Source organism: Streptomyces olivaceoviridis, from assembly GCF_014650115.1.
Lineage (GTDB): Bacteria > Actinomycetota > Actinomycetes > Streptomycetales > Streptomycetaceae > Streptomyces > Streptomyces olivaceoviridis.
Genome location: NZ_BMUI01000004.1, coordinates 57003 through 113295, shown reverse-complemented (window position 1 = coordinate 113295; position 56293 = coordinate 57003). Strand labels below are relative to the sequence as shown.

At 73.5% G+C, this 56293-nt stretch carries 53 protein-coding genes (2 of these 53 only partly in view); 23 read left to right on the top strand and 30 right to left on the bottom strand.

Translation table 11 applies throughout. The annotated features are described in order from the left end of the window. Positions 1-511, top strand: the 3' portion of a protein-coding gene (locus IE273_RS09660) for an acyl-CoA dehydrogenase family protein (protein ID WP_189814738.1). 713 nt of this gene lie to the left of the window's left edge; only the last 511 of its 1224 coding nucleotides appear in the window; the start codon falls outside the window, past its left edge; the stop codon is at positions 509-511. Between the two features lie 43 nt (positions 512-554). Here the strand turns inward: IE273_RS09660 and IE273_RS09655 are convergent, their stop codons facing one another. Genes IE273_RS09655 through IE273_RS09645 form a run of 3 tightly spaced genes read right to left on the bottom strand, consistent with a single transcriptional unit; the run spans position 555 to position 3606 of the window. Then, the gene (locus IE273_RS09655) at positions 555-1148 is read right to left on the bottom strand and encodes a TetR/AcrR family transcriptional regulator (RefSeq protein ID WP_189814737.1); all 594 of its coding nucleotides are present in this window, start codon (positions 1146-1148) and stop codon (positions 555-557) included. A 35-nt stretch (positions 1149-1183) separates the two neighbouring features. Beyond that, a complete protein-coding gene (locus IE273_RS09650) occupies positions 1184-2836 on the bottom strand; it encodes a class I adenylate-forming enzyme family protein (protein ID WP_189814736.1) in 1653 nt (550 codons plus the stop codon). Continuing rightward, the gene (locus IE273_RS09645) at positions 2833-3606 is read right to left on the bottom strand and encodes an SDR family oxidoreductase (RefSeq protein ID WP_189814735.1); all 774 of its coding nucleotides are present in this window, start codon (positions 3604-3606) and stop codon (positions 2833-2835) included. Before IE273_RS09645 ends, IE273_RS09650 begins: the two co-directional genes overlap by 4 nt. A gap of 166 nt (positions 3607-3772) precedes the next feature. Here IE273_RS09645 and IE273_RS09640 point away from each other — a divergent pair, with 166 nt between their 5' ends. Beyond that, positions 3773-4993, top strand: a complete 1221-nt coding sequence (locus IE273_RS09640; protein ID WP_189814734.1) for an exo-beta-N-acetylmuramidase NamZ family protein — start codon at positions 3773-3775, stop codon at positions 4991-4993. 31 nt (positions 4994-5024) lie between these two features. Continuing rightward, positions 5025-6326: a serine-threonine protein kinase gene (locus IE273_RS09635; RefSeq protein WP_189814733.1), complete on the top strand. Its 1302-nt coding sequence runs from the start codon at positions 5025-5027 to the stop codon at positions 6324-6326. An 18-nt stretch (positions 6327-6344) separates the two neighbouring features. Here the strand turns inward: IE273_RS09635 and IE273_RS09630 are convergent, their stop codons facing one another. Then, positions 6345-9134, bottom strand: coding sequence for a penicillin acylase family protein (locus tag IE273_RS09630; protein WP_189814732.1), 2790 nt, complete (start codon positions 9132-9134; stop codon positions 6345-6347). A gap of 207 nt (positions 9135-9341) precedes the next feature. Here IE273_RS09630 and IE273_RS09625 point away from each other — a divergent pair, with 207 nt between their 5' ends. After that, positions 9342-9944: a hypothetical protein gene (locus tag IE273_RS09625; protein ID WP_189814731.1), complete on the top strand. Its 603-nt coding sequence runs from the start codon at positions 9342-9344 to the stop codon at positions 9942-9944. An 85-nt stretch (positions 9945-10029) separates the two neighbouring features. Continuing rightward, positions 10030-10800, top strand: coding sequence for a 3-keto-5-aminohexanoate cleavage protein (locus IE273_RS09620; protein WP_189814730.1), 771 nt, complete (start codon positions 10030-10032; stop codon positions 10798-10800). A gap of 30 nt (positions 10801-10830) precedes the next feature. On the opposite strand, the gene IE273_RS09615 is transcribed toward IE273_RS09620, so the two are convergent. Beyond that, entirely contained in the window at positions 10831-11793 is a 963-nt protein-coding gene (locus IE273_RS09615) for a helix-turn-helix transcriptional regulator (RefSeq protein ID WP_189814729.1), read from the bottom strand. Between the two features lie 116 nt (positions 11794-11909). On the opposite strand from IE273_RS09615, the gene IE273_RS09610 reads away from it, so the two are divergent. Further along, complete coding sequence (locus tag IE273_RS09610) at positions 11910-12596, top strand: alpha/beta fold hydrolase (RefSeq protein WP_189814728.1); 687 nt, start codon at positions 11910-11912, stop codon at positions 12594-12596. Between the two features lie 49 nt (positions 12597-12645). Here the strand turns inward: IE273_RS09610 and soxR are convergent, their stop codons facing one another. Continuing rightward, the gene (soxR, locus tag IE273_RS09605) at positions 12646-13104 is read right to left on the bottom strand and encodes a redox-sensitive transcriptional activator SoxR (RefSeq protein ID WP_189814727.1); all 459 of its coding nucleotides are present in this window, start codon (positions 13102-13104) and stop codon (positions 12646-12648) included. Positions 13105-13208: 104 nt separating this feature from the next. Between soxR and IE273_RS09600 the strand changes: the two genes are divergently transcribed. Then, the gene (locus IE273_RS09600; protein WP_014671756.1) at positions 13209-13670 is read left to right on the top strand and encodes a MaoC family dehydratase; all 462 of its coding nucleotides are present in this window, start codon (positions 13209-13211) and stop codon (positions 13668-13670) included. 9 nt (positions 13671-13679) lie between these two features. Here the strand turns inward: IE273_RS09600 and IE273_RS09595 are convergent, their stop codons facing one another. The 3 genes from IE273_RS09595 to IE273_RS09585 form a co-directional block, all read right to left on the bottom strand. Further along, positions 13680-14303 (bottom strand): TetR/AcrR family transcriptional regulator, encoded by a 624-nt coding sequence (locus IE273_RS09595; RefSeq protein WP_189814726.1) that lies wholly within the window; start codon positions 14301-14303, stop codon positions 13680-13682. 73 nt (positions 14304-14376) lie between these two features. Further along, positions 14377-14664 carry a YiaA/YiaB family inner membrane protein gene (locus IE273_RS09590; protein WP_189814725.1) on the bottom strand — a complete coding sequence of 96 codons (288 nt, stop codon included), beginning with the start codon at positions 14662-14664 and terminating at the stop codon, positions 14377-14379. Positions 14665-14735: 71 nt separating this feature from the next. Next, complete coding sequence (locus IE273_RS09585) at positions 14736-15887, bottom strand: acyl-CoA dehydrogenase family protein (protein ID WP_189814999.1); 1152 nt, start codon at positions 15885-15887, stop codon at positions 14736-14738. Positions 15888-15978: 91 nt separating this feature from the next. On the opposite strand from IE273_RS09585, the gene IE273_RS09580 reads away from it, so the two are divergent. Continuing rightward, positions 15979-16614, top strand: a complete 636-nt coding sequence (locus IE273_RS09580; RefSeq protein WP_014671760.1) for a TetR/AcrR family transcriptional regulator — start codon at positions 15979-15981, stop codon at positions 16612-16614. A 61-nt stretch (positions 16615-16675) separates the two neighbouring features. After that, complete coding sequence (locus IE273_RS09575; RefSeq protein ID WP_189814724.1) at positions 16676-17389, top strand: ArsR/SmtB family transcription factor; 714 nt, start codon at positions 16676-16678, stop codon at positions 17387-17389. A 93-nt stretch (positions 17390-17482) separates the two neighbouring features. Here IE273_RS09575 and IE273_RS09570 read toward each other — a convergent pair whose 3' ends face one another. From IE273_RS09570 to IE273_RS09530, 9 genes are all read right to left on the bottom strand, one after another. Continuing rightward, positions 17483-18565: a Zn-dependent alcohol dehydrogenase gene (locus IE273_RS09570; protein WP_189814723.1), complete on the bottom strand. Its 1083-nt coding sequence runs from the start codon at positions 18563-18565 to the stop codon at positions 17483-17485. A gap of 15 nt (positions 18566-18580) precedes the next feature. Beyond that, entirely contained in the window at positions 18581-19969 is a 1389-nt protein-coding gene (locus tag IE273_RS09565; RefSeq protein WP_189814722.1) for an aldehyde dehydrogenase family protein, read from the bottom strand. Positions 19970-20124: 155 nt separating this feature from the next. Next, positions 20125-20796 (bottom strand): class F sortase, encoded by a 672-nt coding sequence (locus tag IE273_RS09560; protein WP_189814721.1) that lies wholly within the window; start codon positions 20794-20796, stop codon positions 20125-20127. Further along, the gene (locus IE273_RS09555; RefSeq protein ID WP_189814720.1) at positions 20783-21484 is read right to left on the bottom strand and encodes a hypothetical protein; all 702 of its coding nucleotides are present in this window, start codon (positions 21482-21484) and stop codon (positions 20783-20785) included. Before IE273_RS09555 ends, IE273_RS09560 begins: the two co-directional genes overlap by 14 nt. Positions 21485-21586: 102 nt before the next feature. Beyond that, entirely contained in the window at positions 21587-22825 is a 1239-nt protein-coding gene (locus IE273_RS09550; RefSeq protein ID WP_189814719.1) for an MFS transporter, read from the bottom strand. A gap of 16 nt (positions 22826-22841) precedes the next feature. Continuing rightward, positions 22842-24230: a CitMHS family transporter gene (locus IE273_RS09545; protein WP_189814718.1), complete on the bottom strand. Its 1389-nt coding sequence runs from the start codon at positions 24228-24230 to the stop codon at positions 22842-22844. A 124-nt stretch (positions 24231-24354) separates the two neighbouring features. Next, positions 24355-26586, bottom strand: a complete 2232-nt coding sequence (locus tag IE273_RS09540) for a molybdopterin oxidoreductase family protein (protein WP_189814717.1) — start codon at positions 26584-26586, stop codon at positions 24355-24357. A gap of 699 nt (positions 26587-27285) precedes the next feature. Further along, entirely contained in the window at positions 27286-27903 is a 618-nt protein-coding gene (locus IE273_RS09535) for a TetR/AcrR family transcriptional regulator (RefSeq protein WP_189814716.1), read from the bottom strand. 133 nt (positions 27904-28036) lie between these two features. Next, positions 28037-28558 (bottom strand): hypothetical protein, encoded by a 522-nt coding sequence (locus IE273_RS09530; RefSeq protein ID WP_189814715.1) that lies wholly within the window; start codon positions 28556-28558, stop codon positions 28037-28039. A gap of 150 nt (positions 28559-28708) precedes the next feature. On the opposite strand from IE273_RS09530, the gene hmgA reads away from it, so the two are divergent. The 3 genes from hmgA to IE273_RS09515 all read left to right on the top strand — a co-directional run bounded on the left by hmgA (position 28709) and on the right by IE273_RS09515 (position 32337). Continuing rightward, positions 28709-30055 (top strand): homogentisate 1,2-dioxygenase, encoded by a 1347-nt coding sequence (hmgA, locus tag IE273_RS09525; RefSeq protein WP_189814714.1) that lies wholly within the window; start codon positions 28709-28711, stop codon positions 30053-30055. Between the two features lie 46 nt (positions 30056-30101). Next, positions 30102-30848 (top strand): GntR family transcriptional regulator, encoded by a 747-nt coding sequence (locus IE273_RS09520; RefSeq protein WP_189814713.1) that lies wholly within the window; start codon positions 30102-30104, stop codon positions 30846-30848. A 334-nt stretch (positions 30849-31182) separates the two neighbouring features. Then, positions 31183-32337 carry a type ISP restriction/modification enzyme gene (locus IE273_RS09515; RefSeq protein WP_189814712.1) on the top strand — a complete coding sequence of 385 codons (1155 nt, stop codon included), beginning with the start codon at positions 31183-31185 and terminating at the stop codon, positions 32335-32337. A gap of 145 nt (positions 32338-32482) precedes the next feature. On the opposite strand, the gene IE273_RS09510 is transcribed toward IE273_RS09515, so the two are convergent. Continuing rightward, positions 32483-33193, bottom strand: coding sequence for a TetR/AcrR family transcriptional regulator (locus IE273_RS09510; protein WP_189814711.1), 711 nt, complete (start codon positions 33191-33193; stop codon positions 32483-32485). Between the two features lie 63 nt (positions 33194-33256). Between IE273_RS09510 and IE273_RS09505 the strand changes: the two genes are divergently transcribed. The 3 genes from IE273_RS09505 to IE273_RS09495 are packed head-to-tail and all read left to right on the top strand — an operon-like array spanning position 33257 to position 36233. Then, complete coding sequence (locus IE273_RS09505; protein WP_189814710.1) at positions 33257-34213, top strand: ATP-binding cassette domain-containing protein; 957 nt, start codon at positions 33257-33259, stop codon at positions 34211-34213. Continuing rightward, positions 34210-34989 carry an ABC transporter permease gene (locus IE273_RS09500; protein WP_014671777.1) on the top strand — a complete coding sequence of 260 codons (780 nt, stop codon included), beginning with the start codon at positions 34210-34212 and terminating at the stop codon, positions 34987-34989. The genes IE273_RS09505 and IE273_RS09500 overlap by 4 nt, the downstream gene beginning before the upstream one ends. A gap of 47 nt (positions 34990-35036) precedes the next feature. Continuing rightward, positions 35037-36233, top strand: a complete 1197-nt coding sequence (locus IE273_RS09495; RefSeq protein WP_189814709.1) for a CaiB/BaiF CoA transferase family protein — start codon at positions 35037-35039, stop codon at positions 36231-36233. A gap of 41 nt (positions 36234-36274) precedes the next feature. Here the strand turns inward: IE273_RS09495 and IE273_RS09490 are convergent, their stop codons facing one another. The 3 genes from IE273_RS09490 to IE273_RS09480 all read right to left on the bottom strand — a co-directional run bounded on the left by IE273_RS09490 (position 36275) and on the right by IE273_RS09480 (position 38106). Then, positions 36275-36544, bottom strand: a complete 270-nt coding sequence (locus IE273_RS09490) for a hypothetical protein (protein ID WP_041665066.1) — start codon at positions 36542-36544, stop codon at positions 36275-36277. Positions 36545-36670: 126 nt separating this feature from the next. Beyond that, positions 36671-37516 (bottom strand): anti-sigma factor, encoded by an 846-nt coding sequence (locus IE273_RS09485; RefSeq protein WP_189814708.1) that lies wholly within the window; start codon positions 37514-37516, stop codon positions 36671-36673. Beyond that, the gene (locus tag IE273_RS09480) at positions 37513-38106 is read right to left on the bottom strand and encodes a sigma-70 family RNA polymerase sigma factor (protein WP_189814998.1); all 594 of its coding nucleotides are present in this window, start codon (positions 38104-38106) and stop codon (positions 37513-37515) included. Before IE273_RS09480 ends, IE273_RS09485 begins: the two co-directional genes overlap by 4 nt. Positions 38107-38265: 159 nt before the next feature. Between IE273_RS09480 and IE273_RS09475 the strand changes: the two genes are divergently transcribed. From IE273_RS09475 to IE273_RS09465, 3 genes are all read left to right on the top strand, one after another. After that, positions 38266-39834 carry a DUF4331 domain-containing protein gene (locus tag IE273_RS09475; protein WP_189814707.1) on the top strand — a complete coding sequence of 523 codons (1569 nt, stop codon included), beginning with the start codon at positions 38266-38268 and terminating at the stop codon, positions 39832-39834. Positions 39835-39919: 85 nt separating this feature from the next. Beyond that, the gene (locus IE273_RS09470) at positions 39920-41533 is read left to right on the top strand and encodes a tetratricopeptide repeat protein (RefSeq protein WP_229887145.1); all 1614 of its coding nucleotides are present in this window, start codon (positions 39920-39922) and stop codon (positions 41531-41533) included. Between the two features lie 17 nt (positions 41534-41550). Next, positions 41551-43134, top strand: a complete 1584-nt coding sequence (locus IE273_RS09465; protein WP_189814706.1) for a HoxN/HupN/NixA family nickel/cobalt transporter — start codon at positions 41551-41553, stop codon at positions 43132-43134. A gap of 179 nt (positions 43135-43313) precedes the next feature. Here the strand turns inward: IE273_RS09465 and IE273_RS09460 are convergent, their stop codons facing one another. Beyond that, a complete protein-coding gene (locus IE273_RS09460; RefSeq protein WP_189814705.1) occupies positions 43314-44120 on the bottom strand; it encodes an SGNH/GDSL hydrolase family protein in 807 nt (268 codons plus the stop codon). 218 nt (positions 44121-44338) lie between these two features. Between IE273_RS09460 and IE273_RS09455 the strand changes: the two genes are divergently transcribed. Together IE273_RS09455 and IE273_RS09450 are read left to right on the top strand one after the other, a co-directional pair. Then, the gene (locus tag IE273_RS09455; protein WP_189814704.1) at positions 44339-45433 is read left to right on the top strand and encodes a DUF5925 domain-containing protein; all 1095 of its coding nucleotides are present in this window, start codon (positions 44339-44341) and stop codon (positions 45431-45433) included. Between the two features lie 15 nt (positions 45434-45448). Beyond that, complete coding sequence (locus IE273_RS09450) at positions 45449-46219, top strand: DUF72 domain-containing protein (protein WP_189814703.1); 771 nt, start codon at positions 45449-45451, stop codon at positions 46217-46219. Between the two features lie 23 nt (positions 46220-46242). On the opposite strand, the gene IE273_RS09445 is transcribed toward IE273_RS09450, so the two are convergent. Continuing rightward, positions 46243-46614, bottom strand: coding sequence for a GntR family transcriptional regulator (locus IE273_RS09445; RefSeq protein WP_189814702.1), 372 nt, complete (start codon positions 46612-46614; stop codon positions 46243-46245). A 71-nt stretch (positions 46615-46685) separates the two neighbouring features. On the opposite strand from IE273_RS09445, the gene IE273_RS09440 reads away from it, so the two are divergent. Both IE273_RS09440 and IE273_RS09435 read left to right on the top strand, forming a co-directional pair. After that, positions 46686-47615 carry a GNAT family N-acetyltransferase gene (locus IE273_RS09440; protein ID WP_189814701.1) on the top strand — a complete coding sequence of 310 codons (930 nt, stop codon included), beginning with the start codon at positions 46686-46688 and terminating at the stop codon, positions 47613-47615. Then, entirely contained in the window at positions 47596-48096 is a 501-nt protein-coding gene (locus IE273_RS09435) for a ribonuclease FAU-1 family protein (protein WP_189814700.1), read from the top strand. The genes IE273_RS09440 and IE273_RS09435 overlap by 20 nt, the downstream gene beginning before the upstream one ends. Before the next feature lie 22 nt (positions 48097-48118). Here the strand turns inward: IE273_RS09435 and IE273_RS09430 are convergent, their stop codons facing one another. Further along, positions 48119-48739 carry a class I SAM-dependent methyltransferase gene (locus IE273_RS09430; RefSeq protein WP_189814699.1) on the bottom strand — a complete coding sequence of 207 codons (621 nt, stop codon included), beginning with the start codon at positions 48737-48739 and terminating at the stop codon, positions 48119-48121. 138 nt (positions 48740-48877) lie between these two features. Between IE273_RS09430 and IE273_RS44645 the strand changes: the two genes are divergently transcribed. Further along, the gene (locus IE273_RS44645; RefSeq protein WP_268257498.1) at positions 48878-49012 is read left to right on the top strand and encodes a hypothetical protein; all 135 of its coding nucleotides are present in this window, start codon (positions 48878-48880) and stop codon (positions 49010-49012) included. Between the two features lie 290 nt (positions 49013-49302). On the opposite strand, the gene IE273_RS09425 is transcribed toward IE273_RS44645, so the two are convergent. The 5 genes from IE273_RS09425 to IE273_RS09405 all read right to left on the bottom strand — a co-directional run. Then, positions 49303-50163, bottom strand: a complete 861-nt coding sequence (locus IE273_RS09425; RefSeq protein ID WP_189814698.1) for an esterase/lipase family protein — start codon at positions 50161-50163, stop codon at positions 49303-49305. Between the two features lie 146 nt (positions 50164-50309). Continuing rightward, on the bottom strand, positions 50310-51344 hold the full coding sequence (locus IE273_RS09420; protein WP_189814697.1) for a DNA polymerase Y family protein: 1035 nt from the start codon (positions 51342-51344) through the stop codon (positions 50310-50312). Continuing rightward, complete coding sequence (locus tag IE273_RS09415) at positions 51341-54862, bottom strand: DNA polymerase III subunit alpha (RefSeq protein ID WP_189814696.1); 3522 nt, start codon at positions 54860-54862, stop codon at positions 51341-51343. The genes IE273_RS09420 and IE273_RS09415 overlap by 4 nt, the downstream gene beginning before the upstream one ends. 201 nt (positions 54863-55063) lie before the next feature. Then, on the bottom strand, positions 55064-55966 hold the full coding sequence (locus IE273_RS09410) for a S1 family peptidase (protein WP_189814695.1): 903 nt from the start codon (positions 55964-55966) through the stop codon (positions 55064-55066). Positions 55967-56158: 192 nt separating this feature from the next. Continuing rightward, positions 56159-56293 carry the 3' portion of a DUF1684 domain-containing protein gene (locus IE273_RS09405; protein WP_189814694.1) on the bottom strand. It continues 663 nt past the right edge of the window, so 135 of the gene's 798 nt are visible here — the last part of the coding sequence; its start codon lies off the right edge, out of view; its stop codon occupies positions 56159-56161.

Here is a 56293-nt window from a genome sequence, read left to right as displayed (position 1 = left end):
CCACGCGCGCGTGCCCGTGTCGAACCTCGTCGGCGAGGAGGGCGGCGGCTTCGCCATCGCCCAGGCCCGGCTCGGCCCCGGCCGCATCCACCACTGCATGCGGCTGATCGGGATGGCCGAGCGGGCGATCGAGCTGATGTGCCGGCGGGCCGTGACCCGTACCGCGTTCGGCAAGGCGCTGGCCCAGCAGGGAGTGGTCCAGAACTGGATCGCCGACGCCCGGGTCACCGTCGAGCAGCTACGGCTGCTGGTGCTGAAGACGGCCTGGCTGATGGACACGGTCGGCAACAAGGGCGCCCACACGGAGATCCAGGCCATCAAGATCGCCACCCCGCGCGCGGTGGTCGGCATCCTGGACCGGGCGATCCAGCTGCACGGCGCGGGCGGGGTGAGCCAAGACTTCCCGCTGGCCGAGCTGTACGCGAGCGCGCGCACGCTGATGCTCGCCGACGGCCCGGACGAGGTCCACCAGCGGTCGCTGGCCCGCCGGGAGCTGAAGAAGTACCTCTGAGACCGCGGGGACCCCGCAGGTCGTCGGCGAACCTCTGGGGTACCTACGGCCGCAGGGCCCGCAGCAGCAGGTCGGCCAGGTGGTCGGCCACCCCCTGCGGGCCCATCGGGCCGTCCGGCCGGTACCACGTCGACAGGTGGTGGACCGAGCCGAAGTGGTAGTCCACGACCAGGTCGGCCGGGGTCGCCGTGGAGAAGACGCCCGCCTTCTGGCCCTCCTCCACGAGCGCGCGGAAACGCTCGTGGTAGCGCCGGCGCTCGGCGCGGACCTGCTTGTTCTTCTCCGGGCTCAGGTGGTGCATGGACCGGAAGAAGATCATCGCGTCGTCGAGGTTCTCGATCGTGGTGACGACGACGTCCGCCGCCGCGTCCCTGAGCCGCTTCTCCACCGGCTCGTCGGCGTTCGCGAACGTGTCCAGCCGCTCCTGCTGGAGGCGCAGCACGCGCGCGTACACCTCGTGCAGCAGGTCGTCCTTGGAGCCGAAGTAGTGGTACAGCGCCCCCTTGGTGACGCCGGCCGCCTCCACGATCTCCTGCACGGAGGTGCGGTCGTAGCCCTGCTCGGCGAAGAGCCGGGTGGCGGCGGCCAGCAGCCGCTGCGGGACGGGCGTCCCGTCTCCGTCCGTCGTCCTGGGCACTGCCGCCACCTGCCTTTCCATGAGGTCACTCGCTGCTAACGGGAACGCAGTTCCCGCCGGAGGATCTTCCCACTCGCCGTCTTCGGCAAGTCGGGCAGGATCTCCACCTGGCGCGGGTACTTGTAGGCGGCCAGTCTCTCCTTGCAGTACGCCGCGAGTTCGTCCGGGTCCGTCTCGGCCCCCGGACGGAGGCTGATATAGGCCTTGACGGTCTCGCCACGGTACCCGTCGGGGACGCCGACGACGGCCGCCTCGCGCACCGCCGGGTGGGTGTAGAGGACGTCCTCGACCTCGCGCGGCCACACCTTGAAGCCGGACGCGTTGATCATGTCCTTCTTGCGGTCCACGACGTACAGCCAGCCCCGCTCGTCCATGAACCCGATGTCGCCGGTGCGCAGCTCGCCGTCCGGGAAGGTCTCGGCGGTGGCGTCCGGCCGCCGCCAGTACCCGGGCACCACCTGCGGCCCGCGGACGACGATCTCGCCGTGCTGCCCGAAGGGCACCTCCGCGCCCTGCTCGTCCAGGATCCGCACGACCGTGTCGGCGCCGGGCAGGCCCACGGACAGCGTCCCGGAGACCGGGTCCACGGGCGCCTCCAGGTGCGGCGGGACGGACGCGCAGGGGGCGGTGCACTCGGTGAGGCCGTAGCCGACGCGGATGTACGGCCCGAAGCGCTCCCGGAACGCCTCCACCAGGGCCGGCGGCACGGGGGCGCCGCCCGAGGACAGGTTCACGAACGAGGCGAAGTGCTCGCGGGTGGCGTCGGGGCGGGCGGCCAGCGCCATGTAGGCGGTGGAGGGTCCGACGGTGTAGTGCGGGCGGTGCTCGGCGAAGGCGTCCAGGACGGCCCCGGCCTCGAAGCGGTAGGTGAGCACGAGGGTGCCGGCGCTGCTCAGACAGGCGCCGAACTGGCAGACCATGCCGGTGATGTGGAACAGCGGCGCGAGCGCGTAGTAGACGGGCGCCTCGGGCAGGCCGAGCCCGGTGGCCTGCCGCTCGGCGTTGTGCATGACGTTCGCGTGCGTGTTGGTGGCGCCCTTGGGCGTGCCGCTGGTGCCCGAGGTGTAGCTGATCAGCGCGATCTCGTCCGGGCGCGGCGCGCGGCCCTCGGGGGCCCGGCCGCCCTGCCGGGCGACGGCCACCAGGTCGTCGGCGTCCGGGGCCTGGGGCAGCCGCTCGAAGCCCAGCACGCGCGGGTCGTCGCGGGTCTGGAAGTCCCGTTCGCAGGCGGTGAGCACGATCCGCACCGGCGAGTCGGCGGCCGTCTCCCGCAGGTACGCCTCCCAGGCCCGGTCGGAGCAGATCAGCGCGGCCACCTCGCCGTCCCGCAGGACGTGCGCCACCTCCCCCGACTTGTACATGGGGTTGACGGGGACGACGGTCGCGCCCGCCTTCCAGGCGCCGAGCACGGCGAGCACGAAGTGCGGGGAGTTCTGGAGCACGACGGCCACCCGGTCGCCGCGTTCCAGGCCGCGCGCGGCGAGGTGGGCGGCGACGGCGTCGCTCAGCTCGTCGGCCTCCCGGTAGCTGAGCCGGGCGTCGAAGTAGGCGAGGAAGGTGCGGTCGGGGGCCTCGGCGACGGCGTCGCTCAGGGCGTGCACGAGCGAGTCGGCGGGCTCGACCGGGGCGCGCTGGGCCTCGGTCAGCAGCGCGAGCCAGGGCCGGGCCGCGTACGGGGAGGCGGTCACCGGGCGGCCTCCCACTTCTGCTGGAGGCGGTTCATGTGCGTGAGCCAGCGGTCCGGCTCGCCGGCCCGCGCCTGGTAGAAGCCGGCGACCTCGGGGTGCGGCAGGATCAGGAAGCGGTCCTGCGCGATGCCCTGGAGCAGGGCGTCGGCGACGGCCTCGGGGGCGATCGCGGTCGGCTGGAGCACCAGGTCGCCCGCGCTGCCGGTGGCGGCCAGCATGTCGGTGCGGACGCCCTGCGGGCAGATGGCGTGGACCTTGATCCCCCGGTGCCGGTACGTCAGCGACAGCCACTCGGCGAAGGCGTAGGCGCCGTGCTTGGTGACGCTGTAGGAGGGCGCGCCGATCATGGTGAGCAGCCCGGCGGCGGAGACGGTGGAGACGAACCGCCCGCCGCCCCGCTCCAGCCAGTCGGGCAGCAGCGCGTGCGCGGCCCGGACGTGGGCCATCAGGTTCACGTCCCAGGACGCGGCCCAGGTCCTCTCGTCCAGGGTGCCGTCGAGGTCGCCGTCCTCGAAGGCGACGCCCGCGTTGGCGCAGTAGACGTCCACCGTGCCGCCGAGCGCGTCGCGGGCCTCGGCGACGACCGCGGAGGCGTCACCGGGCACGGCGGTCCCGCCGATCTCCTCGGCCACCGCCTCGGCCTTCCCGGCGTCCAGGTCGTTCACCACGACCCGCGCCCCCTCGGCGGCGAACCGCCGGGCCAACGCCGCCCCGATCCCCCCGCCGGCTCCGGTGACGACCACTCCCGCATCCTGCACGGCTTCCACCATCGGTCTCCTTCGACACGACTTTCGCGCGGCGCGCGTCGGCTCTGTTCGGGTCAGACTAACCGGTCGGTATGTGTGAAGGAAGAGGAACTGCTCCAACCTCAAGGGGCGCGGGGAACTGCGCGAGCAACCACAGACGGCCCGGACGTGCCCACCCACCGGAGGTCCCATGCACCTGTCCCGACGGACCCTTCTCGCATCGGCAACCACAGCAGCCCTCCCAGCGACGCCCCCGCACCGCGAGCATCTCCACACGGGGTTCGAAAGACTCGAAGCCGACGGTTACTCACTCCTCTCCGGCCAGAACGTAGGTGTCGTCACCAACCCCACCGGCATCACCAGGGACACCGAGCACATCGTCGACGTGATGCACCGGGACCCCCGCGTCAGGCTGACGGCGGTCTTCGGCCCCGAGCACGGCTTCCGGGGCACCGCGCAGGCGGGCGGCTCCGAGGGCCGCTACGACGACCCCGCGACCGGCCTCCCGGTGTACGACACGTACCTGAAGAGCGGCCGTCCGCTCGCCGACGTCTTCACCGCCTCCGGTGTCGACACCGTCGTCTTCGACATCCAGGACGTCGGCGCCCGCTTCTACACGTACATCTGGACCCTCTACGACTGCATGGAGGCGGCCCAGCTCGCCGGCAAGCGGTTCGTCGTGCTGGACCGCCCGAATCCGGTGACCGGACGCGAGGCGCGGGGCCCGGTGCTGCACAAGGAGTTCGCCACCTTCGTCGGCCGGCAGCCGGTCGCGCAGGCGCACGGGATGACGGTGGCGGAGCTGGCCCGCCTGTTCAACGGCGAGTTCCTGGCCACGCCCGTCCCGCTGGAGACCGTCCGCATGTCGGGCTGGAAGCGCTCCGGGTTCTACGACGCCTCCGGCCTGCCCTGGGTGCCGCCGAGCCCCAACATGCCCACGCCGGAGACCGCGTTGGTGTACTCCGGGACCTGCATGTTCGAGGGCACCAACCTCTCCGAGGGGCGCGGCACGACCCGGCCCTTCGAACTCCTCGGCGCCGAGGGCCTCGACGGCCGCTGGGCCGCCGCCGCGAACGAGGCGGGCCTGCCGGGCGTGCGGTTCCGGGAGGCGTACTTCACGCCCACGTTCTCCAAGTTCCAGGGCAAGACGGTCGGCGGGGTGCAGATCCACGTGACCGACCGGGCCGCCTACGACCCCGTACGCACCGGGATCGCGCTGCTGGTGACCGCCCGGAAGGCGTGGAGCGGTTTCGGCTGGCGGTCCGACAACTGGATCGACAAGCTCACCGGTTCGGCCCAGGTCCGCACGATGATCGACGCGGGCGCCGGCACCGACGAGGTGACGGGGGCCTGGCAGGAGGAGCTGGCCGCGTTCCGGCGGGTCCGGAAGGGGTATCTCCTGTACACGTAGCGCTCCTCCTCCGGGAACTTGGGGGTCTGGCATGGCGGATCCTGGGACGGGTGTGGCTCCCTACTGGGAGCTGACCTTCGACGCGGACGGGGACGCGGACGGCCCCGAACGCGACCGGCTGCTGACGCGGGTCACGGACCACGGCGTCCGTGACCTGATCGTCTTCTCGCACGGCTGGAACAACGACCGCTCGGGCGCGACCGCGCTGTACCGCCGCTTCTTCGCGCCGGTCCCGAGGCTGGCCCCGCAGGCCCGGCTGGGGTACGTCGGCGTGATCTGGCCGTCGATGCGGTTCAGCGACGAGCCGATCCCGGACTTCCCGAGGTCCGTGGCGGCCGTGGAGGCGCAGGCGGCACCGCGCCCGGCGCTGGACAAGGACACCCGGCGCGCCCTGCTGGCGGCGTTTGCGGGCCGGACGACCGTTCTGGACCGGCTGGCCCGGATGCTGGACGAACGGCCGGGCGGCACCGGGGGGCTGACCGAGTTCGGGCGGCTGGTGCGGCTGCTGCTGGACGACGGCCGGCAGGGGGTGGCGGCCGACACGGACGAGGACGGCGAACCGGCCGTGTTCGGGGCCGACCCGGTGACCGTGTGCGAGCAGTTCGCCGAGGCCCTGGCCGCGCTCGACGCGTCCGGCGACGCGCCCCGGTTCACCCTTCCGAACCCGTGGGACGGCGCGAAGGAACTGCTGCGGCAGGCGACGTACCTCCAGATGAAACGGCGGGCCGGGACGGTCGGCGAGCGGGGACTCGGTCCGCTGCTGGGGCGGTTGGCGGGGGCGGCGCCCGGGGTGCGGGTGCATCTGGTCGGGCACAGCTTCGGCGGCCGGCTGGTGGCGTTCGCGCTGCGCGGGCTGCCGACGGGAGTGGACGCGGTGAAGTCGGTGACCCTGCTCCAGGGTGCCTTCTCGCACTACGCGTTCGCGGCCCGGCTGCCGCACGCCCCGGACCGGTCGGGCGCGCTGAAGGGCCTCCACCGGCGCGTCGACGGCCCACTGGTGTGCTGCTACTCGCACTTCGACGCGGCCCTCGGCACGTTCTATCCGCTGGCCTCCCGGCTCGCCGGGGACGACCGCGCCTGCGCGGGCGACGAGATCGCGGCGGTGCTCGGGCCCCGCTGGGGTGCCATGGGCCACGACGGGACGCAGGCGGTGCCGGGCACCGTGCGGCTCGACCTGGCGGCGGCTCTCGGTGGCCGGCTGCCCGCGTCGGGGTGCGTGAACGTGGACGCGGCGGCCGTGGTCCGGCGCGGCGGCGCGCCGTCCGGGGCGCACAGCGACATCGTGCACCCCGAACTGGCGCGGGTGGTGCTGGCGGCAGGCCGTATCGCCTGACCCGCCGCCGGTGGCGGGTCAGCGGTGCGAGGTGTACTCCACGACCTGCTGGTAGGTCGGCCGGTTCTGCCAGCTGATCCTGCCGTGCTTGATGCCGCCCAGCGTGCGCTGGACGATCGAGTCGGCGCACCACTGGTCGCCCGCCGAGCACTGGTCGTCGCCCGGGTAGACCTGGGCGGCGGTCAGGCCGGCGGCCTGCTTCAGGGTGCTGATCAGGGTGTCCCGGCAGGCGCTGAGGCTGCCGCCGCCGCAGTACTTCCGGGCGAGGCCGCCCCGCACGGACTCCCCGAGCACCGCCCGGACGTCCTTGTCGACGTAGGACCACCAGCCGTACTGGAAGGAGCTGCCGGCGTGCGAGCCGGTCGGGCCGTGGCCGGCGGACGGTGCCTCGTCGACCGGCAGGTTGCCGGTGATCGCCGTGTAGAGGTCGCTGCCGAGGCCGGGCTCGAACTCGGCCTTGACCAGCAGCGGCCACCAGGCGTCCAGGACCCGGATCGCGTCGGCGTCGGCGTACTTCTTGGAACCGGCCGACGTCTCGGTGCGCTTGGCGCCGGCGGCCACCCACGCCTGGAGCTTGCTCACCGCCGCGGCGGCCGTGGAGTCGGTCACCGGCGAGGAGGTGACCACCTTGAGCAGCTTGGGCAGCACGTCCTCGGCGCGCAGATCGGCGAGGCCCGCGTCCGCCATGGCCTGCACCAGCTTGGTCCGGGTGACCCCGCCGGCCGCGACCAGCTTCTTCACCCGGTCGTCCAGCAGGTTGCCGCGGTGCACGGAACCGTCGCCCCAGGGTGCGGTCGTGTACTCCTCGGCCTGCTTGTTGTTCCAGGAGATGTAGTAGTCCTGGTCGACGGAGTTGGGGTGAGCGGAGGGCGGGGTGTAGTCGGCGGTGTTGGTGGCCGGGTCCCAGTTCCGCCACTCGTACGCCGGCTGCGCCCACACCGGGAACTCGCTGTCGACACCGCTCGCCCGGACGGGGTTGTCACCGCTGTTGTAGTAGGCGGTGTGCTGGGAGTCGGCGTAGAACCAGTTGAAGGTGAAGTTGATGTGCTGCGCCGCGCTCTGGAAGTCCTTCGGCCCCTTGACGTAGTCGGGGTCGTTGAGCATCTGGAAGCCGATGATCGAGTCGGCCTCGTGCAGGTAGGAGGAGCGCAGGGTGGTGTAGGCGACCTTCTTGCCGCCGACGGTGGCGCGGTACTCCACCGGGCCGTACGCGGTCCGCCAGGCGCGCAGGGTGTACGACCCCGCGGCTGTGCCGTCGGCGGTGGTCGGCTTCCAGGCGTTCTTCTGCTCGATCTTCTCCATGGCCGTGCAGGTGCCGTGGTACAGGTAGTGGTAGTCGTCCTGGCACAGCTCGACCGCGTAGCTGTCGATGATGTCCTGGCCGGAGGTGGTGGCGCTCCAGGAGTAGTCCTGGCCGCGGCCGAGTTCGACGTACATGCTCAGGCCCGCGAAGGAGGCGCCGCGGGCGCTGATGCCCGGGCCCTGGATCTCCTGGAGCATGAGCAGCTGCGGGGCGAAGTAGCCGGTCTGCGGCCCGAAGACGGCGATGGGGTGGCCGCTGGCGGTGTACTTGCCGCTGACCACGAGGGCGTTGGACATACCGCGCCGGGCGGAGCCGAGGGCGGTCTTCGCGGCGGAGGCCGAGGTGCTGGTGGCGCCGGCGGTGGCCGCGCTGCCGGTACGGTCGTGGACCAGCGGTTCCTGGGTCACCGAGCCGGCGTCCGGCAGGGCCTCGCCCTGGGCGTCGGCGGGCTTGGTGCCGTAGGGGAAGCTCTGGCCGTCGTGGACGGTGAGGACGGCCTCGGGGTCGTTGCGTTCGCGGAAGGACTCCCAGACCTTGGTGCCCTCCTCGACGCCGTACTTGGCCTGGGCCGCGAGCAGGGAGAGGGCGTTGTCGACCTCGCCGCCACCGCCGGAGCCGAACAGTGAGCCGATGACGGAGGCGAGCGCCACGAGGTCGGTGACCTTGAAGTGCTCTATGGTGCCGGCGTTGGTGATCGAGTCCTTGTGGCCGGTCAGGACGTACTCGCCGGGGAAGTAACGGCCGCTGTCGGAGGCGTCGATGTAGGCGTTGATGCCGTCCAGGTAGGCCGTGACGTCGGCGAGGGCCTGCTGGCCGCGGGCGCCGTTCTTCGCGACCGCGTTGTCGATCTGCGCCTGGAGGTCGGCTTCGGTGTAGGGCGCGTTGCGGTAGAACTGCTGCTCAAGGCCCTGGTTGGCGGGTGCGCCGCCGGCGAAGGAGGTCAGCTGGCCGCGGCCCACGTGCCGGAAGACGTCCATGAGCCACAGCCGGTCCTGGGCCGCCGCGTATCCGGCGCCGAACTCGGTGCCGTAGCGGGTGGTGCCCGTGATGTGCGGCACACCGGTCTTCTTGTCGCGGACGATCGTCACATCGCCGCGGCCGGCCGGCTTCTCGGTGGAGGCGACCTGGTCGGCGGGGACGCCGAACGAGGCGTCGTTGAAGAAGGTGTTGACCGTGGTGTCGGTCAGGCCCTTGTAGCCGGTGGCCAGGTTGGCGTACGGGCCGAGCTGGTCCTCGGCGTGCGCGGGCTGGGTGCCGAAGGCCTGGTTGAGCAGGATCTGGGCGAGCGTCGCGTTGCCGTTCTCGCCGGGCGGCAGGATGTCCGAACACCGGCCGCCGCAGTAGTCGTTGGCGGCCGTGGCGTCGGCCGCCGCCACCGTCGCCTGGGTGAGGGGGGAGAGAAGACCGGCGACGAGCACGCATACGGACGCGGTCTTCAGGAACCCGGGAAGGCGGCGGGACGTTCTCAGTCTGTCAAGGGCGGTACGTGGGGTTCGCCGTGGCATGGCAGCTCCTAGCGACAGAGGTGGCCGAACGTTACCGCCGGTATCCCCCGCTTTAAAGATGAACATGCGTCACTTTCCGGAGTCTGGAGACAGATCCCTGGAAGAGATGGAGCCGAATCGCCTGTCGATACGTCTATTCGACGACGTCCGTGCGACGACGCCGAAGTGACCGGAGTACAGGTGCAGGTGTGACGGAGGTGCAGGGCGATGGCAGGTTTCCGGAGTCTGGCGAGACAGGTACGCGATCCGGGCTGTGATCTGGCGCTGCGGCGGTACTCGCTGCGCAAGTGCCTGGAGAAGTTCGCCCCTTACGGGCATCGCGCGACCTGGGACCATCTGTGCTCCCGGGCGGGGTTCGGCCCCGAGGACCGCTCCCCCGATCCGGTGCGGCTCGTGGCCGCGCTGGAGGAGCTGGAGGAGGCCCGGGACGTCTGGCTCGCCTACGAGACCGACTTCACCGAACGACGCAGGAAGGAGAAGCACGACGGGCTGCGCCGTCCGGGCAGCGTGGACGACTGGCACCGGCTGACCTGGGGCGGCTTCGGGGTCGCCTGGTGCGACGACCCGCGGGTGCACCCCGATGAGCCGCTGGCGGTGGTGCTGCGCCGGCTGATCGCCGCGCTGGAGCGGGAACCGGGCTCGTCGTGCCCGGTGTGCGGCGGCGAGCGCCTGGTGTGGAAGTACGGCCTGGACCACGAGCCGTCGTCCGGCCCGGTCTGCGCGGACTGCGGCATCCTGGTGCCGCGCCCGGTCCTCAGCCCGCGGGCCCTTGAGTCCGCCCGTCGGGGACGCGTGCTGATGTCGGCCTGAGCCGGTGGCGTGCCCGGGTCGTGGTGACGGGGGGCGCGTAGGGGATGCCGCGCCCTCTGCCGTGGGTGTGCGGCACCATCGAGTCATGGTGCAGGTGTGTCTCAACGGGCGTCGTACGGCCGCCGACGGCGCCGCCGTGCCGATGTCCCCCCAGGATCTGGCGCGTTCCGCCGCCGAGGCGGTCGCGGCCGGCGCCAGCTCGGTCCACGTCCACCCGAAGACGCCGTGCGGCCACGACAGTCTCTCCCCGCGCGTCCTGGCCCCGGCCCTGGAGGCGATCCGGGCGCGGGTGCCGGTGCCGGTCGGGGTGACCACCGGTGCCTGGGCGGAACCGGATCCGTCCGCGCGGCTCGCCCGGGTGCGCTCCTGGTCGGTGCTGCCCGACTTCGCCTCGGTCAACTGGCACGAGCCGGGCGCCGAGGAGGTCGCCGGACACCTCCTGTCGGTGGGCGTGGCCGTGGAGGCGGGCATCCGGTCCGGCACCGGGGGCGCGCGCCGGTTCGCGGGCTCACCGCTCGGGCCGAGGGTGCTGCGGGTGCTGGCCGAGGTGACCGACCCGGACCCGGCGACGGCCGAGGCGTCGGCGCGGGCACTGCTGGCCGAGCTGGGTACGGCACACGGCCGGCCGGTGCTGCTGCACGGCGAGGAGGGCGGGACCTGGCCGGTGCTCCGGCTGGCGGGCCGGCTGGGCCTCGCCACCCGGATCGGCCTGGAGGACACCCTGCTCCTCCCGGACGGCCGACGGGCCGTGTCCAACGCCCAATTGGTGGCGCAGGCGCGGGCCCGGTACGGCGCCGATGCCCGTGCGGACGGCGGCAACAACGGTGGAGGGGAAGGGAGTTCGGCCCTGTCGTGAGCCCCGGCGTGGGACACCGCCCCGGCCCGGTCAGGGCTGGTCCGAGGCCGCCGCGGTGAAGCGCGCCCCCAGCTCCGCGACCGCGGCGCGCAGCTCCTGGCCGCCCTCGACGCGGAAGGCGAACGGCACGCGCGCCAGCCACTCCTGCGCGTACATGGCCGGGTTGCGCGTGCTGCCGACGAGCACGCAGCCGTCCCCCGACGGTTCGAGCCGTCCCATGGGCGGCTGGATCCAGGGGGCCACCTCGGTGCGGGGGGCGGCGAACACCACGCGGGTGGGGAACACCCAGCCCAGCCCCAGGTTCTCCTCCAGCACCGCCACCGGGTCGAGGTCCTCGGGCGGTGCGAACGCGTGCGCGGTCGGCCGGACCGCGCGGACCCGGTCGACGCGGTAGGTGCGGATCGCCCCCGCGCGGTGCGAGTGGCACAGCAGGTACCAGCGTCCGTGGCGGACCACGACGGACCAGGGATCCACCTCCGCCTCCCACTCGTCACCGGTCTCGCCGCGGTAGGTGACCGACACCCGGCGCCGGGCCGCGACGGCGGCGACGAGTTCGCTGGTGACGGCCGGGTCCGGGCGGACCGCGTTCGGGTCCGGTGCGGCCGACGCGTGCTCCCGCAGCAGGGCCGCCTGTCGGCCGACGCTCTCCGGCAGCGCCTTGACGACCTTCCCCAGGGCGGTGCCGACCAGGTCGTCGGCGCCGTCCGCGGCCGGCCGGCCGGCGAGGACCGCCATCACCAGTCCGAGGGCCTCGGACTGCGTGAAGTGCACGGGCGGCAGCCGTGTCCCGCGCCCCAGCCGGTACCCGCCGTACGGCCCCCGGGCCGACTCCACGGGGATGCCGGCCTCGCGGAGGATGCCGACGTACCGGCGCGCGGCGCGCTCCGTGACGCCCAGCCGCACGGCGAGTTCGCCGGCCGTCGTACCGGGGCGGGCCTGGAGGACCTCCAGGGCGCGCAGTGCTCGCGCGGTGGGGCTGAGATCGTTCGGCACCCGTGCAGGCTAGTCCGCTCCGCCCGAGTCACGGTGGTCGCGCGGCAAACCGGCAGTGGATCGTCCGGAACCCCTCCTACGGTGATCACCACGACCTGGAAGAAGGGGAACCGACCATGGACATCCTGCTCATCGGCGGCCTGTGGCTGGACGGATCGGTGTGGGGCCGCGTGGCGTCCACGCTGGAGTCGCTCGGCCATCGCCCGGTGCCGCTCACCCTGCCGGGCCAGGGCGACGGCTCCGCGTCGGCCACACTGGAGGACCAGGTGGCGGCGGTGCTGGCCGCGGTGGACGCGGCGCCGGGCAAGCCCATGGTGGTGGGGCATTCCGCCGCCTGCACACTGGCCTGGCTGGCCGCCGACCGGCGGCCGGAGCGGCTGGCCGGGGTCGCCCTGATCGGCGGCTTCCCGTTCTCCGACGGCCATGCGTACGCCGACTTCTTCGAGGTGCGCGACGGCGTCGTGCCCTTCCCGGGCTGGGGTCCCTTCGAGGGGCCGGAGATCGCCGACCTCGACGACGAGGCCAGGCGCCGACTGGCGGCAGCCGCGATCCCCGTACCCGCTGCCGTGGCCCAGGGCGTGGTGCGGCTGGCGGACGAACGGCGCTTCGACGTCCCGGTCGTGGTCGTGTGCCCGGAGTTCACACCCGCACAGGCGCGGAAGTGGATCGACGGCGGTGACGTCCCGGAGCTCGCCAGGGCCGGACACGTCGACTTCGCCGACATCGACGCGGGGCACTGGCCCATGGTCTCCCGGCCCGAAGAGCTGGCCCGGATCCTGGCCGCGGCGGCCGACGCGGCCTGACGGGCGCACCGCCGGGCACGAGCAGGGTCACCGGCCGGCCCTCTCCCCCTCAGCGCCGCTCCGCCATCAGCCGTGATCCGGTCCGCCGGGCGCCGAACACGTCGTCCGGGTTGGACAGCACGCACGTCTCCATCGACAGGCAGCCGCATCCGATGCAGTCGGTGAGGTGGTCGCGCAGGCGGTTCAGCTGCTTGATGCGCTCGTCCAGTTCCGAGCGCCACTTCTCGGACAGGCGCGCCCAGTCCTCCCTGGTCGGTGTCCGTTCCTCCGGCAGTTCGGCCAGGGCCTCCCGGATCGTGGCGAGCGGGATACCCACCCGCTGGGCCGCGCGCACGAAGGCGACCCGGCGCAGCGTGTCGCGGCTGTACCGGCGCTGGTTGCCGGAGGTCCGCCGGCTGGTGATCAGTCCCTTGGACTCGTAGAAGTGCAGGGCGGACACCGCGGCTCCGCTGCGGGCGGACAACTGGCCGACGGTCAGCTCGTGGATCTTCTCGGGAATCTGGGGCACTCCTCAGAGATTACCCACCCGGCCGGTCCGCGGTCCGTTGACATCGCCCCCCCACCCGACCATGCTAAGCAGTTGCTTAGATACGCGAGCGAGAGGCCGGGAACATGGCAGAACCGAGGACCTTCACCTCCCCCGACGAACTGCGGGCGGCCGTGGGCGAGGAACTGGGCCCGACCGACTGGGTGGAGATCGACCAGAAGCGGATCGACCTGTTCGCCGAGGCGACCGGGGACCACCAGTGGATCCACGTGGACCCGGAGAAGGCCGCCGCCGGGCCGTTCGGGACCACCATCGCCCATGGCTACCTCACCCTGTCCCTGCTCCCGCTGTTCGGGCCGCGGCTCATCCAGGTCGAGGGCGTGAAGATGGGCGTCAACTACGGGACGAACAAGGTCCGCTTCCCCGCCCCGGTCCCCGTCGGCTCCCGGCTGCGCGCCACCGGGAGGATCACCGGCGTCGAGGACGTCACCGGTGGGGTGCAGGTGACGGTCGCGTTCACCGTGGAGCGCGAGGGCGGCGACAAGCCGGTGTGCGTCGCGGAGTCGGTGTCCCGGTACTACCTGTAGACGAGGCGGCTACCCGGCCCCGACCATCCGCAGCACGAGGTCGGCGTAGAGCGCGCCGACCTCCTCGGGGGTGCGCGGGCCGTCCACGTTGAACCAGCGGGCCACGTCGATGCACAGCGACAGCACGGCGAGCGTGGTGCCCTGGACGTCCAGCACGTCGAACTCGCCCGAGGCCACGCCGTCCTCGATGATCCCGCGCACCTCCGCGTCCACCTGGCGGCGCAGCGCGACGATCTCCGCGCGGGCCTCGGGGCCGAGGGCGTCGAGTTCGTACTGCACGACCCGCGCGGTGGTACGCCGGCCCGCGTGCCAGCGGACGAAGGAGCCGACCGCGTCGGCCAGCCGCTCGGCCGCGGTGCCCTCCCGCCGTGCCGCGGTGCGCAGGATGTCGAGGGCCTTGTCGTGACCGATGCGGCTGATCCGGTGGAGCAGCTCTTCCTTGGTCTTGTAGTGGATGTAGAGCGCGGCCGGGCTCATGCCGGCGCGGCCCGCGATGTCACGGGTCGTCGTCGCGTGGTAGCCACGCTCGGCGAAGGCCTCCACGGCCGCGACGAGCAGCCGCCGGGCCGCGTCAGGGGTGACCTCTTCCCACGGCTCCACTTCGCCGCCGGTCGTCTCCTGCGCCGTACTCATCGCTCGCTCGCCCCTCTCGGTGACAGGAACACCACCATACCGCCGTTGGTGAGCGGGCGCTTAGCCGAGCCGCTCAGGGCTTTTCGAAGGGGTCGTGCTCGGCGAGCAGCTTCTCCAGCCGGGCCTGGTCGACACGGCTGACGATCTGCCCGGCCTCCTGCCGGTCCCGGATCACCTTGGCGAGGGTGAAGGCGGAGGTGACGAGGTACAGGACGGCGATCGCCAGGAAGCCGCGCACCCAGGCGCTGGCGTCGAGCCGGGCGATGCCGATGGCGGTGGCCGCCATGGCGACCGCGAAGGAGGCGACGGCCTGCCCGTAGAACGCGGCCGTGCTCTGCTGTCTGACCGGTGTGTCACTCATGGCAGCCAGCATCGGCGGACGTGGTCCGCGCCACATCCGCCGGGATACTCAGAACCGGGTGCGCCGCGTACTCAGAAGGCCGAGACCCCGGTCAGGGAGCGGCCGATGAGCAGCTTCTGGATCTGGCTGGTGCCCTCGTAGAGGGTCATCACGCGCGCGTCGCGCAGGAGTTTGCCGGCCGGGTACTCGTCGATGTAGCCGTAGCCGCCGAAGACCTGGAGGGCGTTGTTGGCGGCGCGCACCGCGGCCTCGGAGGCGAACAGCTTGGCCTTGGAGGACTCGACGGCGAACGGCTCGCCGCGGTCGATGAGGTCGGCGACCCGCCAGGTCAGCAGCCGGGCCGCGTCCACGTCGACGGCGATGTCGCTGATCAGCTCCTGCACCAGCTGGTGCCGGGCGATCGGCTTGCCGAACTGCTCCCGCTCACCGGCGTACCGCACGGCCGCGTCCAGCGCGGCCTGGGCTATCCCGACACAGCCCGCGGCCACCGACATCCGCCCCTTGGCGAGCGCGGACATGGCGACGGAGAAGCCCTTGCCCTCCGCGCCGAGCATCGCGGAGGCGGGCACACGCACGTCCTCCAGGACGAGTTCGGCGGTGGCCTGGCCGCGCAGGCCGAGCTTGCCGTGGACGGTACGGCGGGTCAGGCCGGGGGTGTCGGTGGGCACGAGGAACGCGGACACGCCCTTGTGGCCGGGGGCGCCGGTGGAGCGGGCGAAGAGCAGGACGACATCGGCCCAGGTGCCGTTGGTGATGAACATCTTGGTGCCGTTCACGACGTAGTCGTCGCCGTCGCGCACCGCCCGGGTGGTGAGGTTGCCCGCGTCGGAGCCGGTGCCGGGCTCGGTGAGACCGAAGCAGCCGACGCACTCGCCCGCGGTGAGTCCCGGGAGCCAGCGTCGCTTCTGCTCCTCGCTCCCCCAGGCGGCGACCGTCTTGGCGACGAGCCCCAGGGAGACGGAGACGATCCCGCGGACCGAGGAGTCGCCGCGCCCCAGCTCCTCGGTGACCAGGCAGTAGGAGAGGTGATCGCCGCCGGAGCCGCCGTACTCCTCGGGCACGGTCAGGCCGAGGAAGCCGACCTCGCCGAGCTTCTTCACGATGCCCCGGTCGACCTCCTCGGCGCGGTCCCAGGCGACCACGTGCGGGGCGATCTCGCGCTCCACGAAGTCCCGGGCGAGCTGCCGTACGGCCCGCTGCTCCTCGCTGAGCCCCAGGTTCACCACGAGATCACCCCTACCACCGATGGATCTTGAAAGCCGGACATTTAAATTAGCACTGCTAGTTTCCGGTCGCAGCCCTACTATGTGCGCCATGGCCCGACCGCGCAAGCCCCTCCTCAGCACCGACCGGATCGTCGAGACGGCCCGGGACCTCGTGGACCGGGAGGGTCTGGCGGCCGTCTCCACCCGCCGGCTCGCCGCCGAACTGGGAGTGAGCGGACCCTCGCTCTACAACCACTTCCGCACCAAGGACGAGATCCTGGAGGCGGTGGCGGACTCGGTGAGCGCCCAGGTCGACCTGTCGATGTTCGAGGACGGCCGGGACTGGCGGACCGCGCTGCACGACTGGGCCGTCTCCTACCGGGCCGCCCTGCGCGACCACCCGAACATCGTCCCCGTCCTCGCCCGGGGCCCCGGCCGCCGCCCGGCCGCACTGCGGCTGGCCGACGCGGTCTACGGCGCGATGGTCGACGCGGGCTGGCCGCCGGCGCAGGCGACCTCCATCGGCGCGCTGATGCGGTACTTCATCATGGGCTCGGCGCTCGGTTCCTTCGCCGGCGGCTTCGTGGACGACGCGAGCGCGTACGACCCCGCCGACTACCCCCACCTCGGTCAGGCCCACCTGCTCGCCGAGCAGCAGGAGAAGATCGACGAGCGCGCCTTCGAGGCGGGGCTCGCCGCGCTGCTGGACGGGCTGGCGCAGCAGTACCGGCAGGTACGGGTGTGAGGACGCGGCGGCCGGTGGCACTTCGGCCGCCGCCGAAGCGTCACTGCCGCATGCTGGGGGCATGAACACCGAGGATCCCCAGGCGGCCGGGCTGGCGGCGCTGGCCGGGCTGATCGCCGACCGGACCCGCGCCGCGTGCCTGCTGGCGCTGCTTGACGGGCGGGCGTGGACGGCAGGTGAGCTGGCCCGGCGTGCCGGGGTCGCGGCCTCCACGCTGAGCGAGCACCTCGGCAAGCTGGTGGCCGGCGGACTGCTCACGGAGGAACGGCAGGGGCGGCACCGGTATGTGCGGCTGGCCGACGCGCGGGTGGCGCAGGTGGTCGAGGACCTCGCCGCGCAGGTGCCCGCGGCGGTGGTACGGCGCCCTCCGCGCAGCCTGCGCGAGGCGAGCGCCGGGGCCGCCATGGCCCGGGGGCGGACCTGTTACGACCATCTCGCCGGGCGGCTCGGGATCGTGCTCACCGACGCGCTGACCCGGCGGGGGCTGCTGCGACAGGACACCGGGTTCGCGCTGACGGACGCGGGGGTGGAGTGGTTCGGTGCGGCCGGTGTGCCCCTGGACCTCGGCGGCCGGCGCCCACTGGCCCGCGCGTGCCTCGACTGGACGGAACGGCGACCGCATCTCGCCGGTGCGGCGGGTGCGGCGTTGTGCCGGCGGGCGCTGGAGGCGGGGTGGTGCGTGCGGGTCGGATCGGGGCGGGCGGTCGCGGTGACTCCGTCCGGGGAGCGGGTCTTCTCCGACCTGCTCGGCGTCTCGCGCGACGACCTGCGCTGAACCGCGCGACCGGGGAGGCGACGGCGGAGCGCCGACCGCGGTCGCGTGGGGGCTCGTCGCGCGGTTCCCCCCGCCCGTTCGGGGCGCTCACCCTCAGAAGACGACCACCGCCCGTCCCCCCTTGCCCGCCAGCATGTTCTCGAAGGCCGCCGGGATGTCCTCCAGGGTGATCCGGTCGGTGACCAGGGTGGAGAGGTCCAGGCGGCCCTCCCGCACGTGCTCGGCGAGGAGCGGCACGTCGCGGGACGGGTCGCTGTTGCCGTAGACGCAGCCGGAGAGGGTGCGGCCCCAGTGGAAGAGCTCCAGGGCGTTGAAGGTGACCTGCTGGTCCTTGCCGCCGATGCCGACGACCGTCGTACGGCCGCCCCGGCGCGTGGACTCCCAGGCCGCGCGGATGGAGACCGCGCGGCCCACGCACTCCACGGAGACGTCGACGCCCTGCCTGCCGGTGAGGCCGCGGATCTCGCGCGGGGTGTTCCCGGAGGCGAGGACGTAGTCCGTGGCCCCGGCGGCGCGGGCCAGTTCCTCCTTCTCGGGGGAGACGTCGACGGCGATGATCCGGGACGCCCCCGCGATACGGGCCGCTTGCAGCGTGGCGAGGCCGACTCCGCCGACGCCGAACACGGCGACCGTCTCGCCGGACCTGACCCGCGCCGAGTGGTGCACCGCGCCGTAGCCGGTGAGGACGGCGCAGCCCAGCAGGGCGGCGTCCACCAGCGGCACCCCGTCCGGCAGCGGCAGCACGCAGGACGCGGCGACCACCGTCTCCTCGGCGAACGCGGCCACGTTCAGCCCGGGGTGCAGGTCGGTGCCGTCGGTCGTGCGGGCGTGGACGTCGGCCGCGCCGTTCAGCGCGTTGGCGCACAGCCAGACCTCGCCCAGCGCGCAGGCGTGGCAACTTCCGCAAGCGGGGGCCCAGTTGAGGACGACCGGGGACCCGGGTGAGACATGGGTGACACCCTCCCCGACGGCGACGACCGTACCCGCGCCCTCGTGACCGAGGACGGCCGGGACCGGCACCCGCATGGTGCCGTCGGACAGGGAGAGGTCGGAGTGGCAGACGCCGGCGGCGGCGAGGCGGACCCGGACCTGTCCGGGGCCCGGGTCGGGCAGCTCGATGCCGGTGATCTCCAGCGGGGCGCCGATGGCGGGCAGGACGGCGGCTCGTACGGCCATGGGTGACGCAACTCCTCAGAACTGGAGGGACTTGGTCTGGAGGTACTCGGCGAGTCCGGGCGCGCCGAGTTCCCGGCCGACGCCGGACTGCTTGTAACCGCCGAACGGCGCCAGCGGGTTGAACCGGCCGCCGTTGATGTCGACCTGGCCGGTGTCCATGCGGCGCGCGAAGGCCACCGCCTCGGCCTCCTCGGCGGCCCAGACGGCGCCCGCGAGGCCGTACACGGTGCCGTTGGCGATGCGCAGGGCGTCGTCCTCGTCGTCGTACCTCAGGATCGACAGGACCGGGCCGAAGATCTCCTCCTGGGCGATGGTCATGTCGGGGGTGACGTCCGCGAAGACCGTCGGGCTGACGAACCAGCCGCGCTCGCGCGGGGATTCGGGGCCGCCCGCGACGAGGCGGGCGCCCTCGGCGACGCCCTTCTCGATGTAACCGCGCACCCGGTCCCGCTGCCTGGCGCTGACCAGCGGTCCGATGCGGTCGCCGTACTTGGCGGCGGCGGTCGCGGCGAGTTCGACGGCCTCGGCGTACCGGTCGCGGTGGACGAGCATCCGGGTCCAGGCGCTGCACGTCTGACCGGAGTTGGACATCACGTTGGCGACACCGACGTTCACGGCCCTGGCGAGGTCGGCGCTCGGCAGGATGACGTTGGCGGACTTGCCGCCGAGTTCCAGGGCGACCTTCTTCACGGCCGCGCCGGCCACCGCGCCGATCCGCCGGCCGACCGCCGTGGAACCGGTGAAGGAGACGAGGTCGACGCCGGGGTGCTCGGCGAGCGCCTGCCCGGCGACCGGGCCGAGACCGGTGACCAGGTTGAACACGCCCGCCGGCACGCCCGCCTCGTGCACCGCCTCGGCGAAGAGCTGGGCGGTGAGCGGGGTGTCCTCGGCGGGCTTGAGGACGATCGCGCAGCCGGCGGCGAGGGCCGGGGCGACCTTGGCGACGATCTGGTGGAGGGGGTAGTTCCAGGGGGTGATGGCGCCGACCACGCCGATCGGCTCGTGCAGGACCGTGGAGTTGCCGACCTTCTCCTCGAAGGGGTGGGCGGCGGCCAGGTCGGCGTAGGAGCCCGCGACCGCGATCGGCAGGGCCGCGTGCACGGCCTGGGAGAACGGCAGGGGCGAGCCCAGTTCCGCGGTGACCGTCTCGGCGATCTCGTCCTTGCGGGCCGCGAGGACGTCGCGGAGGGCGGCCAGGCGCGCGGCGCGTTCGGCCGGGGGCGTGGCGGCCCAGGCGGGGAGCGCGGCCCGCGCGGCGCGTACGGCGGTGTCGACGTCCAGGGCCGAACCCGCCGGGACCCGGGCGATGACCTGCTCGTCGGCGGGGTTCACGACCTCGATCCCGTCCGCGCTCCCGGCGGGGCGCCAGGCGCCGTCGATGTACAGGCCGTCGTGTGCCTTCATTGCTGTGTCCTCCCGGCGGGGTCCGCGTCGTCCGGCACACAAACTAGCGGTGATAGTTTTCCCGCGCCAGACATGGCCGGTCCGGACGCTCCGGGACATGATGCCGAAGGGACCGGCCGGTGCGGGCACGGCGTGCGCACCGGCCGTTCCCCCGGTCACCTGGTCGCGGTCAGATGGGCGAAGACCACCACGTTGCTGGTGTAGCCGGTCCGCCGGCTGAACAGGCCGCCGCAGGTGAGCACCCGCAGTTCCGGGCGCCCGGTCGGGCCGTAGACCTCCTCGTCGGGGAAGCCGGCCTTGTCATAGACCTTCACCCGGTCGACGGAGTAGACGGCGACGCGGCCGTCCGCCCGCCGGACCTCGACGGGCTTGCCGGGCTTGACCTGGGCGAGGCCGGCGAAGACGGCGGGGCCGGTGCGGGTGTCGCGGTGGCCGACGGCGACGGCGGTGCCGGCCTCGCCGGGCGTGGGGCCGCCCTGGTACCAGCCGACCAGCCGCGGTCTGTCGACGGGCGGTGTCTCCAGCTCCTGGTTCCGGTCGAGGCGGAGCGGGGTGATGGGGGCGTCGATGCCCAGGGAGGGGACGCGGAAGGAGGTCGGCCGGGACCGGGGCAGCGGGCGGGGCGGCGGCGCCGGAGGGGCGGCCGGCCCACCGCGGGCGGAGTCCGTACCGGCCGCCACGGCGTGCGGGCCGGACCCTGCCGCCCCGCCGCCCGACCCGCAGCGCGACCCCACCGTCACCAGGACGAACACCAGCAGGGCCGTCCTGGCGAGGCGGTAGGCGCGGGTGCGGTACCAGGGCCTGCGCCGGTACCTACGCGGCGCCATGGGGCCGCCGGCGGACCAGCCGGACGTACACGGCACCACAGACGGCGATCAGACCCACGGCACCTGCGGCGGCCACCGGGGAGTAGGCGGCGGCCGTGTCGATGAGACCGCCGCCGCCCGCGTGCACCCCTCCCCTGGGACCGCTCTGGTCGTCCTTGCCCCAGGACGCGTCGCTGTCGTGCCGGCCGTCGGAGTCGTTGTGCCGGCCGTCGGAGATCTGCCCGCCCGGCCCGTGCTCACCCTCGTGGCGCCCGTCCTTGCAGTTGACGCGGAACACCTTCTCCTTGAGGGCGGCGGGGGTGCCCACGAGCCAGCTGATCTTGTACTGACCGTCCGCGAGGCCGAGCGGGTCGGTATGCCCGGCACCCCCGGCGAGCTGGATGGTGCCGGCGACGGTGGCGGCGGTGGGGAGCGGGGGCTGCGGGGTGATGGTGTAGGCGATGCTGGTGAGCGTGTCGAAGTTGACGGCCTCCAGATAGAACCGGCACACCACGGGATCGTCCTTGACCGACCCCACGAGCGGCGTCCCGTGGAGGTGACGCTCGTCGTGAATCCTGATGTCGCCGTTCTCGCCCTGGGCCATCGCGCTCGGAGCCGCCACCCATGACGCGCCCGCCGCGGCGAGGGCGGTGAGGACGACTGTGGCGCCCGCGCGGGGGCCGACGGCACGTGGGGTCATGGTGGGCATGCGCGCTCCTCCGAGTTCAGACGATTTTCATACAAATCGCTCGTTCGCCTGGACTCTCCTTCATGGGCCGCGCGGCCCATGGCACTGACGCCCGACGCGCCGTCACAGATCGCTCGTGCGGCGCAATCCCGGGCGCCTCGGCCGCTTCCCGGTCACCCGCCCGGACGACCCCTCGGCCCGGCCCGGCGAGCGCGGCGCCACTGACGACGACACCAGCAGCAGCGCCCCCAGCATCACGAACGGCGCGGCCACGCCCGCCAGCCCGGCGACCAGACCCGCGGCGGCCGGGGCGGCGACCTGGCCCAGCCGGTTGCCGGTCAGCCGCAGGGCGAGCGCGGTGGAGCGGGCCTCGGCCGGCGCGGCCCGCACCACCGTCGTCATCGACAGCGGCTGGCCCACGCCCAGGCAGAAGCCGAGGACCGTGAGCATCACACCGAGCGCCCACACCGGCACCGGCAGCGCCACCCCCGCGCACAGCAGGGCGGCCAGCAGGCAGGTCACGGTGAGCAGCGCGGGCCGGCCGAGCAGCCGCAGCAGCGGGGTGAGGACGAGCCGGCAGGCTATGGTGGCGCCCGCCCGAAGGCTGAGCAGGACGCCGATCACCGAGGGCGCGATCCCCCGGTGTTCGCCGACCACCGGCAGGTAGGCGGTGAGGACGTCGGTCGCGGACAGCACCGACAGGCTGATCAGCATGCCCGCGGGCACGCCCCGGGCGCGCAGGATGCCGCCGACCGGCACCCGGCCACCGCTGGACGCACGGGAGGTGACGGCCGTACGGTCCTCGATGCGCCACAGCGAGGTGAACGCGACCGCCGCGCCCGCACCCGCCACGACGAGGGCGAGCGCGCTGCTGCGGGCCATGTCGGGGCCACCGATGAGCGCGCCCGCGGCGACGGGCCCGACGAGCTGGCCGAGGGAGGCGCCGATGGTGAAGTGGCCGAAGTTGCGGTCCTGTTCGTGCGGCGCGGACTGACGGGCCACCAGCGACTGGGCGCCGATCACGAAGCACAGGTGGCCGAGTCCCATCACCCCGCTCCACAGGGCCATCGCCCACAGCGAGCCGGCGAGCCCGCTGAGCGCGCAGCCGGCCGCGATGAGGACGACACCGGCCGGCAGCAGGGGCGCGCAGCGGCCGTGGTCGGTACGGCGGCCGAGCGGTACGGCGGCGAACAGCGGCAGCAGCGCGTAGACACCTGCGATGACACCGACCGCCCGTTCGTCGGCGCCGAGCGCCAGGGCCCGGTAGGAGACGGCGGGCCGGGCCATCGACACCGCCCCCTGCGCGCAGCCGAAGGCGATGACGAGGCGGAGCAGCCAGCCGCGGTTCCCACCGGGCCCCATGTGTCCTCCAGGGGGATCAGACGATGCCGAACAGGACGGCCGCGCCGAGGACCACCAGCGAGGTGAGCACGGCCCACTTGACCACGAACCGGGTGTGGTCGCCGAACTCCACCTTGGCCATGCCGACCAGGACGTACACGGCCGGGACGAGCGGGCTGGACATGTGCAGGGGCTGGCCGATGATCGAGGCGCGGGCGATCTCCACCGCGGACACGCCGTGCGCCTGGCCCGCCTCGGCGAGCACCGGCAGGACGCCGAAGTAGAAGCCGTCGTTGGACATGAAGTAGGTGAGCGGGATGCTCAGCACGCCGGTGACGAGGGCCATGTGCGGGCCCATGCCGTCGGGGACGTTGTCCACCAGCCACTTCGCCATGTGGTCGACCATGCCGGTGCCCTGGAGGACGCCGGTGAAGACGGCGGCGGCGAAGACCATGCCGGAGACGTTGAGGACGTTCTCGGCGTGGGCGGCGATCCGGGCCTTCTGGTCCGGCATGTGCGGGAAGTTGACGGTCAGGGCGAGGGCGGCGCCGAGCAGGAACAGCACCGGGATCGGCAGCCACTCCATGATCATGGCGGTGAGCAGGGCGACCGTGAGCAGCGCGTTGAACCAGTAGAGCCTGGGGCGCAGGGTGGGGCGGTCCGGGTCCAGGCCCTGGAAGCTCTCGTCCTCGGGCTCGTCGGGCAGGTCCACGCCCGGACCGGAACCGCCGGCCCTCGTCACGCCCTTGCCGGCACCGGCGCCGACCAGCACCGTCTCGGTCTCCTCCACCAGCACCTCGTCCAGCGTCAGCACACCGAGCCGCTTGCGCTCGCGGCGGCCGAGGACGTAGGCGAGGGCGAAGACGAACAGCAGGCCCATGGCGAGGGCCGGGATCATCGGCACGAAGATGTCACTGGCGTCGAGCTTCAGCGCGGTGGCGGCGCGGGCGGTGGGGCCGCCCCACGGCAGCGTGTTCATCACGCCGTTGGCCATGGCGGCGACGCCGGTCATCACGACCAGGGACATCTTCAGGCGCTTGTACAGCGGGTACATCGCCGAGACGGTGATCATGAAGGTGGTGGAGCCGTCGCCGTCCAGGGAGACGATCGCGGCGAGGACCGCCGTGCCGACCACGATCCGCAGCGGGTCGGCCTTGCAGAACTTGAGGATGCCCCGCACGACCGGGTCGAAGAGACCGACGTCGATCATCACACCGAAGTAGACGATCGCGAACATGAGCATCGCCGCGGTGGGGGCGAGGCCGGTGACGCCGTCGATGACGTAGTCGCCGAGCTTGGCACCCTTGCCCACGAACACGCAGAAGAGCGCGGGTATGAGCACGAGCGCCGCGATCGGCGACATCTTCTTCAGCATGATCAGGACCAGGAAGGTCGCGATCATGGCGAAGCCGAGGATGGTCAGCATGAATGGATACCTAACGTTCGCCCTTGAACATCCCACCTGGGGGTCGGCGGTGCGATGACGTTAGGTCCGTTCAAACGGCGTTAACAAGATGTTGACGTGCGAGCAATAAGCGCGAAAGTCCAGGTCACGGCAGTGCTACGAGCTCGACGGGTACGCCGTTGAGGACCGCGTTGCCCGACAGCGGGTCGAGCAGGCTGCCGTCGAGCAGCTGATTGACGTTGACGCCGGGGTCGGTGGAGGCGTGGCCCAGCCGGGTGCCGGGCCGGTCGTGGCCCCAGCCGTGCGGCAGGCTCACCACACCGGGCCGGACGCCGTCGGTGACCTCCGCGGGGGCCACCACCTCTCCCCCGGCGCCCTTGACGCGGACGTCCGCGCCGTCCCGGACGCCGAGGCGGGCCGCGTCCTCGGGGTGGATGTGCACCGTGCAGCGGTTGCTGCCGCCGGTGAGCGCGGGCACGTTGTGCATCCAGCTGTTGTTGGAGCGCAGATGGCGGCGGCCGACCAGGACGAGGCCCGCGGGCCGCTCGCGCAGGGCCGCGCGGAGCCGGGGCAGATCGTCGGCGAGGGGCCCGGGCAGCAGCTCGACCTTGCCGCTGCGGGTCTTCAGCGGCTGCGGCAGCCGCGGGCGCAGCGGGCCGAGGTCGATGCCGTGCGGGTGGGCGAGCAGCTTCTCCAGGGTCAGCCCGTCGGGGCGGGCGCCGAAGCCGTCGCCGTACGGGCCGAGGCGCAGCATCAGGTCGAGCCGTCGCTCGGGGCCGTTGTCGCCGATCAGCAGGGCGGCGAGCTCGTGCGGGTCGCGTCCGTGCACCGGCCCGTGCGCGTCCTGGACAGCCTTGCCGAGGGTCTGGTCGATGACCATCGCGTCGACGGCGGCCGGGTCGGCGCCGTGCATGCCCGTGGCGGCCAGGACCAGCCGGGCGAGGATCTCGGTCTCCGCCATGCGGCCGGGCTCCAGCGGGACGGCGGGGCGGGTGTAGCGGACCTGGTTGCGCACGGCCAGGGCGTTGAAGGCGAAGTCGTGGTGCGGGCTCTGGGAGGGCGGGGGCGGGGGCAGGACGACGTGGGCGTGGCGCGAGGTCTCGTTGAGGTACGGGTCGACGCTGACCATGAAGTCCAGGGAGTCCAGGGCCTTGTCGAGCCGGTCGCCGTCGGGCGCGGAGAGCACGGGGTTGGCGGCGACGGCGATCAGCGCGCGCACCGGTGTCCCCTCGTCGGTCGCGGTGTCGATCTCCTCGGCGAGCGCGGCGAGCGGCAACTCCCCCTTCGCCTCCGGGTGTCCGCTCACCCGGGAGTGCCAGCGGCCGAGCGCGAAGCCACGCCCCGGGCCCGCCGGACGGGGCGCCTTGTCGGTGGCGGCCTGCGGGAAGAGCGCGCCGCCGGGCCGGTCCAGGTTGCCGGTGAGGATGTTCAGGACGTCGACCAGCCAGCTGGCCAGGGTGCCGTGCGGGACGGTGCAGCTGCCGATGCGGGCGTAGACGGCGGCGGCCGGGGCGGCGGCCAGCTCGCGGGCGAGGGTGCGGATGACACCGGTGTCCAGGTCGCAGGCGGGCGCCACGGCCTCGGGGGTGAAGTCGCCCAGCGCGTCCCGGAGTTCGTCGAGTCCCTCGACGTGCGGGGCCAGGTGCCGGAGGTCGACCAGGTCCTCCGTGAAGAGGGTGTGGGCCATCGCGGCGAGCAGCAAGGCGTCGGCGCCGGGGCGTATCGCCAGGTGGCGGTCGGCGAGCTTCGCGGTGCGGGTGCGGCGCGGGTCCACGACGGTGAGCCGGCCGCCGCGCGCCCTGAGAGCCTTGAGCCTGCCGGGGAAGTCGGGGGCGGTGCACAGACTGCCGTTGGACTCAAGGGGGTTGGCGCCGATGAGCAGCAGGTGGTCGGTGTGGTCGAGGTCCGGCACCGGGATGGCGCCCGCGTCGCCGAACAGCAGCCCGCTGGACACGTGCTTGGGCATCTGGTCGACCGTGGAGGCGGTGAACAGGCTGCGGGTGCGCAGGGCGCCGAGCAGGACCGGCGGGTAGAGGGCGCCGGCCACGGTGTGCACGTTGGGGTTGCCGAGGACCACGCCCACGGCGTCGGGACCGTACCGCTCCACCACCGGGCGCAGACCCGCGGCGACCGCGTCGAAGGCCTCCTCCCAGGTGGCCTCGCGCAGGCCGCCGTTCTCCCGGACGAGCGGGGTGCGCAGCCGGTCGGGGTCGCCGTCGACGGCACCGAAGGCGGCGCCCTTGGGGCAGATGAACCCCTTGCTGAAGACGTCGTCCCGGTCACCGCGGGCGCCGGTGACGCGGGTGCCCTCGACGGTGAGGGTCAGCCCGCAGGTGGCCTCGCACAGGGGGCAGATTCGCAGGGCGGTGCGGGACACGGGTCCTCCCGGAGGGGTCGGCGACGGGGTCGCCCGCGCACGAGCGGGCGGACCGGCTGGGGCGAGCATACCGACCGGTATGCACGGAGGGGAGGCCCCGCACGTGACCCTTCCGTTCCGGCACACCCTCGGGCCGCCGGGCACCGGCCGACGGGTGACACGCCGACCGGCCCACGCCGGGCGTCGGGCGACACTTCAGCCGATCCATGCCGGTCTTGGAGGTGACTCCGGGCGGCCCGCGCCGGCCTCGGGGTGACTCCGGGCAGCCCGCACCGGCCTCGGGGGTGACTCCGGGCGGCCCGCGCCGGTCTTGGGGTGACTCCGGGCAGCCCGCGTAGGTCTCGGGGGCGGCTCTGGGCGGCCCGCGCCGGTCTTGGGGGTGGCTCCGGGCGACCCGCGCAGGCCGTCGGACGGCACTTCACCGACCCACGTCAGTCGTCGGACGGCGCTCCGGTCGGCCCGCGCCGACCGCCGGATGACGATCGGCCCGACCCGCGTCGACCGCCGACGGATGCCCTTCGCCCGACCCATGCCAGCCCTCAAAGCGACACTCCGGCCGGCCCGCGCCGGTCTTGGGAAGTGACTCCGGGCGGCCCGCGCCGGTCTTGGGGGGTGACTCCGGGCGGCCCGCTCAGGCCGTCGGATGGCACTCCGGGCGGCCCGCTCAGGCCGTCGGATGGCGCTCCGTCCGCCCATGTCTCAGTCCAGCACGCGTCCCAGGTACGCCCGGAGCAGTTCCCGGGTCTCGGTGATGATCGCCTCGTCGCCCTGCGGGTCGATCCGGAAGGCGAGTTGGACGAGGGTGTCGGCGCTCTCCACGGCGACCAGGAAGGCTCGCCGCAGGTCCGCGTCCGGGATGCGGCCGAGATAGCCGGCGAGCAGGTCGGTGAGCCGGTCGGCGACCCGGGTGTTGGGCTCGTCGTGGCGGGAGCCGACCGGGATCTGGTTGCCGAAGTCCACCAGGGAGAAGCCGGGAGCCGTGCGCTTCATGCCCAGGTACTCGTCCAGGACGGCGTCCATGGCGGCCCGCCAGTCCCCCTTGCCGGCCTTCTTCAGCCGGTCGGTGACACGCTCGACGTACCGCTCCAGGTTGCGCTGGGCGAGGGCGTCGGCCATCTGCCGCTTGTTGCCGAAGAAGCGGTAGACCGAGCCGATGGGCACGCCGGCGCGCTGGGCGACCGCGCGCGTGCTCAGGGCGTCGTAGCCGACCTCGTCGAGGAGTTCGGCGCAGGCGTCCAGGATCCTGGTCAGCCGTTCGGCGCTGCGCCGCTGGACGGGCGCGCGGCGGAGGGATGTCGCGTGGGGCACGGGCTTCATGATGCCTTTCCGCCGGGGTCCGGTGAACCTCCCCCCACAGTACGGAGACAGGTGGCCCTTGCACTCAATCGCCGGCGGGGGCAGGGTACCGAAGGCCCTCGTCCGCCGGCGGGGGCGACGTTCCGATCGGCGCTCACCCCCTGCCCGTCTCCGCGTCGGACACCGTGATGTCGGCGGTGCTCTGGACCGGCTTGCCGCGGACGGCCCACACCGTGCCGTCGTCGGCGTACAGGCGCACGGTGACCTGGTGGGTGCCGTGCGGGACGAGACCGGCGGCCAGGTGGTACGTGGGGGTGCGCAGCCGGGCGACCCGGTGGCCGTCGACGAACAGGTGGGCGAGCCCGCGGCCGATGGCCGCCGCCGGCCGGGTGCCGGACGGGGAGAGCCGGAAGTGACGCAGGGTCAGCCGGACGTCCCAGCCGCCGGCCGAGTCCGGGGCGATCTCGACGGCGACCTCGGGGGCGTTCCGCTGGGCCACCTCGCGCAGGTTCCGGCCGGTCTCGTCGGTGTCGTCCAGCACCTTCCCCACGGGCGACGGCGAGACGGTCGTCCCGCCGTGCGCCGCACCGCTGGTGCAGGCCGCCGCTCCAAGCGGCAGCAGGACGCCCACCGCGAGCGCGGCGAGGGGTCCACGCGTCCACTTCGTCCACGACATGACCGGGAGCGTAGAACAGCACCGCGGCATTCCGGATCCCCCTGAAGTCTGGTTCCCGCCGTACCCCGCGGGGAGGACCACGCCCCTCTTGCGCGGACCCCCACGCATTCCTACGGTGATGCATAGGAATCGGGAGCACAAGGAGCGATCATGAGCGATGGGGGCACCTCCCGCGCGAGCGTGTTCGAGCGCGGGGGAGCACGGAAGACCGCCGAGGGGCTGTCGTATCTGACCGGGTTCGGCAACGAACACGCCTCGGAGGCGGTGCCGGGCGCCCTGCCCGAGGGCCGCAACTCGCCGCAGCGCGCACCGCTGGGCCTGTACGCCGAGCAGCTGAGCGGTACGGCGTTCACCGAGCCGCGGGCGCACAACCGGCGCTCCTGGCTCTACCGCATCCGCCCCTCGGCCGCGCATCCGGCGTTCACCCGCACCGACAACGGCGCGATCCGCACGGCGCCCTTCGCCGAGGCGGTGCCCGACCCCAACCGGCTGCGCTGGAACCCGCTGCCGCAGCCCCCGGCCGGCACCGACTTCCTCGCCGGCCTGTGGACGCTGGGCGGCAACGGCGACGCGACCCAGCGCACGGGCATGGCCGTGCACCTGTACCACGCCAACGCCTCGATGGAGCGGGTCTTCTCGGACGCCGACGGCGAGCTGCTGATCGTGCCGGAGCGCGGCGGGCTGCTGCTGCACACCGAGTTCGGCCGGCTTCATGTGGAGCCGGGCCATGTGGCGCTGATCCCCCGTGGAGTGCGCTTCCGTGTGGAGCTGCTCGATGAGTCGGCCCGAGGCTATGTGTGCGAGAACTATGGGGCGCCGTTCCGGCTGCCCGACCTCGGCCCGATCGGCGCCAACGGGCTCGCCAACCCCCGGGACTTCCGGGCTCCGGTGGCGGCGTACGAGGACGTCGAGGGGCCGGTGGAGGTGGTGAACAAGTTCTGCGGCAACCTGTGGACGGCGAGCTACGACCACAGCCCCCTGGACGTGGTCGCCTGGCACGGCAACCATGTGCCGTACACCTACGACCTGCGCCGCTTCAATGTGATCGGCACCATCTCCTACGACCACCCGGATCCGTCCGTCTTCACGGTGCTGACCTCGCCGTCGGACACCCCGGGCCTGGCCGGCGTGGACTTCGTGGTCTTCGCGCCGCGCTGGCTGGTGGGCGAGGACACCTTCCGGCCGCCGTACTTCCACCGGAACGTGATGAGCGAGTACATGGGCCTGATCGAGGGCGCCTACGACGCCAAGGCGGAGGGCTTCGTGCCCGGCGGCGGCTCGCTGCACAACATGATGTCGGCGCACGGCCCGGACCGGGAGACGTTCGACCGGGCGAGCGCCGCCGAGCTGAAGCCGCAGAAGCTCGACGACGGACTGGCGTTCATGTTCGAGACCCGCTGGCCGGTGGCCCTCACCCCGCAGGCGGCGGGCGCCGACCACCTCCAGCAGCGCTACGACGACGTGTGGCAGGGGCTGCAACGGCACTTCCGCGGGTGACCGCCGCCGTTGCGCCGGACGTTCTTCGCCAGGTACGGATAACCGCGTGACCTCCTTCGCCCCGGATTCGATCGTCCTGAACCGCAAGCTGCCGCTGTGGTACCAGGTGTCGCAGTCGCTGCGCGCCTCGATACTCGGCCGCTCCCCCGAGGACCCGCTGCGCCTGCCCACCGAGGAGCGCCTGGCGGAGCACTACGGGGTGAGCGTGCTGACCATGCGCCAGGCGCTGAAGGAGCTGGAGGACGAGGGTCTGATCAGCCGGCACCGGCGGCGCGGCACGTTCATCGAGCCCGGGGCGCGGCGCGGGGCCCCCGTCCGGCTGCTGGGCTCGGTGGACGCGATCGTGGCCCAGCAGTCCGGGATGACGACCGAGCTGCTCGGCCACGGTCGCGTGCCGGTGCCCGCCGGGCTCGCCGAGTACTTCCCGGATCTCACGGAGGTGGCGGCGTACCACCGGCTGCGCAGCGACGAGAAGACCGGCGAGCCGACCAACCACGCCGTCAACCACATCCGCCCGGAACTGGCCGAGGGCATCGACCCGGAGGACCTGGTCCGCTGGCCGATGACCAAGGTGCTGCGGGATGTGGTGAAGGCGGACATCAGCCGGATCACGGACACGGTGGAGGCCCGGCTCGCCGACCCGGACACGGCCCGGCTGCTCGAAGTCCCGCTGCTCAGCCCGATCCTGCACTACACCGGGGTGACGTACGACAGCGAGGGCCGGGTGCTGGACGTGGCGGTCATCCACTACCGGGGCGACCGCTTCTCGTTCACGGTCACCCTCGACGCGTGAACGCTCCGCTGCCTCAGCCGGGAGCCGTCCGTCGCCTGCCGGCCCGGCGCGGCCAGGCGCACGGGCCCTCACGCCCCTACGAGGCCCCACCCGCTGCCGTAACACGCCATGCATGACGCACCACGACGCTCCACTGCCCCAGCCGGGAGGCCATCCGTCGCCTGCCGGCCCGGCGCGGCCAGGCGCACGGGCCCTCACACTCCTACGAGGCCCCCACCCGCTGCCGCAGCACGGCGTGCGACGCTCCACTGCCCCAGCCGGGAGGCCATCCGTCGCCTGCCGGTCCGTCGTGGGTTCCTCGCGCGCCTTCGAGGGCCCCACCCGCTGTCGTAGCATGCCGTGCGTGACGCACGACGACGCTCCGCTGCTGGCGGACCTCATGCCGTGGTCCGTCGCACCGCTGCGGCCGGGCCGCGCCTGGCCGACGGCACCGGACCCGGCCTCGCTGCGGGCCCGCTGGGACGCGCTGCTGAAGGCCGGGGGCCCGGACCGGGAGGCCCTGTTCGAGCCCACCCGCGCCCGTACGCTCCAGTCGGCGGTGGGTCAGTTGCCCGGTTCGCCCGCCGGCACCGGGCGGCTCGCGCGTGCCGAGGGGCCCTGCCCGGAGCCGGTGCGGGTGCTGGCCGCTCCCTTCGACGAGCAGTGGCTGATCCCGGACCACCGGCTGCTCGACACGGCCCGCCCGGAGCTGTGGCGGGTGGCGGACGCGCGGCAGGTGTTCACGGTCGAGACGGGCGACGCCGACGCCCCGCTGCTGGCGACCGCGCTGCTGCCCACCCTGCGCCCGGGCCGCGTCCGCCCGCTCTACCGCCGCCCCGGCGGCACGGAACCGAACCTCGCCCCCGGCCTGCTGGACCATCTGGCGGCCCGGCTGGGCACGCGCCCCTCGGCACCGGACGTGCTGGCCTGGATCCTGATGACGGCCGGCCCCGGCCTCACCGTCCCGCTCACCGACGACCCCGGGCTGTGGGCGTCCGGCGTGGAGACGGGCCGCCGGGCACTGTGGCTGATGCGCCGGGACGGTGAGCGCCCGAAGCTGCCCGGCGGGCGGCGCCCGTACGTCCGCGCGCCCCTGCCGAACCGTCCGCTCGCCCTCCACTACGACCGCGACGACGAGACCCTGCACCTGGACGAGGGCCGTATCTCGCCCGTCCCGCCCGAGGCCTGGGACTACGAGGTGGCCGGGGTGCGGGTCCTGGAGAGCTGGTTCGCGGTGCGCACCGGGCCGGCGGAGCCGGGCACGCTCGCGGCGATCCGTCCCGCCGTCTGGCCGCAGACCTGGACGTCGGAGCTGCTGGAGCTGATCACGGTCCTCGCCCTGCTGGCGGAACTGCGGTCGTCGCGCGACGGGTTGAAGGTGACGTCACCGGTCACGGCGGCCGAGCTGCGGGAGGCGGGCGTCCTGCCGGTGCCGGAGTCCTCCCGCCGCCCCGCCTCGGTCCTCGACCACCACGAGGAGGGCCCGGACGGGCAGGTCCCGTTGCTCTAGCCGTCCCCGGCCGGCGCGTCATGCGCCCGCCCTCGGCGCACCGCGTCCCTGGTCCGATCACGGCGGCCTCGGGCCGCCCCCCATGGGGGCGCGGGGAACGGCGCGACCGGCCGCCCACGGTCCGCACCCGCCGCACCCGCCCGGCTCAGCGCGGCGCGAACGCGTCGAGAACCCTCTCCACCATCCGCTCGAACACCGCCTCCAGATCGATCGGCCCCGCGTCCTGCGCGAACGCCGCCGCCATGCGCGGATACGCGCCGGAGGCGATCTGGCGGCCCAGGTGGGCGATGCGGACCGCGTTCTCCTCGTCCTCCGACCACGGCAGGGCCCGCACCCGCTCGGCGGTGTCGAGTTCGTTGCGGACGTAGGTCGTGACCATGCCGTTCAGCATCGCGATGAACTCCATCTTGGTGCCGTACGCCGCCTCCAGCGGGTCCAGGCAGGCCAGGCAGTGCTCCAGGTAGCGCAGGGCGTGCGGGCTGAAGCCGTAGACGGGGGACATCAGACGCGGCAGCCACGGGTGCCGGTGCATCAGCTCACGGGTCTGCCGCGCCACCCGGCGCATGTCGCCGCGCCAGTCGCCGCTGGGCTCCCACAGCTCGTGCTCCGCGCCCGCCGCGTCCACCATGAGCTCGTACAGGTCCTCCTTGCGGGGGACGTAGTTGTACAGCGACATGGTGCCGCAGCCCAGCTCGGCCGCGACGTGGCGCATCGACACCGCGTCGAGCCCTCGCGCGTCGGCGATCCGGACGGCGGCGGCGGCGATGTCGTCGCGCGTGTACGCCGGTTTCGGACCTCGGCCGGTGCGCTCGGGGCGCGCCCAGATCACCTCGGGGACGGCCCCTCGGACTGCCATCGCTCATCACCTCGGCCACCATCGTAGTTACGTACACCGTACGTAGTGCGGTATGGTCCCGGCATGACTACTACGTACGCTGTACTTAGTGCAGGTCTGGAGAAGCGCTTCGGCGCCGTGCGGGCCGTGCGCGGGCTCGATCTGGCCGTGGCCGAGGGCACGGTCTGCGGGCTGCTGGGGCCCAACGGGGCGGGGAAGACGACGGCGGTGCGGCTGCTGACCACGCTGCTGCGCCCGGACGGGGGCTCGGCGCGGATCGCCGGGCACGACGTCGTGCGGGAGGCGGCGGCCGTGCGGCGCCGGATCGCGGTCACCGGGCAGTACGCCTCGGTCGACGGGGACCTCACCGGCCGGGAGAACCTGCGGCTGTTCGCCCGGCTGCACCGGGTGCGCGGGCCGGCCGCCCGCGCCGACGAGCTGCTGGAGCGCTTCGGGCTGACCGAGGCGGCGGACCGGAAGGCGGCGGCGTACTCGGGCGGCATGCGGCGCCGGCTGGACCTCGCCGCGAGCCTGCTGCGCCGTCCCGACGTGCTCTTCCTGGACGAGCCGACCACCGGGCTCGACCCGGCCAGCCGCGCCCGCATCTGGCAGGCGGTGCGCGAGCTGAAGGCGGACGGCACGACCGTGCTGCTGACCACCCAGTACCTGGAGGAGGCCGACCGGCTCGCCGACGACATCGCCCTGGTGGACCGGGGCCAGGTCGCCCACACCGGCTCGCCCGCCGCGCTGAAGGCGCTCATCGGGTCCCATGTGGAGGCGGTGGTCGCGGACGCCGGCGCGCTGACCCGGGCGGCGGCCGTGCTCGACCGGCTGACCGGCAGGGAGCCCGTGTTCGACCGTGAGCGCTGCGCCGTCGGCGCGGTCACCACCGATCCGACGCTGACCCTGCCCCGCCTGGTGCGCGAACTCGACGCGGCCGGTGTGCCGTTGCTGGACGCCGGCATCCGGCCGCCCACCCTCGACGACGTCTTCCTGCGGCTCACCGGTGAGTCCGCCGACAGTGAGGAGCGTGCCGCGTGAGCGCGTTGGCGTACGACGGACTGGCGATGGCGGGCCGGCAGCTCCGCCGGGTCCGCAACACCCCGGGCCTGGCCATCCTGACCCAGCTGATGCCGGTCAACATGCTGCTGTTCTTCGGCTACGTGTTCGGCAGCGCCCTGGCGGTGCCCGGCCGCGAGTACCGGTCCTTCCTGGTGCCCGGGCTGCTCGCCGCCACGGCCGCCGGCGGGCTGATGACCGGCATGTTCCAGGCCGCCCAGGACACCCACCGGGGGGTGATGGACCGGTTCCGCACGATGCCGGTGAGCCGGGCCGCCGTACCGCTCGGGCAAGCCGTCGCCGACCTCCTCGTCACGGCCGTCGGGACGGTGCCGCTGCTGCTGACCGGGCTCGCGGTGGGCTGGCGGATCGAGGGGTCCGCGGCCGGGGCGGCCGGCGCCGTGGGGCTGCTGCTGCTCTTCCGGTTCGCCTGCACCTGCGCCGGGATCCTCCTGGGCCTGCTGTCCCGCAGCGAGGAAGCCGCCGGGCAGCTCGGCGCCGCCTCCTTCGTGCTGCCGCTGCTGTCGAACGCGTACATCCCGACCGGCAACCTGCCGCACTGGCTGCGCGTGCTCGCCGAGTGGAACCCGATCAGCGCGGTGACCACCGCCCTGCGGGACCTCTTCGGCAACGCGCCCGTCCCGGCGGGCGCCGCCTGGCCGGTGGCACACCCGGTCGCGGGGTCGCTGGCCTGGAGCCTCGCCCTGACGGCGCTGTTCCTGCCGCTCGCCGTGCGCAGGTACGCCCGGACCGAATGAGTCCGCACTGCTGACAGGGCCGCCGGTCAGGGGAGATCATCCACCCCATGGATCGTCTCCCGCTGCCCCTGGACGGCATCACCGTCGTCGCCGTCGAACAGGCCGTGTCCGCGCCCTTCGCCACCCGGCAGCTCGCCGACCTGGGGGCCAGGGTCATCAAGGTGGAGCGGGTCGACGGCGGCGACTTCGCGCGCGGCTACGACACCGCGGCCCGCGGTCTCGCCTCGCACTTCGTGTGGTGCAACCGTGGCAAGGAGTCCATCGCGCTGGACCTCAAGGACCCGCGCGGCCTGGACGTCGTACGGCGGCTGGTCGCGGACGCGGACGTGTTCGTGCAGAACCTCGCGCACGGCGCGGCGGCCCGGCTCGGCCTGGACGCGGCCACGCTGTGCGCCGCGCACCCGCGGCTGATCGCCGTGGACATCTCGGGCTACGGCGGCTCGGGGCCGTACACGGACAAGCGGGCGTACGACATGCTCGTGCAGTGCGAGGCGGGGCTGGTGTCGGTGACCGGGACACCGGAGCAGCCGGTGAAGGCGGGCATCCCGGCCGCGGACATCGCGGCGGCCATGTACGCGTTCTCCGGCGTGCTGGCCGCGCTCGTGCGGCGCGGGACGACCGGGCGGGGCGGGCCGGTGGAGGTGTCCATGCTGGAGGCGCTCGCCGAGTGGATGGGCCATCCGCTGCACCACGCGCTGCACGACGGGGAGCCGCCGGCCCGCACCGGGCTGGCGCACGCCGTGATCGCACCGTACGACGCCTATCCGACGGCGGACGGCGGGCGGGTGCTGCTGTCGGTGCAGAACAACCGGGAGTGGCGGCGGCTCGCCGAACAGGTCGTGGGCCGCCCGGAACTGGGCACCGATCCGGCGTACGCGACCAATGCCGCGCGGGTGGCGCACCGGGAGCGGACCGACGCCCTGGTCGCGGGGGCGCTGGCGGTGCTGGACGCCGAGGAGGCGCTGGCCCGGCTGGAGAAGGCGGGCATCGCCTGCGCCCGGCTGCGGGACGTGCGCGAGCTGGCGGAGCATCCGCAGCTGGCGGCCAGGGAGCGGTGGCGCCAGGTGGGGTCGCCTGCCGGGCCGTTGAAGGCGCTGCTGCCCCCCGTCACGCTGCCGGGCGGGGACGAGGCACGGATGGGTGACGTGCCCGCACTCGGACAGCACACCGAAGCGCTGCTGCGTGCCGTGGGGATGACGGACGACGAGATCGCAGCGCTGCGCCGGGACGGTGTGGCGGCCTGAGCGCGGGCACCCCTGCTCGGGTCAGGGGCCCTGCGGTGCGGTCAGTGACCGCCGAACAGCGAACGGCGCAGCCGGCGCAGCGGCGCGAAGAGGGAGACGCGGCCGATCCGCGTGCCCCGGTCGCTGCGCTGCCGCACGGAGTCACGCGCCGTCAGCTCACGCATCAGCGACGTCGCCTCGACCGTCTCCCGCTGCGGTATGGCGGGACCCGCCAGCACCGACAGATGGCGGTCGAGCCGCGTACTGGTCGCGCTGCTCCCGCAGGTGATCGCAGGGATCCTGGCCCTGCTGCGCACTGTTATCTGCTCCATGTCACTCCCCACCCGTACGAGTCCACCCGGCCCGGGCAGGGTAACCCTATCGCCCCGGTGGGGCACGCGTGTATCTCGGCCACAGGATTCACCTTCCCCATAAGGTGGTTGATCATCCGCCTTTGACTACTCTCCGAATCCGACCGATTTCAGGGTGAGTTGGACAAGGGGCTGACCAGTCGGCTGTGCTGACCCACCGTCAGGCTCGACGGTCACGGCGAGTGACGTCGAGGAGGCGTCGAGCCCCTTGGCGACCAGGGGCGTGTCGCCCGCGAGGAGCCCCAGGGAGCGCGGTCGCACCCGGGGACGCATGAGCCAGAGCTGGTGCACGCGCCCGCCGGACGGGGTGCCGTACCCGCTGAGGGTGACGACGGCCTCCCGCTCGGAGGCGGAAGCGATTACTCCGATACTGCGGCCGCGCGCGTCCCCGCTGCTCACCGCGCGGGCGTCCGGAGCGGCCAGAACGTGGGCGATCTCACGTGCCCGGGCCCGCTCGGCGGCGAGCCGGTCCTCGGTGCGGTGCGCCTGGACCGCGAAGAGGGAGGCGACGACGAGCGCCGCGGCGGCCGTGACCGTGGCGAACGGGACGAAGAGGGGGCGGCGGGACCGGGACGTACGGGCGCGGCCCGGCGGGGGCTGGGCGCCCCAGACGTGCGGCGGAAGCTGGGGGGCGCGCTCCCGGGCCGGCGTCCGGTCCCGTGCGCCCGTGCGGCCACGCGCCGGCTCCTGCGGGGTGGTACGGACGGTGGCCAGGACCCGCTCGCGCAGGGCGGGGGGCGCCGGGGCCGCCGTCGACCAGGCGAGGCGGACCGCGTCCTCGGCCAGTTCCCGCACCTCCGCGGCGCAGCGGTCGCAGCCCGCCAGGTGCTTCTCGAAGCGGCGCCGCTCGCCCCGTTCCAGCGCGTCGAGCGCGTAGGGCGCGGCGAGGGAGTGCGGGTCCTCGCGGCCCAGCAGCCGGCCGAGGATGCTCATGCGGCGCCTCCCAGGCACTGGCGCAGCCGGGTGAGTCCGTCGCGCATCCGCGTCTTGACCGTGCCGAGCGGCAGCGAGAGCCGCTCGGCCACCTCACGGTAGGTGTACCCGTCGTAGTAGGCCAGGGTCACCGACTGGCGTTGCAGGGCCGTGAGCCGGTTCAGGCAGCGGCGCACCCACTCGCGTTCCAGACCGGCCTCGACCTCCTCGGCGACCTGGTCGAACGCGGGCTCCCCGGCGCGCAGGGCCTCGCGCTGCTCGCGTTCGCCGGCCGCGCGGGCGCTGCGCACCTGGTCGACGGCGCGGCGGTGGGCGAGGGTGAGGATCCAGGACAGGGCGCTGCCCCGGCCGGGGTCGAACCGGGCCGCGGAGCGCCACAGTTCGAGCAGCACCTCCTGGGCGACCTCCTCGGACTGGGCGGGGTCCCGCACCACCCGGCGCACCAGGCCGAACACCGGCCCGGAGACCAGGCCGTACAGCTCCTCGAACGCCCTGTGATCGCCGCCGGCCACGAGCACCAGCAGCTCGTCCGCCCGCGTGCCGGCCCCCTCTCCGTGGCCGCAGCCGGCTCTTCCTCGCGCACCGCGCATCCGCACCGTGACACACCTCCCCGAGGGGGTACGGATCAGCGGGCCGAAAACGCGGGTCCGGCGGCGGTGAAAAGTATTTCGCGGCCGACCGATCCGATCGGCGTTCCCGCTCCGTATACCCGTCCGTCACAAGGCAAGTCGGCACTGAGGACGGACGGCATGACACCTCTCTTCTCCAGGGGCGCCCTCACCAGGAGGGCGCCCTCCGGGCGCGGCACCGGACGCACGGGCCTGGTCACGCTCATCTGCGGGGCGCTGGCCGCCGGAGGGCTCACGGCCGCCGGCGTCGCCACGCTGGAACCCGGGACGGCCGCCGCCTCCTCCCACCGGGAGGCCCCGCTGATCTCGGGCACCCCGCAGTACGACAACACGGACCTGTACGCGTTCGTCAGCCCGGACAAGCCCGACACGACGACGATCGTGGCGAACTGGATCCCGTTCGAGGAGCCGGCCGGCGGACCGAACTTCTACACGTTCGCCGACGACGCCCAGTACGACCTCCACATCGACAACAACGGTGACGCGCAGGGCGATATGGTCTTCCGCTACACCTTCCGGACCCGTACGGGGAACGGGAACACCTTCCTGTACAACACCGGTCCGGTCACCAGCCTGGACGACCCCGACCTCAACGTCACCCAGACCTACGACATCGATCTCATCAAGCTCCGCGGCGGGCACGAGGTGTCGAGGACCAAGCTGGCCGACGACGTGCCGGTGGCGCCGTCGAACGTCGGCAAGGCGTCCATGCCGGACTACGGGAAGCTGCGGGCGCAGGCGGTGTACAGGACGGCGGGCGGCGCCGCGACCTTCGCCGGGCAGGCGGACGACCCGTTCTTCCTGGACCTGCGCGTCTTCGACCTGCTGTACGGCGGGAACCTCACCGAGGTCGGCCGGGACACCCTCAAGGGCCACAACGTCAACACCATCGCCCTCCAGGTGCCGAACGAGCTGATCCGCGAGTCCGCCCGCCAACCGGTCGTCGGCGTCTGGTCGACCACCCAGCGCCGTAACGCCCAGGGCTACTACAGCCAGGTCTCGCGCCTCGGCAACCCGCTGGTCAACGAGGTCGTCAACCCGCAGAAGGACAAGGACAGGTTCAACGCGTCCCAGCCCGCGTACGACGCGCAGTTCCTGAAGAACGTCACCAACCCGGAGCTGCCGAAGCTCATCGAGTCGATCTACAAGATCAAGGCACCCGCCGAGCCGCGCGACGATCTGGTCGACGTCTTCCTCAAGGGCGTCAAGGGCCTCAACCAGCCGCCCAGCGTGCGGCCTTCTGAGGAGCTGCGGCTGAACACCTCCGTCAAGCCGAGCACGCACCCGAAGCGGCTGGGGGTGCTGGACGGCGACAACGCGGGCTTCCCGAACGGCCGCCGGCTCACCGACGACGTGATCGACGCGGCCCTCCAGGTGGTGGAGGGCGAACTGGTCGGCTCCGCGAACGACCTGGGCGACGCGGTCGACAGGAACGACAAGAAGTTCGAGAACCACTTCCCGTACGTCGCCCAGCCCACGTCCGGCTCGCGCGGCCCGCTCGCCAAGGGCACGACGGCGGGGACCGACGTGCGCAGTCAGCTCGGCGACGCGCTCCAGCCGGCCGGGGCCTCCGGCGGCTCCGGCGACACCGTGCTGATCGCCGCGTCGGCGGCCTCCGGTGCGGCCGGGATCCTGCTGATCGGCACCGCCTTCGCCTCGTGGCGCCGGCGCATGCGGCGCCCGTACTGACCCGCACCCACCGAGACCGGCGCGGCCCGTGTTCCTCTCCCCCACGGCGGGCCGCGCCTCCCACACGACCGACGGAGGAGAAGGCATGGGCCCGCGCGGGCAGGACGACGAGCAGGACGGGCAGCGGGTGGCGCGGCAGGAGGACGGGCGGAGGGTGGTGGGTGACGAGGAGGACGGACGCAGCACGGGTACGGCCCCGGACGCGTCCTCGGCACCGTCCGCGCCGGCGCCCTCGCCTCCCGGTGCGGCACCTTCCGGGGCGGCGCCCTCGCCTCCCGGTGCGGCACCTTCCGGGGCGGCGCCCTCGCCTCCCGGTGCGGTCTCCTCGTGCGGCGACGAGCGGGTCGCCGCCGTGCGGCGGGCCGGTGCTCTCGGGCGGCTGTGGCGGGGACGGGCTCAACTGACGTTGAGCGCGTCCCTGTTGGCGGTCGCCCTGACCGGCGGCACGATCGCGCTGGGTGAGGGCCGGGTGCCTGCGTCCGCGCCGGTCTCCGTCGGCGCCGCCGACCCCGGTGTCCTCGGCGGCGGTGACCTGGACGCGAGCGTCACCGCGCTCCAGACGCACCTGCGGTCCCAGCCGAAGGACGCCGGCGCGTGGGCCACCCTCGCCCTGGCCTACGTCGAGCAGGCGCGGACCGAGGGTGACCCGTCCCGGTACCCGCGGGCGGAACAGGCGCTGCGGCGGTCCCTGTCGCTGGCGCCGGACGGCGACCAGGCCCTGGCCGGCCGTGCCGCCCTCGCCGCCGCCCGGCACGACTTCAAGGACGCCCTGGCCTTCGCGGACGCGGCCCTGCGCCGGAACCCGTACAGCGAACGCGCGCTGTCCTCCCGGATCGACGCCCTGGTCGAACTCGGCCGGTACGCCGACGCCGCCGAGGCCGCGAAGACCGCCGACGCGCGCAGGCCGGGCGTACCGGTCTTCACCCGCTACGCGTACGTGCGCGAGCTGCGCGGGGACGTGACCACGGCACGCCGGGTGCTGGAACAGGCGCTGTCCGCCGCCGGTTCGCCGGGCGACACGGCGTACGTGGCCACACAGCTCGGCCAACTCGCCTGGAACCAGGGGGACCACGAGACGGCCCTCAGCTGCTACGCGCGCGCCCTGGCCGCAGAGGACGGCTACCTGCCGGCGCTGGAGGGCCGGGCCCGCGCGCGGGCGGCGAGCGGTGACCGTGCCGGGGCGATCACGGACATGGAGACGGTGGTCGCCCGCTCCCCGCTGCCCGGCCCGCTGGTCGAACTCGGCGAGCTGTACGAGGCGCGGGGCGCGGCCGGCGACCGGGCGCGGGCCCGGCGGCAGTACGCGCTGGTCGACGCCTGGACCTCGCTGGCCCGCGCCAACGGCGTCAACGCCGACCTGGACACCGCGCTGGCCGCCGCCGACCACGGCGACAAGCGGGCCGCCCTGCGCGCGGCCCGCGCCGAATGGGCCCGTCGGCACACCGTGCACACCGCCGACGCCCTCGCCTGGGCGCTGCACGTCAACGGCCGCGACGCCGAGGCCCTGCCCTTCGCCCGCCGGGCCACCGCCACCGGCTACCGCAACGCCGCCTTCCGCTACCACCGGGGCGTGATCGAGCTGGCCACCGGCCACCGGGCGGCCGGCCGCGCCTCGCTCGCCTCGGCCCTGGAACTGAACCCCGGCTTCTCCCCGCCGGGTGCGGCACGGGCCCGCGAGGCGCTGGAGGGAGCCGAGTGACACCGCGTCCACGCCGAGTGACACCGCGTCTGCTGTGCGTCCTGATCGCCGTGGGCGCCCTGGCCCTGCTCCCGGCGGGCACCGCGAACGCACACCCCCTCGGCAACTTCACCGTCAACCGCTACGACGGCCTGGTCGCCGCTCCCGGACAGCTCCGCGTCGACCATCTGGAGGACCTCGCCGAGATCCCGGCGACCCAGGCCGAGGCCGACATCGAGCGGCTGGGGCTGAGCGCGTGGGCCCGGCGGCGGTGCGCACGGGCCGCCGCCGACAGCGCCCTCCGGGTCGACGGGCGTACGACCGCCCTCATCGCCGCCCGCGGCAGCGCGCGCACACGTCCCGGCCAGGCCGGCCTCGACACCCTGAGCGTGGAGTGCCGGCTGACCGCCCCGCTGCCCCGCGCGAGCACCGTCACCCTCGACTTCCGGGGCGCGGGCGCCGCCGGCGGGCCCGGCTGGCGGGAGATCACGGCGCGGGGCGACCGTATGACCCTCACCGCGACCGACGTGCCGGAGGAGTCGGTGTCCCGGGAACTGACCGCCTACCCCCGGGACCTGCTGTCCTCCCCCGCCGACACCGGGACGGCCTCGCTGCGGGTGCGGCCCGGCGGCCCGGCGCTCGCGGCGGACGCGCAGCGGCGGGCGGCGCCGGGTGCCGGTGTGCTCCCCCGGGGTGCCGACCGCTGGACCCGGGCCCTGGACGACCTCGTGGCCCGGCGCGACCTCACCATCGGCTTCGCCGCTCTGGCCCTGCTCATCGCCGTCGCCCTGGGCGCGCTGCACGCGCTCGCGCCGGGCCACGGCAAGACCCTGATGGCCGCGACGGCGGCGGCGCGCGGGGGCCGGGCCCGGCCACGGGACGTGCTGCCGATGGCCGCCTCGGTCACCGTGACCCACACCCTCGGCGTGGTCGCCCTGGGCCTGCTGGTCACGGCCGGTTCGGCGGCCACACCGGCGGTGATCTCCTGGCTGGGCCTCGCCGGTGGCGTCCTGGTGCTGGCGGCGGGCGTCATCCTCGTCCGCCGCGCCTGGCGCGACCGTGCGCGGGCGACCGTCGCGGCCCAGGACGGGGTGGAACAACGGGAGTTGGCGACGGTGGGCGGGGGACACAGTGCCGCCCACCACCATCGCCACGACGACGGTGTGGAACACACCCATGGAGACCACACACCCCCCCACACGCACACCCACGGCGGCCATAGCCATGGTGGCCCCAGGCACACCCACGGCGGCCACACCCACAGCCACCCCACCGCGCCCACACTCCGGGGCACGGTCCTGCTGGGGTTCGCCGGTGGGCTGGTGCCCAGCCCGTCCGCCGTGGTCATCCTGGTCGGCGCCGCCGCGCTCGGCAAGGCCTGGTTCGGGCTGCTGCTCGTCGTGGCGTACGGGGCCGGTCTCGCGCTGACGCTCACCGCCGCCGGGGTCGCCGTCGTACGGCTGGGCGCGGGGGCGGTGCGGGTGCTGGAGCGGCGCCCGCGCTGGAGCGCCCATCCGGTGGCCCTCCTGGCGCGCCGGGCCCTGCCGCTGGGGTCGGCCCTGGTCGTGCTGGCGCTGGGCATGGGACTGGTGCTCAGGGGAGCCGCAGCCGCGCTGGGCTGAGCTGATTCTCCGGGGAGGGAGGACGCTGTCGTTCCCGGCGGGCGTACGACGGCGGCGGAGACCCCGTCGTCCGGGACCTCCGCCTCGCCTTCGGCCTCACCCTGAGAACGCCGGCTTGAGAACGCCGGCTTGAGAACGTCACCCTGAGAACATCACCCTGCCGGGTGAGCCCGAACGGGTCATGCCGCGTTGTTCAGCACCGGCAGGTAGCCGCCGGACTGGCCGGACGCGGTCGGGTGGTACGACTCGCCGATGTCGAGCCAGTTGACGCTGTGCAGCCAGGAGTCGCCGGAGCAGATCTCGTGGCCGGAGAACGTGGTGCGGACGTCGCCGAAGACGAAGTTGTGGGCGGTGGCGCGGGCCTTGATGGTGTTGTCCATGTAGTCGGCGGCGTCGTTGATGGCGGACCGCTTGGTCTCGGAGAGGCCGAGGCAGGTCTGGCCGAGCAGGTAGAAGCGGGGGTAGCCGATGACGACCACCCGGGCGGACGGGGCTTTGGCGCTGATCGCGTTGTAGACGGTGTCCAGCTTGCCGGGGAGCGTGTTGGCGACGTACGCCCTGGCGGTGTTGATGCGGGACAGGCACGTGCTGTCCGAGCTGGTCACACAGGTCGTCATCACGTCGGCGAAACCGGCGTCGTTGCCGCCGATGGTGATGGACACCAGTGAGGTCGAGGAGTTCAGCGAGCCGAGCTGGTTGGCGAGCACGTCGTCCGTCTTCGCGCCGGAGCAGGCGTTGAAGGCGAACGAGGAGGGGCTGTGGGCGGCGTTCCACAGGTAGGGGTAGGCCTTCGTGCTGCGGTCGCAAGCGCCGCTTGTGCTGAGGTAACTCCCGGCGCCCACCCCGGAGGAGTAGGAGTCGCCGAGCGCGACGTAGCCGCCGGTCGCGGCGGTCGAGGACGCCTGCGCCGAAGCGGCCCCGGTGAGACCGAGGCCGGCGGCGAGGAGGAGCGAGGTCACGAATCCGGTAAGTCGGGAACGTCTCATGGAACCTCCCTTTAGCAGCATGTCTGCCACAACTGTGGTAGCAGCTACGCGTGTTGACAGGAAGTGTCCATGCCAAAAATTTTGTCATCTCGACAGGATCGGCCCAAGACGTTCACCGCTCGTCTCTTGCCCGTGCGGGCCCCGTCGGTTGACGCCTCGTCAACGCCAAGGGACGGAAATGCCGTGCGCCGAGTGCATCCGTGACGGATCATGGCGGCATGTCTGCCAACCCACACGACGCTCTGCCGATCCGGCTCCACGTCGACGACTCCGACTCGCCGTCCGACGTCGTCGACGCGCTGTTCCTCGGCCGCTTCGCGACGGGCGAGCAGCCGTACTCGCACGCCGCGAACATCGACCGGGTGCGCTCGGGCGCGGCCCTGCTGCCGGAGGGCGCCCGCGTGCTGCGGATGGCCCGTGACGACGACCGCAGCGCGACCCTCGCCGAAGGGGACGGCTGGACCCTGCTGGTCTCCCGCTGGAACCGCGGCGCGGACGTCACGGTCACCGCGACCAGCGCCGAACTGGCCAAGCGGATCCTCGACCAGGCCACGGACGGCGCGGCCGACGAGCCGGAACCGCAGCCGGAGAACGTGACGATGGGGTTCTGGTACGTCTCCCCCAGGCGCGGCCCGCACCGCACCACCCGGCAGATCTCCGCGGGGACCTGGGACGAGGTCCGGCCCAACTACACGGCGCCGGTGGCGGACGCGATGGACCACCTGATGAAGACGACCCCGCAGGACATCGCGGGCCGGCTGCTGCTGCTCCACGGTCCGCCGGGCACCGGCAAGACCTCAGCCCTGCGCACCCTCGCCCGTTCCTGGCGCGACTGGTGCCAGGTCGACTGCGTCCTGGACCCGGAGCGGCTCTTCTCCGACGTCGGCTATCTGATGGACATCGCCATCGGGGAGGACGACGGGGCGGGCAAGGGCCGTTGGCGTCTGCTGCTGCTGGAGGACTGCGACGAACTGATCCGGGGAGAGGCCCGGCACACGGCCGGCCAGGCCCTGTCCCGGCTGCTGAACCTCACCGACGGTCTGCTCGGCCAGGGCCGCAACGTCCTGGTGGGCGTCACCACCAACGAGGACCTGGAGCGGCTGCACCCGGCCGTGGTCCGCCCCGGCCGCTGCCTGGCCCGCATCGAGGTCGGTCCGCTGACCCGCCCGGAGGCGGTGAAGTGGCTCGGCACCGAGGAGGGCGTCGGCCGGGACGGCGCGACCCTCGCCGAGTTGTACGCGCTGCGCCGGGGCACCGCGCCGACCTCGGTGCCGGGGGCCCGGGAGGGCACGGACGCGGGCCTGTACCTGTAGTGCTTTCATGAGGGTATGACCCTGTTCGTCGGCACGTCGGGGTGGCAGTACAAGGACTGGCGGGACCACGTCTACCCGGCCGGGGTGCCGACGCGGCTGTGGCTGGAGGAGTACACCCGGCTGTTCGCGACCGTGGAGATCAACAACGCGTTCTACCGGCTGCCGTCGTACGACACCTTCGCCGCCTGGCGCGGACGCGTCCCACCGGACTTCGTGGTCACGGTCAAGGCCAGCCGGTACCTCACCCACATCAAGCGGCTCCGGGACCCCGAGGAGCCGGTGCACCGCCTGATGACCCACGCGGCGGGCCTCGGCGACCGCCTGGGCCCGGTCCTCCTCCAGCTCCCGCCCACCCTGCGCGCCGACCCGCCGCTGCTGGACGCCTGCCTGGCCTGCTTCCCGGCCGGCAGGAGGGTCGCGGTGGAACCCCGCCACGACTCCTGGTGGACGGGCGAGGTGCGCGAGGTGCTGGCGTCCCGTGGCGCGGCCCTGTGCTGGGCGGACGTCCTGGCCCGCCCGGTCACCCCGCTGTGGCGCACCGCCGACTGGGGCTACGTCCGCTTCCACCAGGGCCGCGCCCGGCCCTGGCCGCGCTACGGCCGCCGCTCCCTGGACACCTGGGTGGACCGGGTCGCGACGACCTGGTCCGACGCGGAGGACGTGTACGCGTACTTCAACAACGACCCCGGGGGCGCGGCGGTCCAGGACGCGGTGACGTTCGCCCGGGCGGCGCGGCGGGCGGGCCGGACGGTGACGAGAACACCAGAGCCGGCGGAACCGAACTGACGGCGGGTGGTGCCGGATCCGCCTCAGCCCTCCCCGTAGGCCGCCCGCAGAGCGTCCCGCACGGCACCCAGCGCCTCGTCCTCGGCGAGCCCGAGCCGCCGCACGCGCTCGACGTACGCCTGGGCGGCCAGGGATGCCTCCCGCGCCGCGGCCGAGCCGGCGGCGGCCACGAACGTGCCGTTGCGCCCCCGCGTCTCGATCACCCCGTCGCCCTCCAGCGCCCGGTACGCCTTCGCCACCGTGTTCACCGCGAGCCCCAGGGACTCGGCCAGCCCCCGCACGGTCGGCAGCCGGTACCCCACCGGGAGCGCGCCGGACCGCGCCTGCTCGGAGATCTGCGCCCGCACCTGCTCGTACGGGGGCGCGCTGTCATCGATGCGGATCTTCAGGCTCACACGGCCGATTGTCCCGCACCCGCCGGAAAATGAGAGGCACCCGGCCCTCCCGGCCCGTACGGTGCCTGCTCATGACAGTCCTCGTGCGTCCTCTGCGCCCCGACGTCCCCGCGGACACCGAGGGCTTCGCCCGTGTCCGCCGCCTTGCTCTGCCGTACATCCTGTTCACGCCGGAATCGGTCCGGCACACGGTGGCCCGTACGCACCCGGACGCCCGCTTCCGGCCGCTCGTCGCGGAGGAGGACGGCGAGATCATCGGCACGGCACAGGTGCATCTGATCCCCGAGAGCCCCGACCCGGGCCAGGGCGCCCTCAACGTCTACGTCCGCCCCGACCGGACCCGCCGCGGTGCCGGCCGGCTGCTGGTCCGGGCCGCCGAGGAGTACCTGGCGGAGGTGGGCGCGACCAAGCTGTTCGCCTGGGCCCTGGACGAGCCGGCCAACCAGGCCTTCGCCGAGCGGCGCGGCTACCGGCGGGGCCGCTCCGCGCACTTCCTCCGCCTGGGCCTGGCGGACGGCACGCTGCCGCCGCTCCCGGTGGTCCCGCCCGGCGTCGAACTGCGCACGGCCGCCGACTTCGCGGACGACCCCCGGCCGCTGTTCGAGCTGGACGCGGAGACCGTGCTCGACGAACCGAGCGACGTGGACTACGAGTTCACGGACTACGACGCCTGGCTCGCGCAGACCTGGCACCACCCGCTGCTGGACCGGGAGCTGACCACGGCGGCCTGTGTCGACGGCCGTCCGGTCGCCTTCACCGTGGCCTACACCGACGGTGACGGCCGCTACTCCACGGCGATGACCGGCACCGCCCGCGCCCACCGCGGCCGTGGCCTGGCCAAGCTCGCCAAGATCCACTCTCTGCACCGGGCCCGCGCCGCCGGTGTCACCGATGCCTTCACGGGCAACGACACCGGCAACGCTCCCATGATCGCGATCAACAAGTGGCTCGGGTACGAGGTCTGCGCGACGGAGGTGCGCTATGTCCGCGAACTCGGCTGAGCCGGCCCGGCTGGAGGTCGTCCTGGTCAAGGCGGGCCGTACGAAGATCCGTTACCCGGCGGAACTGCTCGGGGACGACGGCGACCGGATCGCCGTGCGCGCGCCCTGGGCGGGCTCGGGGGTCCGGGACTTCGGGTTCGTGCGGTTCGAGCCCGGTGACGTTTTCACCGAGTACTACTGGCGCGACCGGTGGTACTCGGTGAAGGAGGTCCGCGCGGCGGACGGCTCGGTCAAGGGCTGGTACTGCGACATCACGCGTCCCGCGGTCAGCTCCGGCGCGCAGCTGGTCGTGGAGGATCTCGACCTGGACCTGTGGCGCTCCGCGGACGGGCGGGACGTACGGCGTCTGGACGAGGACGAGTTCGCCGAGAGCGGCCTCACGGAGACGGACCCGGAGGCCGCGTCCGCCGCGGTGGCCGCCCTCGACGCGCTGGAGGCGCTGGCGATCCGCCCCGACGGGTTCGCGGAGTTGCTGGCCTGACCGGCGCCCCGGCACCGCGGTGTCACACGGTGGCCACCACCGCGTACCGCTCGTCGTCCACGTCCTTGCCCCACAGCAGGGAGTCGTCGGACAGTCGCTCCACGCGCACGTCCCGGCTCAGCGGCTCCAGCAGAGCGGTGAGCCGGGCGGCCGGTATGCCGACCGGGCCGAGAGTCCCCCACACGCCCTCGACCAGCACGAACCGGCCTCCGGGGCGCAGCAGCTCCCGCCAGTGCCGCAGTACCCCGGCCGGGTCCGGCAGCGCCCACAGCACATGCCGGACGAGGACCACGTCGAAGCGCCGCTCCCCCACCGGCGGGGCCACGGCGTCCCCGCACAGGATCGTCGCGGGGCGCCCGGCAAGCTTGGCCCGGGCCCGCTCGGCCATCGCCGGGGACCGGTCGACACCCGTGACGCGGTGCCCCTGCTCGACGGCGAGGAGTGACAGGCTGCCGGTGCCGCAGCCGAGGTCGAGGACGTCCGCGGGGTGCCCGGGGAGCCAGGTCCGGAGCCGGTCCGCCCAGGCCGCGCGCACTTCGGGGTCGCGCAGGCCGTGGTCCGGTTCGTCGTCGAAGGCGGCGGCCTGCGCATCCCAGTCCGCTTCCGGGGCAGCCGCAACCGTGTGCGTGTTCTCGCTCGTCATGCCCAGAGAGTGACACACGCCACTGACAGTGCGGACGTGACAGCCGCCACTGACAAACCGGCACCGGTGAGGAACTCTCGCCGAAAGCGTCTACCTCCGTGACAACGCGGAACTCGGTGGGCGCTGAAGGAGGCAGCCATGCGCCGTACGACCGTGCAGAAGCCCCTGAAGAGGACGGACAGCCGCCGGATCCGCGACGAGACGGAGGAGCGTCCGGCGGGACGCCCCGAGGTGCGCAAGGACATCGCCCGCACCTGGTGGCCCGACGGCTGACACGGCGACATCTCGGCGCAGCCGCTCCCCCATCACGTCGATCATGACGGCGCGCCATCCACCTGAGCGCAGTCTGAGCGCTTCCTTAAGCGGACCATAAGGATCTCCTCCGTCCGCTCCCCCGGGATTAGCGTCGGATCACCCCACGGGTTCCAGGCCCGCCCCGCGTGCCCGTACCCCGCGCTGTCGCTGTCGCTGTCGGCACGGCGGCGCGCGGCGGGGGCGGTCGCCTCCGGTGAGGGTTCCGGGGCCTGGCCGGCGGCTCAGGCCGGACAGGCCCCGGCGGCATGTCAGCTCCCGGCGGACGCGCAGGTGGTGGCGGTGGCGTGGGCCGGGTCGAGCGCGTTGGCCACCTCGTGGAAGGCGATCCGGTCGAACAGGCCGATCGCGAGGTGCTCGGAGAGGTCGAGCGGGCACAGGTCCTGGAGCAGGACGTTGCGGACGCCGGAACCGCTCAGGTACTGGGTGCGCCAGGGGGTGACCACCTCGTCGTACCGGCTGGCGATGACCGTGTAGCGCACCCCGGGGACGGTGTCGCCGCCCGCGTTGAGCTCGGTGAGAAAGGCGGAGCCGGTGATCTGGTCGGCGAGGCCGGGGGTGGTGGCCTTGAGCAGGTCCTCGGTGCCGGGGAAGTACGGCAGCAGGCGGGTGAGGCCGTCCAGGTCGGTGCCGTGGTTGTCGGGGGCGATGCCGACGAGGGCGTTCACCTTGGCGGCTCCGCCGAGGAACTTCAGGTAGTAGCGGGGCATCATGCCGCCCTGGGAGTGGCCGACCAGGTCGGCCCGTGCGGCTCCGGTGGCGGCGAGCACCTTGTCGACGAAGACGGCCAGTTGTCCGGCCGACCTGTCGATGGGGCCGAGGCCGTGGAAGAGGGGGACGCCGGGCAGTTGGCCGTAGTCGAGGGAGTAGACGCAGTATCCGCGGGTCTTCAGATAGGGGGCGAGGCCGAGCCAGTTGTCGACCGAGTTGCCCAGGGTGCCGTGGACGAGGACGACGGGGCGGGGGTGGGCGGCGGAGGGCTTGCAGGTGTAGTCGTTCCAGCCGGAACCGGGAGCGTCGGAGGCCCTGGCACTCGCGGCCGGCACGACGGCGACGGCGGCGGTGAGGAGCAGTGCGGCGAGGGGTCTGAGCGTTCGTTTCCAGGGCAGCATCGGGTGATCTCCTTGCGGCTCACGGGAGGTGCACGGCCTGACCCTGTGATCCGGATCACGGGATGCTGTTCACTCGTCAAGTTACGGGCGAGTAGGGCGAGTGTGAAGTTACGCGTCGGTAAAAACTTCCGGTGACAACCGGTGCCTCACGCCGCCGTGGGCCGGCCGGGCGCGCGCACCAGGGCCAGCGTCCCCGGCATCACCGCCCGTGGCCCGAACTTCGCCCGCGCGCGGTCCGCGACCTCCTCGACACGGCGGACCTTCTCGTCCACGGGATCGAAGGTGAGCTGGTGGGAGGCATGGTCGGCGGGGGTCAGGCCCTCGGCGCGCAGGGCGAGCGCGCGGACCCGGGCGCGTTGCAGGCCGAGCGCCTCGTACATGCCGTAGGCCGCCCTGGTCAGGTCCGCGGAGTGCGCGGTCGGCTCCCGCAGGGTGCGGCTGCGGGTGGTCGAGGTGGGGGTCCCCCCACTGGAGCGAGGCCGAGAGTGGGGGAGGCCGGCGTAGCGCACGGTGAGGGTCAGGGTGCGGCAGACCTTCTCCACCGCACGCAGCCGGGAGCCGATCTCCTCGGCGGCCGACAGCAGCGCCCGGCGGTGCCGGCCGGGGTCCAACTCGTCGATGCCGAAGGCCCGTTCGGTCACCAGCGACCGCGAGACGGCGTTCGGGACGACCCGGCCGCGGTCGATGCCGCTCGCCTTCTCCCGCAGCTCGCGGCCCGCCTTGGCGCCGATCAGCCGCTGGAGCGTGGACAGCGGCGCGGCGGCGACCCGGCCCAGGGTGTCCAGGCCGTAGTCGTCGAGGGTGCGGGCGGTCGCCGCGCCGACGCCGGGCACCGCGGCGACGGGCTTGTCGGCGAGGAACCCGGCGACCGCGTCCTCGGGCACCGCGCAGGTCACACCCGGCCGGGCGTGTCGCAGCGCCACGCGGGCCAGCATCGGGCCCGGCCCGGCGCCGATCGCGCAGTCGACGCCGTACCGCGCGAGGGCCCGCACCCGGATCACCGAGGCCAGCTCCACCGCGCCGCGCCCGAAGTACCGCTCGGCGCCGCGCAGATCGGCCAGCGCCCCGTCCGGCGGCAGCGCCTCCACGACCGGGGTGAACTCCTCCAGCAGCCCGAGCAGTTCCGGCAGGGCCGCCTCGTACATCGGCGGCAGCTGGAAACGTACGCAGAGAATCGTCATCCCGCACTCCCCGGACTCTGGTGCCACAACTTCCGTAGCGACGCCGGCCCTTGTGCGGCGTCCTGGCCGGCGGGCCGCAGGTCGGCCCAGGGGTGCATCTCGTACCCCGTGGACAGGCGGATCGTCCGGTCCGCCATCGGGTCAGGGGCCGCCGAGCCGGCCGGCGCGGGCAGCCCCTCGGAACCGGCGAGCCGGGCCCGCAGCGGACCGCCGTCGCCCCCGGCCGGGGAGCCGTCCGCGCCGGACGGTCCGGCCAGCCGGGCCGCGACCCCGTCGAGTCCCTCCGTGTGCCGCACCTCCACCAGTTCGGCGAGGTTCCAGGCGGCGGAGCCCACCACGCTCAGGCTGCGCGGACCGCGCCGCTGCACCACTCCGCGCACCAGCAGCAGCCAGGAGTGGAAGACCGTGTGGGCGCAGGCGTCGTGCGAGTCGTCGAAGAAGGCCAGGTCCACCAGTCCCGTCCCGTCGTCCAGGGTGGAGAAGATGACCCGCTTGCCGGAGCGGATCGGCGGGGTCTGGGTGGCCGCCTTGGCGCCCGCGACCAGCACGGTTTCGCCGTGCCGGGCCTCGCGCAGCCGGCGCGCCGAGACCACGCCCAGCTCCTTCAGGAACTCCCGGTGGTCGTCCATCAGATTGCGCGAGGCGTCCATGGACAGCACGCCCAGCTCGGCGCTGAGCCTCTCCGCCGAGGTCAGGTCCGGCAGCCCGGCCGGCGCGGTCTTCCGTCCGCCGGCCAGAGGGAGCTGGTCACCGCCACCGCCCCGGGCGCCGCGGTGCAGTTCGGTCAGGTGCAGTTGCAGATCGCGCCGGTTGGCGCCGAAGGCGTCCAGCGCGCCCACCTGCGCGAGCCGCCCGGCGAGCGGCCGGCTGGGCCGGGCCCGCTCCCAGAAGTCCACCAGCGAGGAGTACGGCTGCCCGTCCGCGATCCGCCGCGCCTCGGCCTCGCTGATGCCGTGGACGTCGCGGAGCGCGAGCCGCAGCCCCCACACCACCGGTGATTCAGACACCAGTTCGACCCTGTGTGCGACCCCGGAGACATTCACGTCCAGCGGCAGGATCGGCACCCCGCGCCGCCGCGCGTCGGCCAGCAGCAGCCGCTTGGGGTACATCCCGGGGTCGTGCGTGAGCAGCCCGGCGTAGAAGGCGGCGGGGTGATGGGCCTTCAGCCACGCCGACTGGTAGGTGGGTACGGCGAAGGCGACGGCGTGCGCCTTGCAGAAGCCGTAGGACCCGAAGGCCTCCACGATCTCCCAGGTCCGCCGGATCGTCTCCGCGTCGTACCCCTTGGCCGCCGCCCGCTGGGCGAACCACACCCTGATCCGCCCCTGCGACTCCGCGTCGGACAGCCCGCGCCGCACCCGGTCGGCCTCGCCGCGCCCGCAGCCGGTCATGACGGAGACGATGTCGATGATCTGCTCGTGGAAGACGACGACCCCGTACGTCCCCTTCAGCGGCTCCTCCAGGTCCGGGTGCGGGTAGCGCACCGGCGCCCGCCCGTGCCGCGCCTCGATGAACGGCCGCACCATGTCGGCGGCGACCGGGCCGGGCCGGAACAGCGAGATGTCGACGACCAGGTCGTGGAAGCCGGCGGGCTGGAGCCGCCCCACCAGGTCCCGCTGCCCCGGCGACTCGATCTGGAAGCACCCCAGGGTCTCGGCGGACCGGATCAGCCGGTACGTCTCCGGGTCCCCCGGCTCCACCGCGTCCAGGTCGATCCGCTCCCCGCTCACCCGCTCCACCTCGGCGACCGCGTGCGCCATCGCCGACTGCATCCGCACGCCCAGCACGTCCAGCTTGAGCAGCCCGAGGTCCTCCACGTCCTCCTTGTCGAACTGCGACATGGGCAGGCCCTCACCGCTGGTCGGCACCACGGGCGTCCGGGCGAGCAGGGAGGCGTCCGACAGCAGCACCCCGCACGGGTGCATGGCGATCCCGCGCGGCAGCGCGTCGAGTGCCTCGACCAGCTCCCACAGCCTGCCGAACCGCTCCCCTTCCCGCCGGACCTCCCCCGCCAGCCGCTTCAGCTCGGGCAGTTCCTCCAGCGCCGCGCGGGCGTCGCGCGCCCGGATGTGCGGGAAGGACTTGGCGATCCGGTCGATCTCGGCCGGGTCCATGGACAGCGCGGCGCCCACGTCCCGGATCGCGTGCCGGACCCGGTAGGTCTCCGGCATGGAGACGGTGGCGACCCGCTCGGTGCCGAACCGGCCGATGATCGCCCGGTAGACCTCCAGCCGGCGCGCGGACTCCACGTCGATGTCGATGTCCGGCAGCACCACCCGCTCCTTGGACAGGAAGCGTTCCATCAGCAGCCCGTGCTCGACCGGGTCGGCGTGCGCGATGCCGAGCAGGTGGTTGACGAGCGACCCGGCCCCGGAACCGCGAGCGGCCACCCGGATCCCCATCTCCCGGACGTCGTCGACCACTTGGGCCACCGTCAGGAAGTAGGAGGCGAAGCCGTGGTGGGCGATGATGTCCAGCTCCTGGTGCATCCGCTCCCAGTACGCGCGCCGCCCGCCGTACCCGAGCCGCAGCATCCCCTCCGCCGCCCGTGAGGCGAGCGCCCGCTGCGCGGTACGCCGGCCGGCACCGACGAGGTGCGCCTCGGGGAAGTGGACGGTGCCGATGCCGAGGTCGCCCTCGGGGTCGACGCGGCACTCGGCGGCCGTGGCCAGGGTCTGCTCCAGCAGCCGGTGGGCGGTGTCCCGCCGGAACCCGGCGGCCTCCACGACCCGCTCGGCGACGCCCAGCATGGTCGGCGCGTCCTTCAGCCACGCCTCGCCGGAGTCCAGCTCCCCCCGGGGGTCGATCGGCACCAGCCGCCGCGCGGCGTCCAGCACATCGGCGACCGGCCCCGCCCCCGGATCGGCGTAGCGGACGGCGTTGCTGAGCACCGGCCGCACCCCCTGCTCGGCGGCGAACCCGACGGTGCGGGCCGCCAGCCGCAGGGAACCGGGCCCCGTACCGGTACGGCCGTGCCAGACGGCCTCCAGCCGCAGCGCGTCGCCGTGGATCTCGCGCCACGGCACGAGCAGTTCGGCCGCCCGGTCGGGCCGCCCGGCGGCGAGCGCGCGCCCCACGTCCGACCCCGGCCCGAGCAGCACCACCAGGCCGTCGCCGTGCTGGCCGGCCCAGGGCAGCAGCGGAGCGCCCCCGCCCGCGTGCGCCGCCGTGACGAGCCGGCACAGACCGGCCCACCCACGGGCGCCGTCCCGGGCGAGGAAGGTCACGCGGGGGGCCGACTCGTCCACGAAGGCGCCTCCGCGCACCGGTGTCCGCCGTCGGTCACGGTGTACGGGCTCCGCCGTCGCCACCGCCAGATCCACTCCGAACAGCGGACGGACACCCGCGCCGGCGCAGGCCTTGGCGAAGCGCACCGCCCCGGCGAGGGTGTCGCGATCGGTCAGGGCGAGGGCGTCCATCCCCCGCTCGGAGGCACGCTCGGCCAGCCGCTCCGGGTGGGACGCCCCGTACCGCAGGGAGAACCCGGAGACGGTGCGCAGATGCGCGAAGCCCGGCACGCACACCTCCCGCACTCGTGAGCCCCGAACGGCTCTCGAACATCAGTTCCCAGTTTCCCCACCCCCACCATACCCCCATTCCCGAACATGTGTACGACTCCCGTTCGAGCACCCCTCACCTGCGCAAACGCATCAGGAAGCCCCCGCACGCCGTGCGCGCGCGGGGGCTTCCCGGTGTCGTCCGTCAGCGGAGCCGGACCGTCAGTAGACGTGCACCCCGTAGGCGCTCAGCGCCTCGGTGACCGGCTGGAAGAACGTCGTGCCGCCGGAGGTGCAGTCACCGCTGCCGCCCGAGGTCAGGCCGTAGGCCGTGGTGCCGCCGTACAGCGGGCCGCCGGAGTCGCCGGGCTCGGCGCAGACGGTGGTCTGGATCAGGCCGGAGACGATGTCGCCGCCGCCGTAGTTGACCGTGGCGTTGAGCGCGGTGACGCGGCCGCTGTGCGTACCGGTCGTGGACCCGCGGCGGTAGACGGTCGTGCCCACGGAGGGCGTGGCGGCGCTGGTGATGTCCTGGCTGCCCACGGCACCGGACTTGGTCACCGAGCTGTTGGTGTACCGCACGATGCCGTAGTCGTTGCCGGGGAAGCTGGAGCCGGCCGTGGTGCCGAGCGTGGTGCTGTGGGCGGAGTTCGACCACCAGGTGCCCGCGCCGTCGGTGCAGTGCCCGGCGGTCAGGAAGTAGTAGTTGCCGCTGGAGTCCTGGACGTTGAAGCCCAGCGAGCAGCGCCAGCTGCTCGCGTAGATGGCGTCGCCGCCGGAGATCAGCTTGTTGAACTTGCCCGGCGTGTGCTTGACGACCAGGGCGTCGGCGTTGGCGCCGGCCTGCTTCTTGATCTTGGCGATCTCGGCCTGGGACACCGTGCTGTCGGCGGTGACGACGACGCGGCCGGTCTTGCCGTCCACCGCCCAGGCGGTGCCGGGGACGTCGGCCTGGCGGACGGAGTCGCTCGCCTTGGTGAGCTGGGTGGCGCTGAACGTGTGGACGTCGCTGGCGTTCGCGGTGGGGGCGGCGAACGCGGCCGCGGCCAGGAAGCCGGTGGCCACGGCGGTCAGCCGGACCCGTCTCGCCGTTCCGCCACGGGGAGTGGTGCGCTTGATCCTCACTTGTCGTTCCCTCCAAGGGAATTCGGGGGCCCGCGTGGGGTCGGGGCCCGTGAGGCGCAGCCAGGGGCTCGACCGGATGCGAATATGCATGCCCCTGACAAGCGCTGAGGGGGAGTATTCGGCCGAACGGCCGGTCGGCACAAGGGTGCCTTTCGGCCGTCGGCCCTCCCCCACACGCCCGGCTGAGGCCGGCTACGCCGACCGCGAGCGGCTCAGGTGACGCTCCCCCGCCTCGATCGCCACGTCCAGCGTGTTGCCGGGGGGCGGGAAGGGGCAGATGAAGTGGTCGGCGAAGGCGCACGGCGGGAGTTGGGCCCGGTTGAAGTC

Coding starts and splice junctions, on each gene's coding strand:
- IE273_RS09475 (WP_189814707.1), top strand. CDS start 38,266: ATGACACCTCTCTTCTCCAGGGGCGCCCTCACCAGGAGGGCGCCCTCC.
- IE273_RS09620 (WP_189814730.1), top strand. CDS start 10,030: ATGGTGCAGGTGTGTCTCAACGGGCGTCGTACGGCCGCCGACGGCGCC.
- IE273_RS09430 (WP_189814699.1), bottom strand. CDS start 48,739: ATGACGAGCGAGAACACGCACACGGTTGCGGCTGCCCCGGAAGCGGAC.
- IE273_RS09515 (WP_189814712.1), top strand. CDS start 31,183: ATGCCGTGCGTGACGCACGACGACGCTCCGCTGCTGGCGGACCTCATG.
- IE273_RS09580 (WP_014671760.1), top strand. CDS start 15,979: ATGGCCCGACCGCGCAAGCCCCTCCTCAGCACCGACCGGATCGTCGAG.
- IE273_RS09530 (WP_189814715.1), bottom strand. CDS start 28,558: ATGTCGTGGACGAAGTGGACGCGTGGACCCCTCGCCGCGCTCGCGGTG.
- IE273_RS09510 (WP_189814711.1), bottom strand. CDS start 33,193: ATGGCAGTCCGAGGGGCCGTCCCCGAGGTGATCTGGGCGCGCCCCGAG.
- IE273_RS09565 (WP_189814722.1), bottom strand. CDS start 19,969: ATGAAGGCACACGACGGCCTGTACATCGACGGCGCCTGGCGCCCCGCC.
- IE273_RS09425 (WP_189814698.1), bottom strand. CDS start 50,163: ATGCTGCCCTGGAAACGAACGCTCAGACCCCTCGCCGCACTGCTCCTC.
- IE273_RS09485 (WP_189814708.1), bottom strand. CDS start 37,516: ATGAGCATCCTCGGCCGGCTGCTGGGCCGCGAGGACCCGCACTCCCTC.
- IE273_RS09450 (WP_189814703.1), top strand. CDS start 45,449: ATGACCCTGTTCGTCGGCACGTCGGGGTGGCAGTACAAGGACTGGCGG.
- IE273_RS44645 (WP_268257498.1), top strand. CDS start 48,878: ATGCGCCGTACGACCGTGCAGAAGCCCCTGAAGAGGACGGACAGCCGC.
- IE273_RS09595 (WP_189814726.1), bottom strand. CDS start 14,303: ATGAGTACGGCGCAGGAGACGACCGGCGGCGAAGTGGAGCCGTGGGAA.
- IE273_RS09640 (WP_189814734.1), top strand. CDS start 3,773: ATGCACCTGTCCCGACGGACCCTTCTCGCATCGGCAACCACAGCAGCC.
- IE273_RS09575 (WP_189814724.1), top strand. CDS start 16,676: ATGAACACCGAGGATCCCCAGGCGGCCGGGCTGGCGGCGCTGGCCGGG.
- IE273_RS09560 (WP_189814721.1), bottom strand. CDS start 20,796: ATGGCGCCGCGTAGGTACCGGCGCAGGCCCTGGTACCGCACCCGCGCC.
- IE273_RS09440 (WP_189814701.1), top strand. CDS start 46,686: ATGACAGTCCTCGTGCGTCCTCTGCGCCCCGACGTCCCCGCGGACACC.
- IE273_RS09630 (WP_189814732.1), bottom strand. CDS start 9,134: ATGCCACGGCGAACCCCACGTACCGCCCTTGACAGACTGAGAACGTCC.
- IE273_RS09435 (WP_189814700.1), top strand. CDS start 47,596: ATGTCCGCGAACTCGGCTGAGCCGGCCCGGCTGGAGGTCGTCCTGGTC.
- IE273_RS09495 (WP_189814709.1), top strand. CDS start 35,037: ATGGATCGTCTCCCGCTGCCCCTGGACGGCATCACCGTCGTCGCCGTC.
- IE273_RS09570 (WP_189814723.1), bottom strand. CDS start 18,565: ATGGCCGTACGAGCCGCCGTCCTGCCCGCCATCGGCGCCCCGCTGGAG.
- IE273_RS09635 (WP_189814733.1), top strand. CDS start 5,025: ATGGCGGATCCTGGGACGGGTGTGGCTCCCTACTGGGAGCTGACCTTC.
- IE273_RS09455 (WP_189814704.1), top strand. CDS start 44,339: ATGTCTGCCAACCCACACGACGCTCTGCCGATCCGGCTCCACGTCGAC.
- IE273_RS09625 (WP_189814731.1), top strand. CDS start 9,342: ATGGCAGGTTTCCGGAGTCTGGCGAGACAGGTACGCGATCCGGGCTGT.
- IE273_RS09645 (WP_189814735.1), bottom strand. CDS start 3,606: ATGGTGGAAGCCGTGCAGGATGCGGGAGTGGTCGTCACCGGAGCCGGC.
- IE273_RS09460 (WP_189814705.1), bottom strand. CDS start 44,120: ATGAGACGTTCCCGACTTACCGGATTCGTGACCTCGCTCCTCCTCGCC.
- IE273_RS09490 (WP_041665066.1), bottom strand. CDS start 36,544: ATGGAGCAGATAACAGTGCGCAGCAGGGCCAGGATCCCTGCGATCACC.
- IE273_RS09550 (WP_189814719.1), bottom strand. CDS start 22,825: ATGGGGCCCGGTGGGAACCGCGGCTGGCTGCTCCGCCTCGTCATCGCC.
- IE273_RS09600 (WP_014671756.1), top strand. CDS start 13,209: ATGGCAGAACCGAGGACCTTCACCTCCCCCGACGAACTGCGGGCGGCC.
- IE273_RS09555 (WP_189814720.1), bottom strand. CDS start 21,484: ATGCCCACCATGACCCCACGTGCCGTCGGCCCCCGCGCGGGCGCCACA.
- IE273_RS09505 (WP_189814710.1), top strand. CDS start 33,257: ATGACTACTACGTACGCTGTACTTAGTGCAGGTCTGGAGAAGCGCTTC.
- hmgA (WP_189814714.1), top strand. CDS start 28,709: ATGAGCGATGGGGGCACCTCCCGCGCGAGCGTGTTCGAGCGCGGGGGA.
- IE273_RS09470 (WP_229887145.1), top strand. CDS start 39,920: ATGGGCCCGCGCGGGCAGGACGACGAGCAGGACGGGCAGCGGGTGGCG.
- IE273_RS09610 (WP_189814728.1), top strand. CDS start 11,910: ATGGACATCCTGCTCATCGGCGGCCTGTGGCTGGACGGATCGGTGTGG.
- IE273_RS09590 (WP_189814725.1), bottom strand. CDS start 14,664: ATGAGTGACACACCGGTCAGACAGCAGAGCACGGCCGCGTTCTACGGG.
- IE273_RS09545 (WP_189814718.1), bottom strand. CDS start 24,230: ATGCTGACCATCCTCGGCTTCGCCATGATCGCGACCTTCCTGGTCCTG.
- IE273_RS09535 (WP_189814716.1), bottom strand. CDS start 27,903: ATGAAGCCCGTGCCCCACGCGACATCCCTCCGCCGCGCGCCCGTCCAG.
- IE273_RS09420 (WP_189814697.1), bottom strand. CDS start 51,344: ATGACGATTCTCTGCGTACGTTTCCAGCTGCCGCCGATGTACGAGGCG.
- IE273_RS09480 (WP_189814998.1), bottom strand. CDS start 38,106: ATGCGCGGTGCGCGAGGAAGAGCCGGCTGCGGCCACGGAGAGGGGGCC.